Below are 57,671 nucleotides of genomic sequence, written 5' to 3' on the forward strand. Positions count from 1 at the left end.
TGATGTTGACGAACTGTGAGATGTTGGTGGGGTGAGAAAAGAGCATAGCAATGCATGTGAAATGAATTGAGGAGCATGTGAATGACACAAACCAACAACCCCCACGTTCATAGCAGAACCACGAAGCAAATGAGTAAAGGGTGGGTCGGGGGGCGCGCAGGGCTGCATCCTTCATTTAACTGGACCTCAGATAGCGATAATGTAATTTTTTATGCAGATGGTAAACATTACAACTACAAAGTATCAACAGCAACACTTACACAGCGCGAAATAATTTACTCTGACGAGTTATTTTTACTCCCAGGCGATAAAGAGTTTTTAGCGGTAAAGCACGATGGCTTTTGGATACATAAATTTAATGGCGAAGTAGTGCGCAAAGTTAATTTTGGTTTCCCAAAAGAGTGGGAGATGAAAAACCACCGTATTTCACCGGATGGAAAATATTTGGCGTTCATGACTCAAGGCAGACCAAAAGCGCATTTTCATTGGGTGAATATTGCCAACCCTGAAATAGAGCACTCAGAAATAGGGGAAGGTAATGGCGTTATTTTTTCTCTGGATGAAAATGCCACCCTTAAATTTGGTTATAACCCAATGGGCGAGGTTGATGAGCTTGGTAAGCCTGTTACTTATAGCATTATCACTAGAACCAATATTTTAACAGGTGAGCAACAGGTAACGCGTACTAAAGAAATGAGAATTTGGGGAATGAGGTCAATATACCCTATAGCAATTACCAACCAAAAAGCACAGGGTAACTAGTTATGCATGAAATGAGCAAAGGATCTGAATAGAGTGGAGACAACAGTGGGAATTAAAATAGAAAACTTATCTAAGCAGGATCGGCCATAAAGTAAAGTATATTATGGTTGCTTTAGGTTTGGTTTGAATTATATAACCGTAAAGTTGGTTTTATACGAAATTTATTTTCTTTTATTGTGGTTTTTCATTCCATTTAAAGGTGAGATTATGCTTGCATGCGCAGTTTTGAAGTGTTAAAAATAGGGCTCACTGAACACACACATTTAGTAAAGACGATGCAAAACACTCATTTAATTACATTAAAACTGAACCTCTTACTGCAAGCGCACGTGAGCGGGGATTAGTGTATTTGCATTAAGTAAACACAAAAAACCCCGCATATCGCGGGGTTTTTTTTATCTCGCATCCAGGGCAGCAGAGAATTAAGGGTAGATTATGCAAGAACAAGATAAAGTATGGATTTTCGACACCACTTTACGTGATGGTGAGCAAGCGCTTAAAGCGAGCCTGACTGAAGAAGATAAAATCCAGCTGGCGCATACTATTAGCCGCCTAAATGTGGATGTGATGGAAGTAGGTTTTCCGGTTTCGAGCCCTGCCGATTTTCGTTCAGTGCAACGTATAGCGACAGAAGTGAAAGGCCCGATTATTTGTGGTTTAGCACGCGCTGTTGCTAAAGATATTGAAGCCTGTGGCGAAGCACTTCGCACAGCACAACAAAGTCGAATTCATACTTTTATTGCTACCAGCCCTTTGCATTTAGAACACAAGCTACGTATGAGCTTAGATGATGCGACAGCCATGGCGGTTAAATCAATTAAGCTTGCCCGTAATTATACTGATGATGTGGAATTTTCATGCGAAGACGCAGGCCGTACACCGCATTGGGATTTATGCAAAATTGTTGAGCAGGCGATTAATGCTGGTGCATCAACCATCAACTTACCAGATACAGTTGGTTTTGTTACGCCAGACGAATACGCGGCGATGATCCGCCATTTAATGAATAACGTGCCAAATATTGATAAAGCGCGGTTAAGTGTACATTGTCATAATGATTTAGGTTTGGCTGTTGCCAATTCTGTTGCAGCGGTGCAAGCCGGTGCACGGCAAATCGAATGTACTATTAATGGTATTGGTGAGCGTGCGGGTAACTGTTCACTTGAAGAAGTGGCGATGATCATGAAGATGCGCCAAGACCACTTAAAAGTGTATACCGATATTCGCAGTGAAGAAATCTATCGCGCTTCACGCCAAGTGGCGAAAATTTGTAATATGCCAGTGCAACCTAACAAAGCGATTGTTGGCGAGAATGCTTTTGCCCATAGTTCAGGTATTCATCAAGACGGTGTATTAAAAGCGCAAAATACCTATGAAATTATGTCACCAGAAAGCGTCGGCGTACCAAATAACCAATTAAATATGACCTCACGTTCGGGTCGTCATGTTATTGAGCACCGCCTTGAAGAATTAGGCTATCAAAAATCTGATTACGATATGGATAGCCTATATGAAAGCTTCTTAACCCTTGCAGATCAAAAAGGTACAGTGTACGACTATGACCTTGAAGCGATGATTTATTTTAACCAAATCAGTGATAAAGACGACAAATACCAATTAGAGTTTGTTAACTCAACGTCTAACTCGCAATCAGTAGCAAGCTCAACTATTGGTATGACGATTAATGGTGAGTCTAAACAAGAAGCAGCCACTGGTAATGGCCCTGTAGAGGCATCATTCTTAGCGATTGAACGTTTAACGGGTATGACTGTTGAAATGATTGAATTTAATCTAGAGGCGACCGGTGAAGGCGCCAGTTCATTAGGTGAAGTAAATATAATAGCTAAATACGATGGCCGCCCTTATCACGGCGCGGGCATTGCCGCGGATGTGGTTGAGGCGTCAGTACGCGCCATGATCCGCGTTTATAACTTAATTTATCGTGCACAAAAAGTGTCTGATTTAAAACAACAAAGGAAAGCAGGATGAGTCAATCAAATTATAGCGTTGCAGTATTAGCAGGCGACGGTATCGGCCCAGAAGTAATGGCAGCAGCAGAGCAGGTATTGGATGCTGTGAGCAGTAAATTTGGTTTTACTTTAACTCGTCATCATCATGCCATTGGCGGCGCTGCGATTGATCAATTTGGTAAAGCGTTACCCGATCAAACCCTTGCAGCGTGTGAAAGTGCCGATGCAATTTTGTTTGGTTCAGTGGGCGGTCCAAAGTGGGAGCATCTTCCTGCCAATGAGCAACCAGAGCGCGCATCACTTTTGCCACTACGTAAACACTTTGGTTTATTTTGTAACTTACGCCCAGCGCAACTATTACCAGCACTGAGCGCTGCATCGCCATTACGTGCCGATATAAGCGAAAAAGGCTTTGATATCTTATGCGTGCGTGAATTAACCGGCGGTATTTACTTTGGCGAAAAAGGCCGCAGTGGCGAAGGGGCTGAAGAAGTGGCATTTGATACACAAACTTATTCACGCAAAGAAATTGAACGCATTGCACGTTTTGCCTTTGAAGCAGCAAAATTACGTAATAACCATGTAACGTCGGTTGATAAAGCCAACGTATTAGCATCAAGTGTATTATGGCGCGAAGTAGTAACCGAAGTAAGCAAAGACTTCCCAGAAGTAAGCCTTGATTATATTTACGTTGATAACGCGGCAATGCAACTGGTTAAACAACCTAGCCAGTTTGATGTGTTACTGTGTGATAACTTATTTGGTGACATATTGTCAGATGAATGCGCGATGATCACCGGATCTATGGGCTTATTGCCATCGGCAAGTTTAAATCAGTCAGGCTTTGGTATGTATGAACCTGCTGGTGGTTCGGCACCTGATATTGCAGGCAAAGGGGTTGCAAACCCAATCGCACAAATTTTAAGTGCCGCGTTAATGCTACGTTATTCACTAGGCCAAGATGAAGCGGCGCGCAGCATTGAAAAAGCAGTAGCCGAAGCGGTCGAAGCAGGCGTAGGTACACCGGATATTTACCCAAATGCAGGTTATACAACGCAAGACGTTGCCGCAGCAATTGTCGCTCGTATATAAAACAGCACGTATTTAAACAATTATTCACTCGCTGCACCGTCACGCGGCGAGTCAAACAAATTAGGGGATCAGCAAGTGGCCCAAACGTTATACGATAAAATCTGGCAAGCACATGTAGTTGCTAGTATTAATGAGCAAACCGATTTACTTTATATTGACCGTCATCTAGTACATGAAGTGACATCGCCGCAAGCTTTTGCTGGCCTGCGAGAGAAAAACCGTAAAGTGCGTTGTCCTGAAAAAACCATCGCAACGATGGATCATAATGTATCGACCAAAAGCCGCTCATTAGATGCCGCCAGTGAAGTATCAAAAAACCAATTGATGGCGCTTGATGCCAACTGTAAAGAGTTTGGTATTGTACTTTACGATTTAAACTCAATTAACCAAGGCATAGTGCATGTAATGGGGCCTGAGCAAGGTATTACTTTACCTGGCACTACCATTGTTTGTGGTGATAGCCATACTTCTACTCACGGTGCATTTGGTGCCCTGGCCCATGGTATTGGTACGTCTGAGGTTGAGCACGTACTCGCGACGCAAACGCTACAACAGAAAAAAGCCAAGTCATTAAAAATTCAAATTAATGGTGTACTACGTCCAACGGTTACAGCCAAAGATTTGATCATGGCGGTGATTGGTAAGCTAGGTACCGCTGGTGGTACAGGTTATGTGGCAGAGTTTTGTGGTGAAGGTATTGCAGCACTGTCAATGGAAGCGCGTATGACATTGTGTAACATGAGTATTGAAATGGGCGCTAAAGCGGGTTTAATCGCTTCAGACCAAATCACTTATGATTACTTAAAAGGCCGCCCATTTGCTCCACAAGGCGATGATTTTGAAGCTGCAGTTGCCTACTGGGAAACCTTAAAAACTGACGAAGGTGCGCAGTTTGATTTAGAAGTTGAACTAGAAGCGAGTAGCATTCAGCCGCAAATTACTTGGGGCACTAGCCCTGAGCAAGTTATTGGTGTTGATGAATGCATTCCAGATCCAGATCAAGAGCCAGATTTAATTAAAGCTGATGCGATTCGCAGTGCCCTTAAATACATGGGTTTAACAGCCGGTGATAAGTTATCGTCAGCGAGCGTAGATACGGTATTTATTGGTTCATGTACCAACAGCCGAATTGAAGATTTACGCGCCGCCGCACAGATTGTTGAAGGTAAAAAAGTGGCTGCTGGTGTTGAGGCGTTAATCGTACCTGGCTCTGGCTTGGTGAAAAAACAAGCTGAAGATGAAGGCCTAGCTGATATTTTCAAAGCTGCTGGTTTTGAGTGGCGTGAACCGGGTTGCTCAATGTGCTTAGCCATGAACGATGACCGCTTAGGTGCAGGCAAGCGCTGTGCATCCACCTCAAACCGTAACTTTGAAGGTCGCCAAGGCCGTGGTGGTCGTACACACTTAGTAAGCCCTGCAATGGCCGCTGCGGCAGCTATTCATGGTCGCTTTGTTGATATTAGAGGAGAAGCCTAATGAGCATTTTTTTTAGTGGCTTAATGGCCCCACTTGATAAAAACAACGTCGATACCGACCAAATCATTCCAAAGCAGTTTTTAACCTCAACCAGCCGTGATGGTTTTGATGCGGCGTTGTTTTATGATTGGCGCTATTTAGATAACGACGAGCCAAACCCTGAGTTTATTTTAAATCGGCCATGTTACCAAGGCGCGCAAATATTACTAACTCGCGATAACTTTGGCTGCGGCTCATCACGTGAGCACGCTCCATGGGCATTAAAGCAATATGGTTTTGAAGTGATTTTAGCGGAAAGCTTTGCTGATATTTTCTTTAATAACTGTGGCAATAACCAGATGTTAGCTATTGCACTACCAGCGCAAACATTGGAAGACTTATTTGTACTGAGTGAGCAACACGACGATATTCATATCGACATCGACCTTGAAAACCAAATGTTGACCAGCAATAAGTTTGCACCAATTAGCTTTGATATTCGCAAAGATGTAAAAGAGCGTTTATTAAGCGGTTTAGATTTTATCGGTGTCACCGAAACCCTCAACCCACAAATCGATGCCTTTGAAGCAAAGCTTAACGCCGAGCGACCTTGGCAGTAAAGGTTTAAAAGTCATTAAACAATGAAACGCGGCTAAGGCCGCGTTTTTTGTGACTTCATTTTACAGCCGATATAATCGGCTGTTTGCATTCATGACCAGCATCACAGGTAAATATTTCAATTGTTTTACCATTTTGATTTAAAGCTCTTTCACGATAATAAAGAGGTTTTCCGCAAGCTATTTTAGTCAAGGGCTTTTTAAAAGGGCATACTTTACTTGTTCCTCTTGATGCCTTAGCACCACTTTTTGTGGATTTATAAGTTATTCCCGCCGAAATTATAATGGGTACAAGTGCTTTTCCAACCTCATAAAGTGCTGTTATCTCTTCTGGACTCAATGAAAGAGTGGCTCCTTTGTAAGGGCCTCGCTTGAAGTGTCCTACACCATTTCTTATTACTATATTTTTCCGGCTGATATTCATAGAAACACGATATTCATGTTTCTCAATTTGTGCAGACCCCATATTATGGTGTGTAATATTTTTTTGATTCATTTTATAGCCTCAGACATAGGTTTGTAGGTTTACAAAAATTAAGAAGCATTATTTCTGCTAGGCTTAATACTAACACTGAGTTTTAAATAGGTAACTTGCTAACTTTCATCTCGCTAACTTATAACTAAATTACCATTCAACGCGATTACTTCCTTTGTATTTATTAACACGCTAAGCTGCAACTTTATATTTTTAGGAACATGCTATGAAATTATTAACAGCGGCGACTTTATTGCTGGCGTCTACGGCGGCGTTTGCTCGCCCTGCGCCTTTGGTATCTATCCCAACTCATGATGGCTTTTTTGATAATATTGCCGCCCATTGTGGTAAAGCTTTTGAGGGTAAAGTAACGGTTGATAATGCCACTGGTCCTAGCTCGTTTGCGGGTAAAAAATTAGTCATGCATGTTCGTAAATGCACTGATAGTGAGTTACAAGTACCGTTTCATGTAGGTGATGATGCATCACGTACGTGGATCATTACCAAAACCGGTAGTGGTTTGAGTTTAAAACACGATCATCGCCATCAAGATGGGACTGATGATGTATCGACTATGTACGGTGGTCATACTGTTGATGCTGGGTTTGCTAACGTGCAGTCGTTCCCTGCGGATCAGTATTCAAAAGAATTGTTTGTTAGCCAAGGTATTCCACAATCTATCGGTAATACATGGCAGATGTATATTTATCCTGAAAAGTTTACTTATCGTTTAATTCGCCAAGGCCGCGAGTTTCGCGTTGATTTTGATTTAACAAAACCAATTACACCACCGCCAGCGCCTTGGGGTTATAAAGACTAAAGATTAGTCTTTGCTGGGCTTTGTCTCACATTGTAGTAATACCGTTAAAGGCGGCTGATAGGCGCGGGGTTTGGTTGGGAAACGATCATACTCTTGTACACCATCAGTCACTTTTAGCATAAACGGATTACCACGGCATAAATGATCAGCGTGGCGCAATAAAAATACACTTTGATTTTTAAAGTGCTGATAGTCGTCAGATTGAATTTCTAGATGGTAGTTATTATCGTCAATTTTAGTTTGGTAATAATGGACTTTTTCATCAAAGTCATAGAGTTTTTCGGTTTCACCTTTTTCTGCTAATACCGCATTACTGCCTATTAATAGTGCCAGCGCACTGATAATTACTAGCCTATTTGCTGTTTTTCCTTTCATAAACCTTTAACTCCATTATTGTATTGAGCGCACTATTTAATTACAGTGATGCAACGAGTTATGCTGTAAGTCTAACACCCAAAAAGGGAAAATGTGATGTTCAAACAAATAAAACAACTATTTTCAGCTTTTGATGAGCAACCAGCTCAGCTGCAAGAGCATGATTTGAAAACGGCTGTAGCGGCATTATTGATTGAAGTAATGCGTGCTGATCGCGAGCAGCAAGACGATGAATTGAAAACGTTATCTCTGACTTTAAAAAAGTATTTTAATTTGAGTGATGAAGACGTTAGTGAGCTAATGCAAAGCGCAGGAAAAAGTTTGGATGACGCGATTGATTACTTTCAGTTTTCTAAACAAATTAATGATCAATGCAGCGCAGAGCAACGCATTGAAATTATAGAGCTGCTATGGCGCTTAGCGTATGCCGATGGTGAGTTAGATCCGCAAGAAGAGTATGTAATTCGCCGTGTTTCTAACTTGTTGTATGTCGCGCATGAGGATTTTATCGCTGCCAAGTTAGCAGCGACAAAGCTTTCTTAAGCGGTTTATTTATTTATTTAATTTGCTGGCAACGCTGACGAGCTGCTGAGCAAGGCCTGCAATTCGTTCTGCTGTCACAGGGTCACTAATGCGGCCATTTTCATCAAGCAAAGTGTGAATTGCAGGTACGGCAAGTTGATCTGCCAATACCAAGCTGCCGATACCCGATAAAATATCGCGAACGTGATTTAGACCACGCAAGCCACCTAAGCCTCCCGGTGATGAGGCGTATAAAGCCGTTACCTTGTTACGAAATGCTGGAACTGCGCCTTGCTCAGTACGTGATGCCCAATCAATGGCATTTTTTAGTACCGCGGTAATTGAACCGTTATATTCAGGGCTCGCAAGTAAGATGCCATCTGCAGCGCGTAGTTTGTCTTTTAATAACTGAGCGCCTACTGGTGTGCCTTGCGCTTCAACGTCTTCGTCAAACATGGGTAAGTTTAGATCTGCCAGTTTAATTACTTCAACTTCTGCACCGCTTTCTAATGCAAAGCGGGCTGCTTCATTGATCAATTTTTGGTTAAAGCTGTCTTTACGTAAGCTGCCTGCTAAGGCAATAATTTTTGGTGCTGTCATGGTGGTCGCCTTCAATAACGTAGTTGGGTTTGCCTGTTAACTACTTTAGCAAATATTTACTTGCAGAAAAGCCAAATAAACGCAAAACTTATGTGCATATACGCACATTTAAGGTTAAGGGCAGGTATGGCGATTCAATTTGATGACTGGCAAGATGTAAAAGTAGCCTATGAAGTTGCGCGGTTAGGAACGTTAACAGCGGCGGCTGAAAAGCTCAACGTCCATCACAGTACGGTACTTAGGCGCATTAATAACCTAGAGCAAAGTTTAAATGCACGTTTATTTCATCGTCATGCCCGGGGTTATAAAGTAACTGAGATTGGCGCTAAACTCTTTACAGCAGCGCAGTCTATTAATAGTGAACTTGAACGCTTACACAATGATATTATTGCCGCAGATAGTACTTTGCGTGGTAGTTTATTGCTTACAACGGTCAGTGGTTTTATTGATGTACTGAGTGATGTGTGTGAACAATTTCAAAGTTTACATCCACAGGTGCAGCTGGAAGTTATATTAGATCAAAACCGGTTACGTCTTGACCACGGCCAAGCACATATAGCGGTTCGCGCAGGTCCTCGTCCTGATGAAGGTGATTATATCGCCCAGCATTTGGCGCATTTGTCGTCAGGATTTTATGCATCAAAGCGTTATATTGATAAGCATGGCGTGCCAAAAAGTATTAAGCAATTGCCGTTGCATAATTTTGTTTCGGGGGTGGCCGGCTATAATGGCAAAGTGCCTTATTTTGTTTGGGTTGATGAAAATATACCAACTTCACAAGTGAAATTACGCGTGTCTGAAACCTCAGAGGCAACCCGTGCGATTGTTAAAGGCTTGGGAATTGGCGGGATGCAGCATGACGTGGCGGCGCAGTATGCTGATTTAGTACCAATACTAGCGGATGAACTGAGTTGGCCAACGGATTTATGGCTAGTAACCCATCACTTAGTGCACCGAACAGCTAAGGTACAGGCGTTCAGTCAGCTTTTAAAAGCGTATTTTAAGGAGCATAAGCTCGCGTAATTTAGCTGCGTTAATCTTTCTATCAGCAAAAACGTGGCTAAATAGTATTTAGCCACGTTTTGTTTAACGACTGAGAAAAATTAATTAACGTCCTTTTAAATTACGCATGTCTGCTTGTACGTTACGATAAAACCGACCTAAGCTTCTATCTTGGCTACGTAATTGCGCAAGGCTCTGAGTATTGCGTTGCTGCTCTTTTAACAGTTTTTGATAATTAGTGATACGCCGCTGCGTTAATAAGCCTTTTTGTAACGCAGCTAGCACCTGACAACCGGGTTCTAGCTGATGACTACAATCGGCAAATCGACACTGCTGCGCCAGTTCACTTATATCGTTAAAAGTAAGCTCTACACCTTGTTGACAGTCACTTAGTTGCAGCTCGCGTATGCCGGGAGTATCGAGTAACAGCGCTCCTACGTTAAGAACATGCAATGCTCGATGAGTCGTGGTGTGGCGACCTTTGCTGTCGTCCTCACGAATTGCACCAGTGTCACTTAGCTGCTGTTCACATAAGCTATTAACTAAGCTGGATTTACCTACACCCGAAGACCCAACAAAAGCTAATGTTTGACCTTTGCCGCACCATGGCATTAATTGCTCAACACTGCCACGCTCTAATGCATTAACAGACAGCACGGTTAAGTGATTATCAAGCGCTGTTAGTTGTGCTATATGTTGCTCTGGTTCTGCACATTGATCGCGTTTGGTCAGTACAACAACGGGTAAACACTCACTTTGATATGCTAACGCTAAGTAGCGCTCAAAGCGGCTTAGATTGAAATCTTGATTATGCGAGCTGACAATAAACAAAGTATCAATATTAGCGCCAATAAGCTGTTCACTTAATTTACTTCCCGCACTTTTGCGACTGAGCAATGTTAAGCGCTCAAGCAATCGGGTAAACAGCCAGTGTTCGTTGTGTTGCGTAAGTAATATCCAGTCACCCACAGTTAAGGGGGGATGATCTGAATTTACCAATACCTTGTGGCAACCCTGCGCACTCTGTACAACAAAGTGGTCGCGATGGTAGGTAATGATCCGTGCAATCAGTGTGTGCTCTAAATCATTGAGCGTAAGTTGTTGTTGGAAAAATGCACGCCAACCCAGTTGGCTTAAACTTAAATTAGTATTCATATAACCCCATTACTGCAAAGAGTAAAAATAACAAAGGGGTTTGCTGTTAAATTTTAGCTATCAACAGCGCCCCGGCTAATGGCCGGGCAAAACTTAATATTAAAAAATAAAATTAAGCACTTACTTGCCCAGCAAGGGGGTTTAATACAATCATCAAATATCTCCTGTTTAGATGTTTATTGTGGTTTTACACCAGTTGGCACTATAGCCAAGTTTGGGTGTATAAAATACACATTAAATAGATTTTTTTACTGTAATACCGAGACGTTTGGCTAATCGCACTAAGTTAGCGCGATCAACTTTTAATGTTCGTGCTGCACTGGCCCAGTTGTAATTATGTTGTTCTAGCTGTTGGCTGATTAAATGCTGAGTAAATGTATCCGTTGCTTGTTTGAGCGAGAAATTTTGTTTATTTATGTTATTGTTATCGGCAGTTGTTAATGCGACAGGCGCTGGGTTATTTGTACTTAGGTTAAGTTCACAATGAGCAGGTTCAATAGTAATTATTGCTTGCTGCCACTGGCTTTGTTTGGCTTTTAATGCTGCACGGCTGATCACATGCTCAAGTTCTCGCACATTTCCCGGCCAGTCATATTGAGTGAGTAGTAGTTGCGTTTCGACGCTGAGTTTGAGTTGTTTGATAGCTAGCTTACGGGCTGTTCTTTCAACAAAGTAACCTGCAAGTAAAATTACATCGTTTTCGCGTTGTTTAAGTGGCGCAACGTTGAGCGGGTAAACACTTAACCGATGATATAAATCGGCTCGAAAACGCCCTTGAGCGACTTCGTTTTTTAAATGCCTGTTTGTAGCCGCAATAACCCTTACATCGACGTATTTTACTTCATCTTCGCCAACCGTTTGGATTTCACCACTTTGTAAGACGCGCAATAGTTTACTTTGCATGGCAAGTGGCAGTTCACCAATTTCATCTAAAAATAAGGTGCCACCATCAGCCAGCTGAAACTTGCCTTGACGTGCATTATGGGCGCCGGTAAATGCGCCTTTGGCGTGGCCAAAAAATTCACTTTCGGCGAGATTCTCTGGTAATGATGCACAATTTAAGTGAATTAACGGCATTTCGCTACGCTTTGAATGAAGATGGATATTGCGTGCTACTAGCTCTTTACCTACCCCGGTATCACCTTGGATCAAGACACTAAACTCAGAAGCCGCCACTAGTTTTATATCGCTTCGAAGGGCTTGCATGGCCGTGCTTTGGCCGATGATCTCTGCACCATCGCGGGTAAGCGCTTCGCGGTTTAGCTCTTGCACTAAAGCGCTACTATGTTGCGCGTGGTTTTGATATTGCTGCAGTTTTAATACAGTTTGCAAATGCGCGGTGCAAAGCGTACCTAGTTGAGTAAATAGCTCAAGGTCAAAACTGTCGAATGCATTTGCATCGAGACTGTCGAGGGTGATCACACCGAGTAAGTTATCGTCGCTATCAAGTAGGGGGATGCCTAAGCAAGCATGAACAGGGATATCGCCAGTTTTGCTCGATAGTAAACCGTCGTACGGATCAGGAATTGGGCAATCATGGGCAAACTGTAATGGTTGCTTAGCGTTGCAAATGGCATGTAAACGTGGATGCTCGTTTATTACAAAGCGTCGTCCTAGGGTGTCAGGCGTCAGTCCATGAATAGCTTGTGGTTTTAACACATCGCCTTGTAAGGTAAGCAGTGCAATAGCGTCACTGGGTATTACTTGCTTGATACACTGAATTAACTGCTGAAAAGGCTGCTTTTGGTCGCTCACTTTAGCAAGCACAAGGGCGACATTAAGTAAGCTTTGTTTATCTGCCATGTCAAAATGACTCAAATGTGTTTTTATCTTATTTAAAGGTGAGTCATAAAGACTTTTTTGTCAATAGTAAAATAGTTAATGTGTTGAATAATAAGCAGTTTAAATCTTGGCTCGGCTTGTGCAGTAGCGTGTTATAAATACCTAGATAGATGAGTCTAATACGCTGATGCGAGCAATCAATTTAACCGAACCAATGCCCAAAAAAGTGCGTTTTTATCAAGTCAGTCAATGGCCGTTATGGATGTTAGCATTTCGGCCCTACTTTTTAGGAGCTGGCTTGTTGGCCGTTTTGTCGATTAGTTATTGGTTACTCATTTTAACAGGCCATGCCAGATGGCAATTGACTATGCCAGCAACACTTTGGCATGCCCATGAAATGATGTTTGGCTTTGCAGGCGCTGTAGCTGTGGGGTTTTTATTAACCGCAGCACAAACTTGGACCGGGGTTGCGAGTATTAATGGTCGTAAATTGATGTTGCTAACCCTAGTGTGGCTAGCAGCTCGTGTTGCGTTTTTTATTACCAGTGCAGGTATTGAAAACTTTAGTTTATATGCGGTGTTATTGTTCCAATTGCTTTGGTGGTTAGGTGCAGTTATGGCGCTGGCTAATATGCTCCTTAAAGCTGGCAATAAAAATAACTACCAATTTTTACCGATGCTAAGCGCATTGTGTGTGCTCAATATTATTTATTTATGCTTAGCAATACAACAAAACATGCTACTTGCATTGGCAGTCGCCGATACCGCAGTACTAGTAATGACCTTACTTGTCGGTGTGGTGGCTGGGCGGGTATTACCTTTTTTTACTGCTCGTGGTCTTGGTTTCGCGGAGCAAGTGCGTACTCCTCGTTTAGATAAAGTGCTGCTTTACAGCTCATTGTTTGCTGTCGCGCTTTATTTTATCAGCCAATTATTTATAGCAAGCGTTAATCCTGGTTGGGCATTGGCTGTTGTTGCTGTAGTGCATTTAAGTCGCTCATTGTTGTGGTGGAATAATCAAATGCTCAAAGTACCACTGTTATGGTCGTTGCACTTCTCCTATCTAGCTCTTGGGCTTGGTTTAGTATTGCTTGCGCTGAGTTTTTACAGCTCGGTTATTTTGTTTAAAGACGCGCTGCATATGATCACTATAGGTACGATTGGCATGATGATCTTAGCGATGATGACGCGGGTATCTCATGGTCATACTGGCCGCCCTTTAACTATTCCTCACTTTATGGCTGTGGCGTTTGCTTTAGTGTTTATTGCAGCAATTATTCGTTCGTTATTACCTGTTGTTATTGGGCCACACATCGCATGGCAGCTGAGTGCTGTACTGTGGATCGTGGCATTTTTATTGTTCTTATTCCACTGTATTCCTATTTTAACGCGGCGTCGTGTTGATGGGCGTCGTGGTTAAAGGAAGTTGTATGTTATCTGATAAAACCATTGAAATAGTAAAAAGCACAGCGCCTTTATTGGCGCAGGCGGGCACCGTTGTCACGGAGCATTTTTATAACCGGCTGTTTAGTCATAACCCTGAGCTGCAGGATATTTTTAATATGGCCAATCAACGTAGTGGCCGTCAGCAATTTGCATTATTTAATGCCTTGGCTGCGTATGCTCAAAATATTGATAATTTAGCCGTATTAAAAGAGGCGCTGGCACGCATTAATCATAAGCATACCAGCATGCATATTTTACCTGAGCATTATCCAATTGTTGGCGGACACCTGATTGGCACTTTAAAAGAATTGATCCCTGAGCAATTTACAGCTGAAGTTGAATATGCATGGCGTGAGGCTTACGCACTACTTGCTGATATTTGTATTACCGAAGAAGCGGCACTATACGAGCACAGTAAAAATAACCACGGTGGCTGGTCGGGTACTAGAGCATTTGTTATTGCTAAAAAACAGCCTGAATCAGAGTTAGTAACCAGTTTTACTTTAGTGCCAGTCGATGGTAAAGCGGTAATGACTCATAAACCAGGGCAGTATTTAGGTATCAAAGTAAAACCAGCTTATGCACAGTATAGTGAGATACGCCAATACTCTATTTCTCAGCAAAGTAATGGTGAAAATTACCGTATTAGCGTGAAAAAAGAGTTATTGCCAGCAGCGGGGATTGTATCTAATTATTTGCACTCACTTGATGAGGGCAGCGTTGTGGAGCTTTATCCACCGGCTGGAGACTTCTTTTTACGCGCAAATAAAAAACCTGTGGTATTAATTTCTGCGGGCGTTGGCCAAACACCGATGCTGGCAATGCTACAAACATTATTATGTGATACATCGAATCAAGCGGTCACCTATTTACACGCCTGTGAAAATATCCTGCAGCATTCATTTAGTCAGTTTTTGGCAGAGCAAGCCGCGGCGCATACTCGATTAAATTACTACACTTGGTTTAATCAAGGTGGCGAGGGAGCTGAGTTTACTGGATTGATGAATGTCAGCGCTGTTGCTGAGCAGCTACCGCTTGAAGAAGGTGATTTCTACATCTGTGGCCCAACGGGGTTTATGGCTGCAATTAAACAGCAATTACTCGTATTAGAAGTTGCTGCTGAGCGTATTCACTTCGAGGTGTTTGGCCCACATCAAGATATTTAATGACGAAACTAAATGCAGGTTTTAAGTGAAAAGGCGCGAAATGTGCCTTTTTTATGGTTTTGGCTATTTAAAGTACAGCATTGCTATTTTTCGCTGCCAAAGCTTGGTTTTGCCATGCGGTAAATAATTTTTGTTGCTTGTCGGAAATTTTTAAACCATAGGTTTTTTGCATATAAAAATAAGCATCGGCAATGCGTTTTCGTGCATAAAAGGGCGGCTCTACCACACGCTGTTTAAAATCTACCTTTACTTGGCAGCGACCATATTGGCTTGCATTACCTGCAATCATGCCAAAGCTATAATTAGAGCGGTCTGCGTTTATTTCACCAATTGCCGGAGCGAGATTATTTATATCAGCTTCCATTTTCCGAAATTGCGCACTGACTTTAATGCAATTTTTTCGGCCGCCATCTTGCCAGCATTGTAGCTGGTGACCAAATTCCCATGCAGACACAATATGTTCCCACTCAATCCGAGTTGCGCGCGCATTTGGTTTGCCTGAACGAGTAACCGCATTGCGAGGCACATAACCACATGCATTTGGGTCGGGCACCAGTTTTTTACCTTGGCGTTTAATATTACAGCCACAATAGAGGCTGGTGGCGTTATCAGGAAGGGTTTTGATGAGGTGTTTTTTTGCGCTGTAAAAACTGGTGAATTGTTCTGCATAAAGGTTAAAACTCACACAACACAATACCAGCGCAATAATTAAATGCGGCATATCCAATCACTTTAGTGAACTACAGGAAGCGCTAGTTTAGAGCGATTATTCAAAAAGTAAATCGCTTAACTGTGTGATGTAGTGGGAATTTTAACTCATCTACAAGGTAAGGTTAGCTACTTGGGCGACGGGAAGTACGTTTTCTAAAACGGATATTTTGTAGTAATAAAATAAAGCCAGTTAAACAAAACAATATGCTACTGGCTGCAAAACTAATTAATAATGGGTTATTAAAATCTTCACGTTGATCATAGTCCATTATGTGTAACATCCAGAAAAAATCGAAAATTCGCCAAATTGTGCTGCGAACAGTAATAACTTGGCCACTATCAGCGGATAAATATAGTGTGGTGTTAAACGTATCGTCAAAATTTACTTGCCAAATATTTTCTTTAAAGCCAACTTCGCGAGTACCTTTAGCTAGTTTGATCGCGTCTGTTACTTGCGCATTAATTAATAGATGAGCTTGGGCATTGGCAATAATTTGCGCTTTACTCGGTGCTACCAAAGGACTGCCAGTAACTCCGTTAAAGCTGTACTCACCGTTACTGTTGCTCACAATAATGGTAGGGATTGTTAAAAAGTGACTATAACTAATTTGTCTTGGTTGAGTAATTTGTGCAACGATATTATCAACTGAGGCTAGATAATCAGCTTGTTTGAATGGGTTATTTAATTGCCGCGCAGCTAAATGTTTACCGTGAACTTTTTCAAGCGGTATAGCACTCATAATTAAACCACCGAGTAACCATGCAAAAATTTGTAGCGCTAATAAGTAACCTAACCATTTGTGAAACTTACGCGCATGTTTAAAAATGCGTTTATCCATAGTGACTACCTGTTTGTTATTAGTGCGGTATTCTATAAATTATATTGAGTTTGCCAATGTGGCAAATTGTCGCATCAACAAAATAAAACTAGCTACTCTAGATTTGGTATATACGCAAAATTAGGTTAAAGTTTGCGTTGTTATTAACGCAGGGTAAAAATGAAACAATGTCGGAAATTCAATTTTTAAATGTAGATCTAGAGCTTGAATCAAAGCAAGATATTAGTTTGTTAGTTGCAGACTTAAAAAAAAGTGCTGTGGTTTTGCATTACGATAAAGATGAGTACCGTCAACTAGCACGTATTGAGTCTAATGAAGACGTTATCTCACCAGATAAAGCGATTAACCACTTATGTGAGTTAATTGAATCTTGCTCACGCAATGCATTAAAGCAGTGGTTATCATGCTCAAAGCGCACCTTTGATATTGGCTTTGAATCAGGCACTTCGCCAAAATGCTTTAATCAAGCGCTCAGTGCCGATACTTTATTGCGTATTTCTGCTATTGGCGCAGGTATTGAAATTACAATTTATCCACTTTCAAGTTAGCCTTTTCGCTCTACAATTGCTGCGGTCATTCTTGATACGCAGCACAGTTCTCCACGACTATTGGTGATTTTTATTTCCCATACGGATGTACGCTTGCCTAAGTGTAGTGGTGTTGCTATCGCGGTTAATATACCATTACGTGATGCTTTTAGATGATTGGCATTGATCTCCTGGCCAACACAATAAAACTTTGTAAAATCAACAGCAAAGTTTGCAGCATAACTCGCCACCGTTTCTGCAAGTACAACATTTGCGCCGCCATGCACCATACCCATAGGGTTATGATGAGCTGGGATCGCGGGCATCGTTGCTACTAAATAATCATCGCCTATTTCACTTATTTCAATGCCCATGGTTTTCATCAATGTGCCTTGACCACTTATGCCGTCATCAAGTTGCTTACATTGTGCTAGGGTGATCGGTTGATACCAAATACTCATCTGTCTACCTCACTAAGTTATTTACTAAATCAGTCTACACTTTTAAACATTTTCCTACAGTTAAGATCATAAAAATAGATAAAATGTACCTATATTATCTAACTGTTAATGGATCTTAAGGATGAAAGTAAAGGTATTTGGATGTGGTGCAATATTATTAATGAGCCTTGTTGCTCAGCCGGAGGCTGTTGCTAGTACCAAACATCAACTCGATATTGGTTTTACCGATTTAGCTGGTTTAGATGAATCTTTTTTAGGCGCACGGTACCGATATTTTGCGCAAGATCTTGAATCTTTGACTGGTCCATACGAGCTAAAAGCGTATTTAAATCAAGTCAATAATTATGCTATTGGTGGGTTTGCTAATGATGATTTTAGCTATTTAAATGCCGATGCTGCCATCTATGGTCCCGCAGGATTAGTTATTAGTGCCAGCGCGCAGCGCCTCTGTGAGGATAATAGCTATTGGCAAAATACTGATTATTTAGTGAGTGCCGCTGTTGGTAAGCAAATGAATGAGCAGTTACAACTAGGGTTCAATGTATATTACAGTCGCTTAGAGCGCCATGATATGTGGTTTGGCAAAGATAATGAAAGAGTCGCGGTTGAATGGACTTATGCTCCTTATGTTCGTTGGACAAATATAGTTAGCAATCAAGGTTGGGATTTAGAGCTAAAGCAATTGGCAGGGCGTTATCGTTATGTGCAGGGGCAGGCGGTTTATTATGTAAATCAAGCATGGTCAGTGGGAGTCGTTGCTAATATTCGTAATCAGAAAAATCTAAAAGACAACTATGAACTGCAAACGCAATATTGGTTTAATCAACATGTAGCATTAAAGTTTGGTCTTGGATCTGCGCTTGATTCTGGAAGTGGTTTAAATAGTATGAGCTTGTTATTAACGGCGCGATTTTAAGCCAATTTATATTTGCGATTTTCAGATAACTGTATATACTCACAGTTAAATGTACTGTATGGAAAACCAGTTGTATGCGCCCATTAACGAATCGCCAAGCTCAAATTCTCGAACTTATTAAAGTTTTTATTAAAGATACCGGTATGCCGCCAACCCGTGCTGAGATTGCGCAAACGTTAGGTTTTAAAAGTGCTAATGCAGCGGAAGAACATTTAAAGGCATTAGCGAAAAAGGGCGTTATTAAAATGAAGCCCGGTGCTAGTCGAGGTATTCAGTTAGTTGAAGAGGATGAGCCGGAACAACTTGGTTTACCTCTAATAGGCAGAGTTGCCGCTGGTGAGCCTATTTTGGCAGAGCAGCATGTTGAAAGTCATTGCAAAATAGATCCACTCTTGTTTAAACCGGCTGCTGATTTTTTACTGCGTGTGCAAGGCATGAGTATGAAAGACATTGGTATTATGGATGGCGATTTATTGGCAGTACACAGCACTCAAGTTGCTGAAAATGGCCAAGTGGTGGTTGCCCGTGTTGATGACGATGTAACAGTAAAACGCCTTGAAAAAGCAGGTAAAAAAGTTTTTTTACATGCTGAAAATGATGAATTTTCACCGATTGAAGTGGATCTTGAACATGAATCTTTCAATATTGAAGGGTTAGCTGTTGGGGTGATCCGCAACGCTGATTGGATGTAAATTTTTTGATCTATATTTTGCACCAAATTGGTGAAGTTTGGTGCATTTAATTTTTTACCGCTTTAATGGCTAGATTTTATACTTAGCTATAGCGTCCTAAGCCCTATCAAATCTACTTGTCAGCTACTTTTAGCCCTCTAATATTATCCCTAATTACAAAATAACGCGCTGATTTTTAGCTGTTATTTATGCACCAAAAAAGAATTTAATTGCTCTTAAAACTTGCTAATTGTTCATTTTTTAACTAATTGGTTAATACACTGTGTTAACAGCTACTTTAAAAGTCTAACAATTTTGCTCAATAGCATAATTTAGGGTTGCGTTAATATTCAGTAACAATAAAAAATAACGAATTGGCGCGAATAAAGCTGTGCCGCCTTTTCGCTTTGCGTTTTGCAATAGCATTTAAAGGAGCCGTCACATGGGTAAATTGAGCTCTACCTTGTGGCTTATATTGTTTGTTCTACCGCAGCAAGTATTGGCTAATAGCCAGTTTAATATGCGTAAGGGCGTAACAGATATAAGTAATGATGTTTATCAGCTGCACATGACAATATTTATTATATGTTGTGTGATTGGGGTCATCGTGTTCGCCGTGATGTTTTGGGCACTGATCCACCACCGTAAATCTAAAGGGGCAAAACCAGCCCAATTTCATGAAAGTACTAAAGTTGAAATCCTTTGGACGGCAATCCCGTTTGTGATTTTAATTGGTATGGCAATTCCTGCGACAAAAACTTTGATTGCAATGGAAGATGCTAGTAAAGCTGATATCACGATTAAAATTACTGGTTCTCAATGGAAATGGCATTATGAGTACATGGGTGAAGATGTTGAGTTTTATTCAATGCTTGCTACACCTCAAGATGAAATAACTAATCTTGCAAATAAAAACCCTAATTACCTGCTTGAAGTTGATAAACCTTTGGTGTTGCCAATTAATCAAAAAGTACGATTTTTAATGACCTCAGACGACGTTATTCATTCTTGGTGGGTGCCTGATTTTGCAGTGAAAAAAGATGCTAACCCTGGGTTTATCAATGAAACTTGGACCAGAATTAATGAAGAGGGCATTTATCGAGGGCAATGTGCAGAACTATGCGGAAAGGATCATGGCTTTATGCCTGTGGTGGTTGAAGCTAAATCTGAGCAAGCATTTGCAAACTGGCTGAGCGAAGCTAAGCAGGCAAAAGCAAACGCTGCAATTGCTGATGCTGCATTATTAGATCAAACATTACCAAAAGAAGAATTAATGACACTCGGCGAGCAAGTCTATATGGCCAGTTGCGCTGCGTGTCACCAACCAACAGGTATGGGCTTACCGGGGGTTTTCCCGGCGCTCAAAGGCAGTCCGGTAGTATTAGGAGATATTAAAGATCATATTGATGTAGTGCTTCATGGTCGCCCAGGTACCGCTATGCAAGCATTTGACAAGCAGTTATCAATCAAGCAGCTAGCAGCTGTGATCACCTATAAGCGTAATGCATGGGGCAATGACACTGGGGATGTAATTCAACCGAGTCAGATACAAGCCGCGATTGATGCAACTTCGGAGGCTAAATAATGAGTAGCGTAACAGAGCAACAACATGATCAAGCTGCACACCATGATGGACATCATCATCCTGCGAAAGGTTTTAAACGCTGGCTTTATACTACTAACCATAAAGATATCGGTAGCTTATATTTAATTTTTTCGTTGACGATGTTTTTAATTGGTGGCGCCATGGCGATGGTGATCCGCGCAGAGTTATTTCAACCTGGCTTACAGTTAGTAGAGCCTCACTTTTTCAATCAAATGACCACAGTACATGGCTTGATCATGGTATTTGGTGCCGTTATGCCGGCCTTTACAGGATTGGCTAACTGGATGGTACCACTCATGATTGGCGCACCAGATATGGCATTACCACGGATGAATAATTGGAGCTTTTGGATTTTACCTTTTGCTTTTATTATTTTACTGGCATCCCTGTTTATGCCAGGTGGTGGCCCGGCATTTGGCTGGACTTTTTATGCACCACTGTCAACAACTTACAGTAACGATAATACCGCATTATTTGTTTTTGCTATTCACATCATGGGTATTAGCTCAATTATGGGCGCAATCAATGTGATTGTAACTATCGTTAATTTACGTGCGCCAGGTATGACTTGGATGAAGCTGCCGCTGTTTGTGTGGACATGGCTTATCACCGCTTTTTTATTGATTGCTGTGATGCCGGTATTGGCCGGTGCTGTGACTATGGTATTGACTGATAAGTATTTTGCAACCAGCTTTTTTGATGCTGCTGGGGGCGGTGATCCGGTGATGTTCCAGCACATATTTTGGTTTTTTGGTCACCCTGAAGTGTACATTATGATTCTGCCAGCCTTTGGCATTATCTCGACTATAGTGCCGACCTTTTCACGTAAAAAATTATTTGGTTATGCCTCTATGGTATATGCCACATCTTCGATTGCTTTACTTAGCTTTATAGTTTGGGCGCATCATATGTTTACCACAGGTATGCCTGTCGCTGGCGAATTATTTTTTATGTATGCAACTATGCTGATATCGGTGCCAACTGGGGTCAAAGTATTTAACTGGGTAGCCACCATGTGGCGTGGTTCGATTAGTTTTGAAGTGCCTATGTTATTTAGTATTGCGTTTATTGTGTTATTCACTTTAGGTGGTTTCTCTGGGTTGATGCTGGCGATTACTCCTGCTGATTTTCAATACCATGATACTTATTTTGTGGTGGCGCATTTTCATTATGTGTTAGTGACTGGGGCGATATTTTCAATTATGGCCGGGGCGTATTATTGGCTGCCAAAATGGACGGGAAATATGTTCAATATCACCTTGGCTAAATGGCATTTTTGGTTGTCGTTAGTGAGCGTGAATGTATTGTTTTTCCCTATGCACTTTGTTGGTTTGGCCGGTATGCCACGCCGGATTCCTGACTACGCACTGCAATTTGCAGACTTTAACGCGATTATTAGTATTGGTGGCTTTGCTTTTGGTTTATCACAATTGTTATTTGTGGTTGTAGTATTTAAGTGTGCACGAGGCGGCGATAAAGTGCCCGCCAAAGTGTGGGATGGTGCTGAGGGTTTGGAATGGGAGGTGGCATCGCCTGCGCCTTATCATACTTTTGAAACGCCACCGGAGATTAAGTAATGAGTCATGCACCACTGCTTAAGCGCTTAGTTTTAATATGTCTTGGCATGTTCGCTTTTGCGTTTGCTTTGGTGCCGTTGTACGACGTTTTTTGTGATGTAACAGGCCTTAATGGTAAGCCTTCGTTAGAGCAAGCAAAGCAAAGTACGAGTGTTAATGAGGCACGAGAAATCGACGTAAGCTTCACAACTCATGCGCAAAGTGGAGCGCCATTTGAGGTGCAATCACATGAGTATAGTGTGGTAGTAAAGCCCGGAGCTATGCGCGAAGTGCTGTTTAGAGCAAAAAATACCAGTAATGAAGATAAAGTTATGCAAGCGGTACCGTCGGTGTCTCCAGGCAAAGCAGCTAAGTATTTGCATAAAATGGCTTGCTTTTGTTTCGATCAACAACCTTTGAAAGCAGGTGAAGAAGTGGAATTTAAACTGCTTTTTTATGTTGATACGCAATTACCTGAAGATGTTGAAGAGTTAACTTTGTCTTATACCGTGTTTGATATTAGCGGGCAGATAGTGGCTAGTAATTAGGTTGCCAAGCTAATAGCTAATTAGGAGCAAACAAAATGGATAAAAATTACGAAAAATATTATGTTCCCGCGCAAAGTCCGTGGCCAATAGTTGGCGCATTTGCGATGTTTTTTATTGCTGTTGGTGCAGGTCTTACCGTAATGCAAGCAAGCAGCGGCGGTGGTGCTGGCCATTATGTGCTTTACGCAGGAATTGGTGTGTTGCTGTTTATGCTATTTCGCTGGTTTAAAAATGTCATTGAAGAGTCTGATCAAGGCTTATATTCAGCGCAAATGGATCGCTCGTTTCGTCAAGGCATGAGCTGGTTTATTTTCTCTGAAGTAATGTTTTTTATGGCTTTTTTCGGTGCCCTTTTTTATGCCCGGATGATCTCTGTGCCTTGGCTTGGCGGCGCCGGAAATAATGCCATGACCAATGAGGTACTGTGGCCTACTTTTGAAGCAATCTGGCCATTAGTTACTACACCCGGTGGTGGTACGACACAGGCTATGGGTTGGCAGGGATTGCCGCTGATCAACACATTAATATTACTAACCTCGTCGGTTACCTTACATTTTGCTCATGTAGGCATGGAGAACAATAAGCGTGGGCCATTAAAAGTATTTATGGCACTGACAATCGTATTAGGGGTCTGTTTTTTAGGGCTGCAAGTCGTAGAGTATATGCATGCTTATCAGGATTTAGGACTGACCTTAGATGCTGGCGTATATGGCAATACTTTCTTTTTACTAACCGGCTTTCATGGCATGCATGTGACCTTAGGAACTATTTTATTATTAGTCATGCTGATCCGCATTTTAAAGGGCCACTTTAGCCCAGATAAACATTTTGCGTTTCAAGCCGCAGCTTGGTATTGGCATTTTGTTGATGTGGTGTGGTTGTGTTTATTTGTGTTTGTATATGTGCTGTAACTTTATCAATTGGTGATGAGTTACTGTGGATGAAACCTAGTTTAAGGGCTGCAATAACAACCACTAAGACGATAACAGAAAACAGCACACGACGGCCTAAATAGTGAGACATAGGCCGTCCATCTGTTTTACCCGATACCATAATAAATAAGGCACGGAACAAGTTAAAAAGTATAAATAGTAGCAACAGTACGATAATAATTTTAATAATCACTGGATCACCTTTATGCAGTTAATTTTATGGCGTAAACAAAAGCTTAGCTCAATTATTACCATTTGCGTGGTAACCATTGTGGTATTGGTGTGTTTACGCCTAGGGTATTGGCAATTACAGCGAGCTGAAAGTAAAACTGAGCAATTAACACAAATAGCAGCCCTGCAAAGTCAGGGAGTAATGAGCTGGCAGCAAATGCAGCAACTGCCTAGTGATTGGAATAAAACGGGCTTGCAGATAAGTATCTCTGGAGTGCTAGATACGCAGCAATATTGGTTGTTAGATAATCAAGTTTACCAAGGTCAGGTTGGCTACGATGTACTTACCTTGCTGCGTTTACAGCAAAGTAAGCAAACTCTGTTGGTGAATTTGGGTTGGGTTAAAGCACCACTTACTCGCCAGCAACTCCCTAGTATAAACCTACCATCGACTCCTTTGGCAATGACCGTGCAATTAAAGCAAGGAAAGCTCAGTGGCTTTACTTTGCAAGATGCACAACACAAGACGGATACAGCATGGCCCAAGCGCGTACAAATTATCGATTTAGCATTGTTTTCACAGCAAACAGGTCGCGACATGATTGACTTTATTGGTTATCGGCAAGGTATCGCGGATGAGATTGCTGCGCCGCATTACCAAGCTGTGGTGATGAGCCCCGAAAAACATCAAGCCTACGCAGTGCAATGGTTATTGATTGCGATTGCCTGCCTTGTTATTGCTGTATTTGCTTTTAAAAAGAAGGAATTACAATGAAAAACAATCCGTTATTAATATTTATTGGCTGTTGTTTAGTGCCTTTAATACTGGCGTATTTGGCGTTAAAGCTTGAGTGGATACCTAGTGCATCGAGTAATAAAGGGGAATTTTTAACACAGGAAATAAAACTACAAGATTGGAAAAAAACGGAGCATAAACAATGGACTATTGCTTTAAATCACCCAGCACAATGCCAACAAGCTTGTGCACAGCAGTTACAAGCACTAGAGAACCTCTACATCGCTCTTGGTAAAAATCAAGGTAAAGTCGATGTAGCCATCCTTGGCCAGACACAGCAAAAAGAGCTGCCATGGCGTCAGTTACCTGAGGTTGATGTACTGCAACCAGCTAGTTTATATCTAATTGATCATATGGGCTTAGTGGTCTTGCAGTATCCTTACCATAGTGAGCCACAGCAAAACCGTTTGACTCAAAAAGGACTGTTAAAAGATTTAAAAAAATTACTTAACTATTCGCGTTCTAGCTAAATTAAGGAGTGCCAATTATGTATAAAAACTATAAACATTTGGTATTAGCCACTTTTATGTTATCGATCTTAGTTGTTGGCTTAGGGGCTTATACGCGCTTGAGTGATGCCGGATTGGGTTGTCCGGATTGGCCCGGTTGCTATGGCTTTTTAACGGTACCCAAGCATGAGGCTGATTTAGCCCATGTAGAGCAAACCTACCCTGATATGATGTTCGAAACCGCTAAAGCGTGGAAAGAAATGATCCATCGCTATTTTGCCGGCACGTTAGGTTTACTTATTTTAGCGTTATTTATATTGGCTTTATTAAAACGTCAATATCCAACCACGCCAATTAAATTACCCTTACTATTACTAATACTGGTGGTGTTCCAAGCGGCTTTAGGGATGTGGACCGTCACCATGAATTTACAGCCGCTGATTGTATTGGGGCACTTATTAGGTGGATTTAGTATTTTATCATTGGTTACATTATTGTATTTACGGCTAACGGCAAAACCAATTTTTGGCGGCGACGCCCCAGCTCGGCGTTACTTTAAACTTAGTCTAGTCGCATTAGTGGTGTTGGTATTGCAAATAGCGCTAGGCGGTTGGCTTGCTGCTAATTATGCGGCGCCGCACTGCAATGGCTTGCCATTGTGTAGTTACGGACAGCCGTTTTCATTGAGTAGTGTATTTCAGTTGCCATTAGAGCAAAGTACTTATGAATATGGTGTACTTTCACAGCAGGCTAGGATGTCGATCCATTTATTACATCGAATGTGGGCGTTAGTTACCTGTGTAGTATTAGCGCTGATAATGTGGCGCATTTATAGCCGTGCTGTGTCGAGAAAAATAAAGCATTGTACAGTCTCCGTATTGGTCGCGTTGCTGTGTCAAATTTGTTTGGGCTTGGCGGTTGTGCACTGGCATTTCCCGCTCGGCGTTGCGCTGGCACATAATTTAATGGCTGCCATACTATTGTTAACAGTCGTTCGTTTATGTTTTTACTTAAAAGCACGTACATAGGGGCAGTTATGACACCATTAATAGCAATAACAAAGTTAGCACCTAGCCAAATTAGCGGCTTAATAAATGATTATTTAGCGATCAGTAAATTTAAAGTAGTCGCGATGTTGGTATTAACAGCATGGGTTGGTTTAGCGCTGGCACCCGATGTTGGTCGTGGTATTGGCGTACAGTTTATTAGTTTACTGGGGATTGGCTTGTTATCCGCAGCAGCTGCGGTGATCAATCATGTAGTTGATAGCGAAATAGATAGCAAAATGGCACGTACACGCCATCGGCCAGTTGCTAAGGGGCGGTTATCTAAACTGCATGCTTTAAGTTTTGCCGCTGTTATTGGGGTGAGTGGTTTCATTATGTTGATGATCTGGGCTAATACTTTAACCGCTGTATTAACCTTATTTGCGTTAGTTGGTTATGCGTTTATTTATACCTCCTTTTTAAAGCGTGCAACGCCACAAAATATTGTTATAGGAGGACTAGCAGGGGCCATGCCGCCGTTGTTAGGGTGGGTATCAGAAACCGGGCACATGGCAGCTGCTCCTTGGTTATTGGTGATGATCATATTTACTTGGACTCCGCCGCATTTTTGGGCGTTGGCAATTGCTCGCAAAAGTGATTACGAACGCGCTAAGATCCCCATGTTGCCAGTCACTCATGGCATTGATTTTTGTAAAACCTGTGTAGTTGCATACTCTATTTTATTGGCTTTGGTATGTGTATTGCCTTATTTAATTGGTATGTCGGGGCTCATTTATTTAATTGCTGCGACATTACTTAATGGGATTTTCATCTATAAAGCGGTAAAACTAAAAATAGCGGGGAATGACGATACAGCAATGGATTTATTCCGTTTTTCAATTATTCATTTAATGATACTCTTTGTCGCCTTATTTATAGATAAATGGTTCGTTATATGAATAGCTTAGCAGTTAAGTGTGGGGCGAGAGTGTGGTTGGCGTTAAGTTTATTGCTGTTAACAGCTTGTAGTGACAGCGCTATGCCTGACGTTGAAGCTTTGGTATATGAACAAGCCAAACCTTTGAGTGATTTTACTTTACAAGATCAAAATGCTCAGCCAGTAACTAAGCAAACATTGCAAGGTCAATGGAATTTAGTGTTTTTAGGTTATACCAGTTGCCCAGATATTTGCCCTCTGACATTAGCTAAACTCAATGGCGTTTATAAAGCGTTGAAAGATGAATACCCATTGCAAATTTGGTTTTTAGCGGTCGATCCAAAACGCGATACAGTCGCTAAACGCAAAGCCTACATTGATTATTTTAATCCTGATTTTTTAGCGGTCTCAGGGGAACATAAAGATCTATTTCCACTAGTTAGAGAGTTAGGTTTGATTTACGCAATTAGTAATAGTGATGAGCAAAAATATGCCGTTGACCATAGTGCTTCAATTGCGATGGTTGATCCTCAAGGGGCGGTAAGGGCCATATTTAAACCTGAATTTAAACAGGGCAGTGTGCCATTAATTAATGCTAAATTATTAATAACTGAGTTTAAACAGATTGCGGATCATTATTAATAGAAAAGTATATTTTAATTATTTTCGAGGAGCGTTTAGCTCCTTTTTTGTTTTTCTTTTATCCCCCCTGTAAATAATTTCACTCTTTTTTCAACGCATTTATGGCATTTTTACTAACTCAGTCTAAGCTTTTGTTATGAATTGGTTAAACATGGAAAGTGCGAACAATATGATGAAGCTTCCCGCTGAACTAGCAATCACCCAAGTTGAAAACTTACACCAAGATTTATTACAAGAATTACACCGCAATGATGATGTTTGTTTAGACATTAGTGAAGTTGTACGCGTAGATACTGCCTCGATTCAACTATTGTGTGCTCTGCAAAAGCACTTGCTGTGCGTACATCACAAAATTATTTGGGTTGGGCAAAGTGAGCCTTTAAAAAATGCCATTAATCGCTTAGGCCTGAGTGAATATCTAATACTAGAAAATGCAGATTAAGGAGTTCATATGAAAAGAATTTTAGCCGTGGATGATTCGGCATCGATGCGTCAAATGGTGAGTTTTACACTGAAAAAGGCGGGTTTTGATGTCACTGAGGCAAAGGACGGAAGTGAAGCACTTAGCATCGCAAAACAACAAGGTTTTGATGCTGTGATTTCCGATGTCAACATGCCAGTGATGGATGGTATTACTTTGATCAGGGAGTTACGCACCTTACCAAACTATAAATTTACGCCATTGCTAATGCTAACAACAGAATCAGGAATGGACAAAAAAGTAGAAGGGAAAGCTGCTGGTGCAACAGGCTGGATAGTTAAACCTTTTAATCCTGAACAGTTATTAGCGGTTTTAAAAAAAGTAATTCGCTAATCTAGGGGATGGGGTATGAGTATAGATTTAAGTCAATTTTTTGAAGTCTTCTTTGAGGAAAGTTTTGAAGGCTTAGATGCGATGGAAGCTGAGTTATTAAACTTGGTACCTGGCGAAGAAGATTTAGAAACAATCAATACCATTTTTCGTGCTGCGCATTCTATCAAAGGCGGCAGTGGTACATTTGGTTTTAACTCTGTGTCTGACTTTACTCATGTGCTAGAAACCCTATTAGATCAAATTCGTGAGGGGAAACGAGAGCTTACCGCAGAGCATGTTAACCTATTACTTAAATCTGTTGATTGCTTGCGGGAGTTACTTCGTGGCTTACAAGCAGAGCAAGAACCTAATTTAGACGAAGCTATTGCACTGAGAATTAAGTTTGAACAGATTTTAGGGGTAGATCAAGCCGAAAAAAATAAACTGGAAGTCACTGCTAGCCCCGCTCAACTTGCGCTAAACACCTATCAGATTGATTTTAAACCACATCATCATTTATTTAAAACAGGCAATGAGCCACTGTATATGATCAGTGAGTTGGCTGAATTGGGCGATTTAGAGACTCAAGCTTTCAATAATGAGATCCCTGACATTGCTGATTTAAGTCCCGATGATTGTTTTTTATCTTGGCGATTCTTTTTAAACACAGCAAAAGATGAGAGTGCGATTCGAGAAATATTTGAGTGGGTTGAAGATGATGCTGATATTACCATCGCGTTGTGCGGAGGGTTATTTGCTGATGATGATGCGCAAATTACAACACCTGATGTAATTGAGGAAAACCCTAATTCAACTTCAGCCCCTGCAGTTGTCAATGTTGCTGCGGTTAAACCAATAAAAAAAGGCACTGCGGTCAAAGCAAGCACTCCAGCTGCAGAATCTACTTCAATCAGAGTAGGCATAGATAAAGTTGATTCATTGATCAATATGGTTGGAGAGCTGGTTATCACTCAAGCCATGTTGAGCCAAATTGGTCAACAAGAGATCACCGAAGCGACTATCGCCTCTTTGCAGGAAGGTTTAGCGCAATTGGCTCATAATACTCGTGATTTACAAGAAAATGTAATGCGTATCCGAATGCTGCCAATCAGCTTTGTATTTAGTCGTTTTCCGCGTTTAGTACGAGATATTTCGCAAAAGCTAAATAAGCAAGTTGAGCTAAAACTGTTAGGTGAACAGACCGAGCTTGATAAAACTGTAATGGAAAAAATATCAGATCCTATGGTGCATTTAGTGCGAAATTCGCTGGATCATGGTCTAGAAACTGTTGAACAGCGTCTTGCTGCAGGTAAAGACCCAGTCGGTACAGTCACACTTAATGCATTTCACCAAGGTGGCAATATTGTTATAGAGATCATGGATGACGGACAAGGCCTTAATACTGTAAAGATTAAACAAAAAGCGGTTGCTAATGGGCTAGTAAGTGAAGCTGATGAGTTGGATGATGATGAAATTAATGAACTCATTTTTATGCCCGGTTTTTCAACCGCGGATGAGGTAAGCGACATATCCGGACGTGGGGTAGGTATGGATGTGGTCAGGCGTAATATCCAATCACTCAATGGCTCGGTTGAAGTTTCATCTGCTGCAGGTGTTGGGTCTACCTTCACTATTCGCTTGCCACTTACGCTGGCTATTTTAGATGGTCAGTTAGTGAGGGTTGCAAAGCACACCTATATTATTCCATTAATTTCTATTGTTGAATCATTACAAATAGATATCAGCAAAGTCAGCCGAGTGGGTAAAGACCTAGATGTACTTAGACTGCGTGATGAATACATTCCTATCTTGCGTTTATACAGTATTTTTAATCATCAAGGTGCGATAGAAACGCTTGATAAAACCTTGTTAGTGGTGGTTGAAAGCGATAACCAAAAAATTGGTTTGTTAGTTGACGATTTATTGTCACAGCAACAAGTAGTGATTAAAAGTTTAGAAGCTAATTACCAAAAAGTAGATGGCGTGTCAGGTGCCACTATATTAGGGGATGGTCGGGTTTCGTTGATTGTCGATATCAGCGGCTTAATTAAATTATCAGGATTAAGAAAACCCGGTAGCCAAGAATTGATTATTGAATCGCAAGCCAACTTGGAGGCTTCATGATCTCTGCGCACAGCGAATTAGATAACAAAATAATGCTTGAACAGGCCCAAGGAGTTAAGCAGTTTTTAACCTTTATTATGGCTGATGAAGAATACGGTGTTGATATTTTAACTGTTCAAGAAATTCGCAGTTGGGAGGAGATCACCGAGATCCCGAATGCCCCAGATTATGTAAAAGGGGTGATTAATCTACGTGGCACCATAGTACCTATTTTAGATCTTAGATTACGGTTTGGCTTAGCGACGATTGACTATGGACCTTTAACAGTGGTGATCGTAGTGAAAGTAATTTTTGAGCAAAATAGCAAGATTATGGGAATGGTAGTCGATGCCGTATCTGATGTTTACAGTATTGTAGAGCAAGATGCGAAGACGGTGCCTAACTTTAGCGGCTCAGAGAATGCTGAATTTATCGCAGGGTTAGTGAATGTCGGTGAGAAGATGGTCGCGTTATTGGACCTGCAAAAAACAATGGATATTTAGCCAAATACTAAATATAGCAAATGGTGATCAACAAGAAGGTGATGGGCATGGGGTGGTTTAGTAATTCTAAAAAATCAAATAATGATTTAATCGTTACGGCATTAAATAAGTCACTTGCGGTGATTGAGTTTGAACCTAGCGGCATAATTATTACGGCGAATAATAACTTTTTAGATGTAATGGGTTACCCCTTAGAAGAAATTCAGGGCCAGCATCATTCAATGTTTGTATCTAAAAAAGAAGCTCAGAGCAGTGAATATAAAAGCTTTTGGCAAAGCTTGAAAGGCGGAGAGTTTATTGCTGATGAGTTTCAGCGGATCAGTAAAAGCGGCAAAGATGTGTGGATCCAAGCAACTTATAACCCCGTTAAGGATGAGCATGGAAATGTTATAAAAGTTGTGAAATTTGCCAGTGATATTACGGCGCAAAAGATGGTTGCTGTTGAAGCTGCGGGTCAAATTGCTGCTATTAGTAAATCTCAAGCGGTGATTGAGTTTGGTTTAGATGGCAGCGTGTTGACCGCGAATGACAACTTTTTGCAGACATTTGGTTATCAGTTAGAAGAAATAGTCGGGCGGCATCACCGTATATTTATTGAACCTGAGGTTGCTAAAAGTGAGCAATACCAACTGTTTTGGCAAAAATTAGGTCGTGGTGAATTTGACTCAGGTGAGTACTTACGTATCGCTAAAGATGGCAGTGAAGTATGGATCCAAGCATCTTATAACCCAATTTTTGATCTCAGTGGCAAACCTTATAAGGTGGTTAAATATGCGACAGACATCACAGCTCAAAAAGAATTAGAAAAAGAATCAAAAAGGGATGCTGATCTATCGAGCGCATTAACGATCTGCCAGGCGAGTGTGATGATGGCAGACAATGATTTACAGATAGTGTTTGCTAACAATCAATTAAAACAAATGTTCCAAGCCAGACAAGGTGAGCTGCAGAGTGTACTAGGTGATTTTTCCGTCAATAGTATAGTGGGCTCAAGTATTACGGCATTTTTTGAAAATACAGCACAACAGGTTCAGTTGTATACAAACTTGACCGACTCTATTGAGTCAAAACTAGAAATTGCATCGTTAATTTTTAATATTATTGCGACCCCTTGGTTTAATAAAGAAGGTAAGCGCTTAGGAACAATAATTGAGTGGCAAGATTTAACCGAAAGTATTAAAAAATCGACTGCTGAAAAACGTGCTGCTGAAGAGAATTTACGTGTACGAAGAGCGCTGGATCGGGTTGCCACAAACACCATGATTGCAAATACTAAAAACGATATTATATATATGAATGAAGCGGTGCAAAATATGATGCGCGCCGCAGAGCAAGATTTACGACGCGACTTACCTAATTTTGATTGTAGTCAGTTAATAGGGCAAAACATTGATGTATTTCATAAGAACCCAGCTCATCAACGCAATCTGTTAAGCAAGCTAACCGATACTTACAGTGCAGAGATACTTGTAGGTGGGCGCACCTTTGGCTTAGTTGCGAACCCTATTTTTTCCCCAGAAAATGAACGTATTGGCACTGTGGTGGAGTGGGAAGATCGAACAGCCGAAGTCGCAATAGAAAAAGAAATTGCTGACTTAGTCAGCTCTGCACGCAAAGGTAATCTAGACGCTCGTGTTACAGAGCAAGGTAAGGGCGGTTTCTTTTTACGCTTAGCTAAAGGTCTAAATGGTTTAATTGGTATTGTTGATGATGCTGTCACCGGTACTGCTAATATGCTTGATGCGATGGCCAATGGTGATTTATCAAAACGGATAGAGCAAGAGTATCAGGGGTCGTTTGAAAAACTCAAGCGTGATGCCAATACCACGGCTGATAAATTAACGGAAGTCATTAATCGTATTAATACCTCGGCAACCTTAGTGGCAAGTGGAGCAGAGGAAATATCTCAAGGCAACGCTGATCTAAGCCAGCGTACAGAAGAGCAGGCCTCATCGCTTGAAGAAACAGCATCTAGCATGGAGGAAATGACCAGTACAGTACGTCAAAATGCTGATAATGCAAAAGTGGTTAATGAATTAGCAGAAGAAACGCGCGACAAAGCGCAGCAAGGGGGCGAAGTTGTTAATCGCGCGGTGATCAGCATGTCGGCAATTAATGAGTCGAGTAAAAAAATTGCCGATATTATTAGCGTGATTGACGAAATAGCATTTCAAACTAATTTATTAGCTCTTAATGCCGCTGTTGAAGCTGCTAGAGCTGGTGAACAAGGGCGTGGCTTTGCTGTCGTTGCCGGCGAAGTGCGTAATCTAGCGCAGCGTTCCGCGGGGGCTGCAAAAGAAATTAAAGAGTTGATCAGAGATAGCGTTGGTAAAGTTGAAGATGGCACTTTATTAGTTAATGAATCAGGAGCCACTTTAAAAGAAATTGTTATTGCAGTACAAAAAGTAACTGAAATGATATCTGATATTGCAGCAGCATCCGAAGAGCAAAGTTCAGGTATTGAGCAAGTCAACAAAGCTATTTCGCAAATGGATGAAATGACCCAGCAAAATGCGGCCTTAGTTGAGCAAGCATCCGCGGCCAGCGAGTCAATGTCAGAGCAAGCGAATGATATGACCCGGTTACTGAACTTTTTTACTATAAGTCAGCAAGACGCTGTAATTAATACTGCATCAGTAACTCCTACTACCGCGCCACCACGTAGTAATAATATCCGTAGTAAAGCGCGAGGTAATAACTTTGCTAATTCAGCTGATGAATGGGAGGAATTTTAACGTTTTTTGCAATCGCATTACTAGTTAAGCCTCTGTACTTTGAAAAATCCAGAGTCTTAACTTTTAGCAATTTTGTTAATATTCAATCGCAGCTCAGTCACGCCTATTGCGAGTAATTGTAATGAAAGAGTTTTTACTAACCGACCATGATTTCAAGCAAATAGCTGCAATAGTTTATGACGCGTGTGGCATTGTATTAGGTGATCATAAACGAGAAATGGTCTATTCACGTCTTGCTCGTCGGCTCAGAACATTGCAGCTGACAAATTTTAAACAGTATTTAGCTTATTTAGAGGCACATAAAGAGCAAGAATTTAGTGATTTTATCAATGCAATAACAACTAATCTGACTTCTTTTTTTCGTGAATCACATCATTTTGATTATTTGCAATCCCATGTAATACCCAAGTTATTAGTGACAAATAAAAGCACTCGGCGAGTTCGGATATGGTCTGCAGGTTGTTCAACTGGGGAAGAACCCTATTCTTTAGCTATGACCTTACATGGGTTATTTCCAGCCGATTGGGATGTGAAAATTTTAGCCACTGATTTGGATTCAAATGTATTAGCTAAAGCACAATCAGGTACCTACACTGCGGCTAATGTGAATGGACTTGAACAACATCAATTACAGCGCTGGTTTTTAAAAACTAAAGATGGTGAGTTATTCAAAGTTAAACCTGAATTACAGCAAAAAATTCATTTTAAGCGGTTGAATTTATTACAAGACTGGCCAATGAAAGGGCCTTTTGATGTGATCTTTTGTCGTAATGTGGTGATTTATTTTGATAAAGAAACAAAAGATCAGCTATTCCACCGTTATTGTCATATTTTAGCTGATCATGGGTACCTATTATTAGGTCATTCTGAAACCATGGGAAAGGAGCATAGTGAGTTTAAAAACTTAGGTAAAACTATGTATCAGAAGGTGATTTATGGATAGTCATTTTAAGCCAGTATTACATGGGTTTGAGCATATTAAGCGGTTTTGGGACTCAGGTCAGCGGCAAGTTATTGCTAAAGTATTGCCCGGTGAGTTTTACGTGTCAAAAAACGATGAGGTGATTTCCACTGTGCTAGGTTCATGTATTGCTGCTTGCATTTATGATGACAAGCTTGGTGTGGGTGGCATGAATCACTTTATGTTACCGATTGAAAAAGGCGTAGAGCCAACTAGTGCGCATAACTTAAATTGTCGTTATGGTAACTGGGCGATGGAGTTTTTAATTAATGAAGTACTTAAAAATGGCGCCTCTAGGCAAAATCTAAAAATAAAACTGTTTGGCGGCGGTAAAATTATTCGCTCGATGACAGATATTGGCCTTGGTAATATTCGCTTTGCTTACTCTTATGTGCAAGAAGAAGGGCTAGAATTAGTGTCTCATGATGTGGGGGGGCCTTGGCCGCGTAAGGTCAATTTTAACCCTCAAACAGGCAAAGCGCAGGTTAAAAAATTGCGCGACATGCACACTGATGTGATTGAAAAACGCGAAGTCCGTTATTTACATGATATCGAAGAACAAGATTCTAAAACCGATATTGAGTTATTTTAAGGGGTAAAAAATGGTCAAGGTGTTAGTGATTGATGACTCGCCATTGATTCGACGAGTATTGACGGAGGTACTGCACCAGGCTGATGATATTCAGGTCGTAGGGTGTGCAGAAGACCCTTATCAAGCACGAGAAATGATTAAGCAACTTAATCCCGATGTGCTGACTTTAGATATTGAAATGCCGAAAATGGATGGCATTAGTTTTTTGAAAAACCTAATGCGTCTACGGCCTATGCCTGTGGTAATGATATCAACGCTCACCCAAAAAGGTTCACCGATGACTTTGGAGGCGCTGGAATTAGGGGCAGTTGATTTTATAGCTAAGCCGACAGTCAATGTATCTGAGCAATTAAGCCAGTATGCTAAATTAGTGCAACAAAAGGTCCGTACGGCAGCGGCGGCACGAGTACGGCCTTTTAAATTAAGCCAAGTACAACCTATCGAAACGTTAAGTAATGCACAGTTTAGTATCAATAAGGTTTTGGCGATTGGAGCTTCAACAGGAGGAACTGAGGCGATTAAAGAGGTGCTAATAAGAATGCCAGAAAACTGCCCTCCGATCGTTATCACGCAGCATATTCCACCTGTGTTTAGTAGTTCATTTGCTTTGCGCATGGATAGGACATGTACTATCAATGTCAAAGAGGCGCAGCAAGGCGATAAGTTAAAAGCTGGCTGGGCGTTTATCGCCCCGGGTGGTCAACACTTAAGCGTTATACAGCAAGGAGGCAGCTTATATTGTCAGCTTGATGAGAGCGAGCCGGTTAACCGTCATCGTCCTGCGGTTGATGTATTGTTTAACTCGCTGGTTAAAGTGTGCCCTAAAAATACCATCGCAGCTTTATTAACGGGTATGGGGAGCGATGGTGCGCAAGGTTTACTGGCGCTAAAACAGCATGGTGCTTATACCGTAGCGCAAGATGAACTATCGTCAGTGGTATGGGGCATGCCTAAAGCCGCTGTAGAGATCGGAGCAGCTTTAGCGGTGGTCTCGCTTGATAAAGTGACGCAGCATCTACTAAACCAAGCAATGAAAAAGTAGTCACCTTATAAACTTGAGCTGATTATCCCGGGCTCAGGTTGATAATTATCAAGGGATTATATTTTTACTGCACAATTACCCACGGTTGTGAAAACCAATAATAGCTATTCTTATGAGCAATTGATGGTGCTGTGCAGTTAAATCGTGATCGCCCTTGAGCTAAATTTTTCGGTGAATTTATGGTCACAGTATCAGCTGCTGACCAGTTTAGTTTTGCCTGACCGATGCCCGATACATAACAAGCTAGCTGACTTTTATGAAAGTCTCCCATATTAAATTTAATGCTGATCTGAGGTGGATTTTGGCTGGTCACGCTATCAATATAAGTAAGCTCTTGGATTGAAAATGCGCGAGAGTTTAGTTTGGTCACTAGCGTATCAAGCTTGCTATAAAACCCAGAAGCCGGAAAGCGTGGTAAACGGCTAAAATCAGAGTCTTTGTTGATGGCACCAGAGTGTTGGCCAATACCAATAAAGCCCAACTCTTTCACTAAACTTTGTAATTGGTTATTAAACTCGCCATATGGATATGCTAAATATTTATAGTCATGGCCAATTTCTTCTTTGATCCGTTGTTGTGATGACAAAATATCTTGCTTAACACGCGCCTGCCATTGTTGGGTTGTTTCATCGGCTAATTTACGATGTAGGTAATCATGTTGTGCGCTGTGATTGCTGATCAGAGCACCTTTTTTGGCAAGTTCTCTGAGTTTATCCCAGCCCATTACATAGCCTTTACCTTCATCAATCAATTTTGGATTAACGAAAATAGTATAGGGGTAAGCAAACTTTTCTAATATCGGCGCTGCTTGTTCATAATTATTGTTGTAACCATCATCAAAGGTAATAGCGACGGTTTTATCTGGTAAACTTTGGCCTTGTTGTAAAGCAGATAGTAATTCATTCAGTGGCACTACGTTAAAGTCATGCTGTTTTAGATAGTTTAAATGCTCAGTGAAGGTTTCTGCACTGACACTGGTGACTGCTGGCAGGGTCTCACTGACATGATGATACTGTAAAATAACTGCGCTGTGAGCAGGTAAAGATAGACAAAAGAGGATCGATAGCAGACTGTGAAAAAATTTCTTAATCGTCATAAAGCACACCATAAAAGCTTGCTGTTGTTAGCTGGTCCAATGATATTATCAAATATAACCGTGCCACTGTTAGGAATAGTTGATACTGCAGTAATAGGGCATCTTGGTAGTGCTCATTTTCTTGCCGGAATTGCCTTGGGCGCCACGGTAATTTCATTACTATTTTGGTTGGCGGGCTTTTTACGCATGAGTACCACAGGGCTGGTTGCGCAAGCTTATGGCAAGAAAGATTATCCTCAATTAGCCGGATTATTAAAGCGCAGTTTAGTATTAGCGCTTATCGTGGCATTTTCTTTAATTGCTTTATCGCCACTTATTAAAAATGCCATAGCTTACCTTTCTGGTTCCAGTGCGCAGGTGCTCGCACAAGCTTATAGTTATTTTGAAATTCGTATTTTTAGTGCACCAGCGGCATTATGTAACTTGGTATTATTAGCTTGGATGTTAGGGATTCATTACGGTAAAGGGCCTTTTTATTTATTACTAGTTACTAATATCACCAACATTGTTTTAGATATTTATTTTGTTGTGTACTTAGATTGGCAAGTCGCCGGAGCTGCTTGGGCATCGTTGATTGCCGATTATACCGCGCTATTATTTGCATTATTCTTGGTTTTTAGGTTAGCGAAAAAAATGACTGTGCCGCTATTTTTAGGTGGGTGGTTTAGCCGAGATAAAATGTGGGCGTTATTAAGTCTTAACCGTGATATTTTTATTCGCTCCTTAATTTTACAACTGTGTTTTAGCTTTATGACCTTCTATGGTGCACGCATTGGCGAGGTAACGCTTGCGGTAAATGCTGTATTACTGAACTTTTTAATGCTAGTGAGCTTTGCTCTTGATGGTATTGCCTATGCAAGTGAAGCAAAAGTTGGCCAAGCAAAAGGTCAACATAGCGTACGGCGTATAAACTTATGGGTAAAAATAAGCGTATTTTGGGGAATGCTATTTGCTTTTTGTTATAGCGTGTTTTTTGCATTGTTTGGTTCGCAAATTATTACCTTATTAACAGATATTCCTGAAGTGATCAAAGCCGCCAATGAATACTTACCATGGTTAATTTTTATGCCATTAGCGGCAATGAGTTGCTTTTTGTTTGATGGTATTTTTGTTGGCCTAACTAGAGCTCAAGATATGCGAAATACCATGCTAATTTCAGCATTAGTTGGATTCTTTGGCGTGTTTTGGGTGTTTAATGCTTGGCAAAATCATGCGCTTTGGTTAGCAATGACCTGCTTTATGCTACTGCGTGGCGTTACATTGGTCGTACGTTATAAGCAGTTGCAAACAGCGCAGCAGTTACTGAATTAATAGAAATAGCAATAAATCTAAAGTTCACTTATAACTTTGGATTTATTGTGCTAAAACGGCGTCGTTAAGCACGGTTTATTTTAACTTCGATTCGCATCTTGGGATGGCTTGGATATATGACTGAACTTTATCATTGGTTTGATTTAATTGGCATCGCCGTATTTGCCATGTCAGGCACTTTAATTGCCTATGATAAAAAAATGGATGGCTTTGGAGTCGTGGTACTGGCGACGGTCACCGCGATAGGTGGTGGCACAATTCGAGATTTGATTTTAGATGTTCCGGTATTTTGGTTACACGACCAAAGTTATTTTATCGCGATATTTGCATCTGTCTTTGTTACCACGCGATTGATCAATAAGCAAAAATCAATTCCTTTATATCATTTACAAGTTGCAGATGCGTTTGGTTTAGCGTTCTTTGCTGTAATGGGGGCGCAAAAAGCATTGCTCGCGGGGATGCCAGCTACAACCGCAATTATTATGGGGGTGATCACCGGTTGCTTTGGCGGGGTAACGCGAGATGTGTTGGCAGGCAATATTCCTATGCTATTAAAAGGTGAGCTATATGCAATTACTTGTATTGCTGGTGGTATTGTTTATACCCAAGCAATTGTATTGAACATTGAGACAGAGATAGCGATGGTGTTAGCGATGTTAACCACCTTGCTGTTACGCCTTGCAGCAATGAAATGGCAACTAACACTACATATTTTTAAATATCCTGACTAGACTGTAAAGAACAGAACGTTACAGGGACAAAGGATGTCATTAGCTCGAATTTATTCTCGTGCCCAAGTGGGTATTCAAGCACCTGAAGTGATCGTTGAGGTGCATCTAGGTAATGGTTTACCAGCATTTCATATTGTAGGTTTGCCCGAAGCCTCAGTAAAAGAAGCCAAAGATCGTGTACGCAGCGCATTAGAAAACTCTAAATTTGGTTTTCCAGACCAACGCATTACAGTCAATTTAGCACCTGCTGATTTACCCAAAGAGGGAGGGCGTTTCGATTTAGCGATTGCGGTTGGTATTCTCATCGCTTCAGAGCAAATTGTTTGCACTGATATTGAACGCTATGAATTTTATGGTGAGCTGGCACTGAATGGCGAAGTGCGTGGCGTGAATGCAATACTCCCATCAGTTTTAGCAGCTAAAGCACAAGGGCGTTGTTGTTTTTTACCTTTAGTAAATGACAGTTTAGCGAGTTTAGTAAATGGCGTTGAGCGCAAAGCGGTCTCTTCTATCCAAGAAGTATGGAGTGATTTACTCAATCAGCAGCCTTTACCTCTTAATATTAGCTACCCAGAACAGCAACATAGCGGTGTTGAATTCTTAATTGATTTAAGTGATGTAAAAGGCCAGCCGGGCGCGAAAAGAGTGTTAGAAATCGCTGCGGCGGGTGGCCATAATTTACTTTTTTTGGGGCCACCTGGTACGGGGAAGTCAATGCTCGCGCAACGTATGCCGACTATTATGCCGGGCATGTCCGATGATGAGGCACTTTCCACCGCAGCGTTGTATTCAATTATTGGCCAAAGTGTCGATCTAACTAATTGGCGCAAGCGACCATTTCGTAATCCTCATCACACATGCTCCGCTGTGGCGCTAGTAGGAGGCTCTTCAAACCCAAAACCAGGGGAGATTTCACTGGCACATAATGGCGTATTATTTCTTGACGAACTACCAGAGTTTGAACGTAAGGTGCTTGACTCATTACGCGAGCCTATGGAGACAGGCACAGTAACGATTTCAAGAGCGGCAAGGCAAATGGAGTTTCCTGCACAGTTTCAATTAATTGCGGCTCTTAATCCAAGTCCTACGGGTTGTCATAATGATAAGCGCGCAACTCCGGATCAAGTTATGCGTTATTTATCGCGAGTGTCAGGACCATTTATTGACCGTATTGATTTACAAATAGAGCTACCACGTTTAAATAGCGCGCAATTGCAAAGCACTCAAGAAGAACAAAGTAGTGCGACTGTGCGCACGCGGGTCGAGTCGGCATATAATCTGCAATTGCGTCGCCAAGGTAAAGTCAATGCGCGACTTAATAATAAAGAAATGAGTGTGCATTGCGCGCTTGCAGCGCCGGAGTTACAGTTTTTAGCTAAAGCCAGTGAAAAGCTATCATTATCGCCACGCTCTTATCATCGAGTGATCAAAGTAGCGCGAACAATTAGTGATCTAAAAGGGCAAGATAATATTAGTTTAGATGAACTAAAAGAGGCACTCAATTATCGTGCATTTGAACGTTTGTTATCACAATTAACCCAGTATTAGTGGTTAGATTGCATTAAATTGACAGCATGTAGCCTTTACCGCGTACCGTAACGATGCGTTTTTGGTCTTTTTCATCGCTCAGTTTTTTACGTAAGCGGCCAATTAAAACATCAACAGTTCTGTCATTTGGACTCCAATCTGGCTGGCCAATTTCTTCTGATATTTTTTCACGAGACGTGGCTTTTCCTGCGTTTGAGATCAAACAAATTAACACTTTATGTTCCGCTTCAGTGAGCCTAGATTCAATGCCATTAGCAGTGATTAAAGTACGGTTGTCTGGATGCAGTTTGAAGTCAGCATATTCAATGAATTCTTCGCTTTCATCGCTACTGTTATTATTGCTTTTCAAGCGCTTATAAAGTGCTCTTATACGTAGTTCAAGCTCTAATAAATCAACTGGTTTACAAATATAGTCATCAGCGCCTTGGGCAAGTCCGGCAATACGATCGGCTTGAGAATCTCTGCTTGAAAGCATGATCACACCAATGTCTGTGAGGGTGTTGAGTTCTTTTGCTAAATGTAAGCCATCACGTTTAGGTAATACTATGTCAATAATTGCTAATGATATGGCATCATGATTATTAGCGCGAGATTGCACTATTGCTAAGGCATCAGCGCCAGTCGCATCATTTTCAATGCAAAATTCAGTCTCTGCAAAATGATTGAATATACGTTTTACTAATAGTTCGTCATCTTCAACCAATAAAACATGAATAGTCATAGTATCTTAATTACCTTTAATGATGCCTCTATGTTATCACTCATTCGTAAAAGGTGAGAAGGGCGATTTTTAGTATTTATGCACTATTTAGGTGATTATTTAATTATTATCAACAGGTAAACATACTAGGTTTACCTGTTGAACAGAATAAAAGCTACTTTTCAGGGTATAAGTACTGCCACCACTGTGGTTGCTCTTTTAAATGCTTATCGAAGTAGGCAAGCATAGTATCCCACCAATCAAAGCGTTGATCGCGAGCAAAAATTTGATGGTCCGCCCCTTTATATTCAATAAGGTCAACATCTTTGCCTAGTAGTTTCAGCGCAGTATACATAGTGTGACTTTCGCCTACAGGTACATTGGTATCAGCATCACCATGTAATAGCAGTAGCGGTGTGGTTACTTTGTCTGCATGGAAAACCGGACTATGTTGGCTGTATAGTTCACTATTATTCCAAGGATAGCTGTTTTTAGAGGCTTCGCCAGAATATAAATAGCCCCACCAACCGTGACCCCAATACGAGGTAATATTAGAAATCCCCGCGTGTGCGATTGAGGCACTAAACATGTCTGTTTTAGTGGTCAGTAACATAGTCATAAAGCCACCGTATGATGCGCCTAAATTACCTAAACGATTTTTATCAATAAATGGATACTGTTTTAATAGTGCTTGGGTACCTTGCATAATATCGTCAGCAGTATATTGACCCCACGCATTCACATGCTTAGCAGAGAACTGTTGGCCAAATCCAGTTGCACCGGTCGGTTGCACTACATAAACCACATAGCCATGCTCTGCCCATAAATTGAAAGGATAACGCCCAGTAAAACCACGAGTAACCGGTGATGTACCGCCATAGTAATATACTAATGCTGGGTAGTGTTTGTTCTTATCAAGATTGCTTGGAAAGTAAACACGACCTTTAATTTCAACACCTGCGGTATTGATGAAGTTAAATTCATCTAAGCTGGCTATATCGGTATTTGCATACGCTTGTGGTTTAGAATCCCACAATGTGGTTGCGGTGTTTTTATTAATACTTAACTGTTTTAATTGCTGTGGAGATGATGCATTAGAGCCGCTAACTAAAATAGCTGGGCTGCGGTTGTGTGAAAAACTGAATTGTTCAACTACATCAAAACCTGTTTTGAGTTTGCTAAAGCGTTGTTTGCTTTTATCGTACAGGTACAAAGCAATCGTATCTTGCTCAGTGACTTTAACGAGGGCATCGCCATTAGCGAGCACTTCAAGTTGACCAATGGCAGGATCAAATTCACGACTTAATGGTGCTGCATTTTTACCATGATCAGTTAATAGGTAAAGCTGTCCATCATAGTTGTTAGCAAGCATATTCTCAGGTAGGTTTCTGCCTAAACCATCTTTAAAATCAGGACCCGCAGTGACATAAATGTCATCACCTGTGTATTTAGCTTGATTAAACGTAGCAAACTGACCAATAACTGTGTTGCTCGCATTGGCAATATTCAATTCCACTAACTCAGTGGTGGGGTGAGTCGACGCTTGCATTACTTGCACACCACGACTCAGTAATACCGTACCACGTTTGCTATTAAAATCTTCAATACTGTGACTAAGTGGTCCTTGGCTTATTGTTTTACTCAGGCCTGTACTTATATCTAATAAGTAAGCTTGTGAGGTTGTGCGGGCATATGACCAACGATCTTGTAAACCTTGGTAGTGTTTAGTTAGGCTGTTATCAGCTGCTGGTGATTTGGACCAGCTGAAGATTAAGCTGTTGTTATCGTAATATGCAAAGTCACCCGCGCCCTCTAGGTTGCTGGCAATCACTTTAAGATTAAGGGTTTTTCGATTTAATTGCTTTAACTTTCCATCTAATAGATAGACTAAATAATTATTATCGGGGCTCCAAATAATGTTACTCGGTTGACCCGACTCAAAACGGTAAACTGTTTGATTATCATCATTTTTTAGCTCTGTGATCACATTTGCTTGATTGCCAGTGCTATCCTGATAATGACGTTTTGCCACTAAATAGTGTTTGGCATCAGGTGCTAAAGATAGTGAACTAACCGTTGTGGCATCAAACAGTTGTTTAGCAGATAAACCGTGTTGCTCTTTATTGCTAAAAGTTAATCTATCAATTGCTGCTTTAGGGTTGAAATCAACGTCAACATCGTGCCAATTAGCAACTTGTTCAGCAATAATCACTATTTGGTGATCGCCTTGCGGTAATGCCAGTTCATAGCTTTCTTTTGTGACTGATTGTTTTTCACCATCGATAAACAACTGCGCTTTTTCGATACCTTTAAGTGTCAATGTGCCTTGGCTAAAGCGCTCTGCATGAGCGGTAAACTTTAATGCTTGTAGACCACCAAGAGTTAACGCATTTACTTTGTCTAAGGTTTGCCACTTTAATTTTTCGCCAAATACCGTAATACTTGTTGTTGGTTGTTGAATGCTAGGTAATAGTGCGTTAATAATCGCATCTTGATGCTCAGTTTGATATGGCTTTAGCTGCATGTCGGCTGCAATTGGGCCAATAAACTTAATATCTGCTTTATCTAATGGTGCAGCGACTAAAGCGCTACTTAATGTGCTTAAAGTTAACACCGCGAGTGTGGTTGTTAGGCGAGGTGCTTTACCGCGCCATAGTGAACTAAAATTCATTATTGAGCCTGATGTAGGGAATTTAATTTAATATAGCATGTGGTTGTGGTGCCAAAAAGTGCTCTGCGATGGATTTCATTGCTCAGCAGCGTAAGGTTTGAGGTTAGGGGCTACACTTGGTAAGGTGTATACCTAAGGGGGTATAATTGACTGACTGGCTAAGGGGTAACAGTGACATTATTAATCGTTTACATGGTTGCGGCGATTACGATTTCTTTTTTATGTTCGATTATGGAAGCCGTACTATTGAGTATTACGCCAAGCTATGTCGCAGTATTGCGTAAAAAAAAGCCTAAGCTAGCCAAACGTTTTGAGCAATTAAAAACCAATGTAGATCAGCCTTTAGCTGCTATTTTAACCTTAAATACGGTTGCCCATACTGCAGGTGCTGCCGGTGTAGGGGCACAAGCCGCGGTGGTTTTTTCTGATGCGGCGGTGGGAATTGCTTCGGCGATAATGACATTGTTAGTATTGGTGCTGTCAGAAATTATTCCAAAAACTCTGGGCGCAAAGCATTGGCGAACGCTTGCACCTATGGTGACCCAAGCATTACAGTATTTAGTCATCGCACTAAAGCCTTTTGTGTGGCTTGCTGAAAAACTCACCGGTATATTGGGCCGTAATTACAACGAAGAGTATTATATTCGTCAAGAAATTGAAGCTATGGCTGATATGGGGTCGCAATCAGGTGCTTTGCATCAGGAAGAGTCTGAAATCATCCGTAGTTTATTGCATTTTCGCCACGCTAAATTAGATTCATTACTTACCCCGCGTACCGTCTTGTTTAAAGTGCATAAAGATTTAACTGTAAATCAGTATTTAGCTGAGCATGGTTCAGCGTCGTTTTCTCGAGTGTTGGTATATGATAAAAATGGTGATGATATTATCGGTTTTGTACATAAAAACGATATTATGTTGGCGTATCATCGATTGGGCGAGAACTATAAAATCAGCAAGTTGATAAAACCTATTTATACTGTGCCAGAGACTTTATATGTACCTACTTTATTACATACTTTGTTAGCTGAGCGCACTCATATTTGCTTAGTGGTAGATGAATATGGTGATGTGCAGGGGATTGTGACGCTCGAAGATATGATTGAAGCGTTAATGGGCTTTGAAATTGTAGACGAGCATGATCAATCAGCTAATATGCAAGCAGTTGCTAAGCAAATGTGGCGTCAGCGCTTGGAAAGTAGCAATAAATTGTTAAGCGCTGAGAATACCATGGCGAAACGAAAAAATTAACGTCGGCTATGACTATTTAATGAAACCATATGTAGCCATGATTGCGCCCAGCGAATAAATTCAGTTTTGCCTTTTGGGCGACTGATCAAAAAGCCCTGCATTAAAATGTGCTCTTTAAAACGCTCCAAGTATTCAAGCTCCTCAACGCGCTCAATGCCTTCAGCGACAATTGTTAAGTCATCTTGAATAGCTATATTCACTAAGCTACTAACAATGACCTGAGAAAATAAATCACTTTCAATATTACTGATCAAGGTACGATCTATTTTCACCTCAGTAAAAGGCAGTGTTTTTAATTGTTGTACATTGGTAAACCCAGTGCCAAAATCATCAAGAGAAATACCAAAACCACGCATTCGCAAACGGTTTAGAGTTTCTAGCTGTGCTGAACTGGATAAAGCATGCTGTTCTGTGATCTCTAAAATAATTTCACTTGGGGTCAATTGATTAAGATGTAAAATTAAAGCCAGCTTATCTGGGCAGCTTAAATCTTCTAGCTGGCAGGGAGACAAATTAAAAGCCAGTTTAAGTTTGTAGCCTAAACGAGTTTTTATTTCTGAGAAATCGCCTGTTGCCTTTTCAAACAACTGAAATGTGATTAGGTTAATTAAATCTAGATCTTCAGCGACACAAATAAATCGCTCCGGTAAAAGTACTGCGCCTTGTTCCGCGGTCACTATTCTGGCTAATACTTCTATGCTTTCAACTTTATTACTATTACGGTTTACTTTTGGTTGATAAAACGGCGTTATCTCATTATGACTTATTGCATGCAGCAATTGCGTTTCAGAAATTGGTTCTGTGGGTTTTTCAGTATGACAAGCTAAATACTCTAGTTTTTGTAGCAGTGTATAAACTTGGTTGAGTTGCACTGGTTTGGCGATGTTACCAATTAAATGTACATTATTTTTTCGGGCTAAATCAGCCGCCAAATCAATGATTTTTGAATTCATTTCCGAAATAATGACAATTGCGCCTGGATATTGGATATCGCCAAGGTGGCGAATAAGCTCCATGCCATCCATGTCTGGCATATTCAGGTCAGTAAACACGGCGTCAAAAGTATATAGATTCGTTTTTACTTTATTAAGAGCGTCTTGAGCATTCAAGCACGTAGTTACATTGGGCACATTAAGCTCATTTAAGATAGCCTGCATCACTACTAAAATAGCTTTTGAATCATCAACGACCAGAATGCTGCGTGCTAATTTTGTCATTTTCTTCCCTGAAATAAAATTTACTTGTTAACTAAAAGTAGTCGAGAATAGCGAAGGTGTCAGCTTTATAGTTGCAAATATATTCCATAATCTCGTTAAAAAAATGGGTATACTAACGATATAATTTTTAAGGTTTAAAGTGACATCATGCAAATACAGCTGACCCTCGCTGATCAACAATTTAGTTTAGTGCTCGCAGGGCAACAAATTGTAAAAATTTTTCAGCAACAACAAGCGATTGGGTTTGATAATCCGCGCGAAAATTATTTTGAATTTAAACTTGACGATCAAGTAATTGGCTTAGACACCAGTGCTGTAGTTGAACAAAGTTTATCACTTCATATTAATAATCAATTTGTACAACAGCTCACCTTGCCACCAATTGAAAAAACCAAACCTAAGCAGGGGCTGCTTGGATTATTTGCGCTTGGTTTTAAGATCTTTAAAAGTGCCAAAGTTGTTAAAGTGGCGTTAGCTGGCGCCTCAGTGGCTGGTTATGCGTGGCTGTTCACCTTTGAATTTGCCTTGATGCTGATTGCCTGTTTAGTGATCCACGAATACGGCCATGTCAGAGCAATGCAATATTTTGGGATTAAAACCAAAGGCATTTACTTGATCCCGTTCGTCGGTGGTCTTGCGGTGAGCGACGATAAAATTACCACCCGCTGGCAAGATGTGGTGATTTCTTTAATGGGGCCCGCATTTGGTTTGATCACCTCCGTAATGGGGGTGGTGCTTTATTACGCCACTGAGATGGAAATATTCGCCGGGGCCGCAGTACTCAGCGCATTATTGAATTTATTTAACTTGTTACCTATCTTGCCGCTTGATGGCGGGCATGTATTAAAAAGTATTAGCTTCTCAATGCGTTCATGGGTTGGATTGAGTATTTGTATTTTAGGCGTGTTATTTGGCTTATGGCTAAGCTACACCTTTGGCTTAATGCTATTAGTGTTTTTCTTATTTATCGGTGCACTGGAAATAGTCTTTGAATGGCGCGGCCGCCACTATTCACATTTACTGCCACTAGATAAATATGGGCAAGGTTTTTCGGCCGTGATGTACGCTTTAGTAGTTGCAGGCCATGTGGCTGTGATGATGCATTTTGCTGACTCTGAAAATGCAATTTTAAGCCTGCCGATGAAGATATTGTCGAGTTAACAAATTTAAATAGCGTGAGGTGTTACTCACGCTATATTTTTGCAGCAAGCGTTACGGATAAAAACTCAACACCAAGGATATAAACACGCCGGTTATAATTAGCTGCACTAAACAAAAGCCCATAATGTCTTTGGCTTTTAGGCCGGCAATTGCTAGCACTGGCAAGGCCCAAAATGGTTGAATCAGGTTAGTCCACGCATCACCCCACGCTACCGCCATAGCCACGCGTGGCATATCTGCACCCAGAGCTTGTGCTGCGGGTATCACTATCGGTGCTTGTACCGCCCATTGTCCACCGCCAGATGGCACAAATATATTGACTAATCCCGCGCTTAAAAAGCTCCAAAACGGCAGTGATTGTGCACTGGCGATGGCGATAAATCCTTGTGATATTTGCTGCGCCAAACCTGTTTGTACCATGATTGCCATGATCCCAGCATAAAATGGAAACTGGATAATAATCCCTGCGCCGCTGGGGACTGCTTGCTGCAGGCTATTAAGTAAATTATACGGCGTTTGATGCAGTAAAATCGCAGAAAATAAAAACAGTGCAATCACACTGTTTAAATTAAGTGAGCCGCCACTAAACACAAAATAATTAGCTAAATAAACTAGCCCAAGCACTCCAATGCCTAGTCCTAATAACTTACTGTGTTCAATTTTATCGGCAGGGCGAGTAACATTGTTGGGTTTAGGTATCGGTTCTGCTAATAGCGTTTTATCAACATAAATGCTGTCTTTGGCGCTGGGTAACATATAACGATTAACCAGTGGCATAATGATAAATAAGCCAATAACTATGGCTATATTAAATCCTGAAAAAAGTGTTTCGCTGGTGTTTATCACACCAATGCTTTGCTGTGAAAAATGCCCTGACGTTGCGATAGTTAAAGGAATTGAGCCTGCCAAGCCACCATGCCAAACAATAAAGCCAGAATACGCACTGGCAACCAGTAAGCGATAATCAACTAGTATGTGGCGGGCAATGGCTTTGGCAAATAAAGCGCCAATAACTAAGCCAAATCCCCAGTTAATCCAACTGGCGAGTAATGATACAAAAGTCACTAATAAAATAGCTTTTGGCGCAGTATTGGCAAGTTTTGCTAATTGCGTGAGCAGTCGGCTCATCATCGGTGTACTTGCCAGCATATATCCGGTGAGTAATACCAACAGCATCTGCATGGCAAAACTCAGTAAGTTCCAAAAACCACTGCCCCACGCGCTCAGCACTTGTTGTGGGTTTGAAGGTGTCACTACACACGCAATTATAAAGGTAAGTAGTGTGAGTAAAATAACAAAAATAAATGGATCGGGTAGGTAACGTTCCACTAATTTAGTGAACGGTTTGGCAACATGATTTAGCATAATGATTGTGTGTTTTGATTATTGCTACATATTGCCAATTAATCACGAAAGTGTTTAATTGGCAAATAGAGTTGTAGTCGTGGTGTTAAATCGCGTATTTCTTCGTCATTATAACAAACGTTAATTCAAGCACTAGCGTGGCATAAGCCACGCTTAGATACAGTGCTATTTCTGTGGTGCGAGGACCGCTTTTAAACGTGTTTGTACTTCTTCTACGAGTAAGTCTGGTTGAAATTTAGATAAAAACGCATTGCAACCCACTTTCTCGACCATGGCTTGGTTAAAGCTGCCACTGAGGGATGTGTTAAGTACCACATGCAGATTTTTTAAGCGGTTATCGTTACGGATCTCGTGCGTTAAGCGATAACCATCCATTGCTGGCATTTCTGCATCGGTGATCACCATCAGTAACTCTTTTTCTACGTCCATGCCTTTATCAGCCCAGGCTTTAAGCATATTGAGTGCTTCAAGACCATTACTGGCTGGGATAATCTCAATACCCAACTGCGTTAATGTATCGCTCACTTGTTTTCGTGCTGTAGGTGAGTCGTCAGCATGGAGTATTTTTCGGCCAACAAATTCGTTTACGATACTTTGATCAAGCACCTCATCAGAAATTTGTACTTCGTACTCAACAATTTCTGCTAGTACTTTTTCTACATCAATGATCTCTACTAACTGCTCTTGGCCATCACGTTGAATTTTAGTGAGCGCAGTTAGATAATGATTTTTACCGATAGAGGAAGGCGGTGGCATTATATCTGACCATGTCATATTAACGATTTGATCAACCTTACCAATTAGAAACCCTTGTACTGTGCGATTGTATTCAGTGATCACTAAGTTACTATCTTCAGTGTTCTTAGCCGCAGACATGCAAATCGCTTGGCGTAAATCAATAACAGGGATTGATTCACCACGAATATTGGCCACGCCTGATATTTTAGGATGGGCATGTGGAATGATACTAAGATGCGGCAGTTTCACTACTTCTTTAACTTTAAAGACATTAAGAGCAAACAAGTGGCGACTGTGCAAATAAAACAATAATAACTCTAAGCGATTTTCACCAACGAGTTGAGTTCGTTGATCAACAGAAGCTAATACACCTGACATAACACGCTCGACTTTATAATTAATAATTCAAGTATAGCTTACACTGTTCTACTTTAAAAAAGCAGTCTAGATAATAATCTTGATCCTCAAAAGTATTTCAACCATTGCCTTCATTTAAGCATTACAGTAACTTATCGATAATTGATAGCTGAATAACCAAGTGTGGGCATGCCTTTTATATTTAAACGATTATTTTTACTAGTCAGAAACCATATTGATCAGGTTAGTTGGCAAGCTGTCGCTATTGCGACATTATTACATATGGTCTTGATCTGGTTGTTGTTAATCTTCGCTGAAGAAGCCGCACTGAGGCCAATTAGCACTTTTGTTTATTACTATATCGTTACTACCTCAACGGTAGGATATGGTGATTTTAGTGCAACTACAGATCTGGGTAGATGGATTGTGGCGATACTGCAAATTCCATTTGGTTTAGCTTTATTTGGTGTCCTGTTAGGTAAAACAGGGCAAACAGTTACTTATTTAATTAGGCGCGCTATGACGGGTGATAAAAGTTTTGCACATTTTCACAATCACATTATTATTTTTGGCTGGCATCAAATTCGTACTAAAAAAATGATTGATTATATTCTCGCTGACCAAAAGCGTTTGGATCGACGAATTTTGCTTGCGGTCACAGAGTCAATGGAGCATCCGTTTTTAGCTAATGCCCATGTTGATTTTGTGCGCTTAACTAGTTTTACAGATTTAAGCGAGCTGGAAAGGGTCGCAATTAAACTGGCAGATAAAATTATTATTGACGGGCAAGACGACGACGAAACTTTTACGACCGCCCTGCGCATTAGTAAATTAGTGAAAGATGACTGCCATATTAGTGCGCACTTTAACGATGAGAGTAAAGTCGAAATGCTACTAGAACATTGTTACAACGTGGAATGTTCAACGGCTAAGTCAGCCGAAATTCTAGTACGTTCAATGCAAGACCCCGGCTCAAGTCGTGTACAAGAGGAATTATTATCTACTTTGCATGGTGATACCCAGTTTAGTTTAGCTATTCCTGCTGATTTAGCGGTAATGGAATTTGGTAAATTATTTCATCATTTTAAACACGACCATGATGCTATTTTACTTGGTGTTGCTCACAACCTGAGTGCGCAAAATATGGATTTAAATCCACCACTGGATTATCCGGTTAACAGTGGTGATATTTTACATTACATTGCGGTTGATCGTGTTTTAAGCAGCGAAGTTGATTGGCAGGGGCTTGCTAAGTAATGAATGAAGTGGCGTTTTTAATTCTACTTTTGAGCGCATATATACTCCCAGTAGTGATTGTGCTCAATAGTAAACGTACGCAAGGCCACGAAAAAAATGGCTGGTTAATCGGCATCATTTTCTTTTCATGGCTCGCACTGATAATGTACTTTGCGATAGTGCCCAAGCACGGGCACAAAAAGAAAACTACCAAGAAAAAGAAAGGCTAAAATTGAGTTGTCAGTTTACATATAAATTTGCCAACCGTGCTTGATTAAACAAGCACGGTTTTTTATTTTAGCTGTTTTAGTTTGTGCTCCACTAAAGGATCATCAGGGGCAAGTTGCTGAGCAACTTCGAGCAGCTGAATGGCATCCTTAGGGTGTTCATCTTGGTGCTTTAGCGCGACATCAATCAATGGTTGAATATCAATTTTTGCTTGATGCTCTTGCACATGCGCTGCTTTTTCATCAATTAGTATGTTGTGCGCTTTGCTTAATAATACTTGGCGGTGTGCCGATTTAGCATTCGCCTTGTTGAGCCTTCTATAATAGTCTTCTTTAAAGCGCAGGGTTTTGGTTTGTAGGCGAAATTGCGCAATATCGACTTGTTGATTGCTAATAAAGTCGACGGCCACTTGTTTATAAAAGCCAAATTTATTTAGGTAGGTGGCATGGGTACTGTGACCCATACCAAACACGCGTAAGTGGGTTAGTTGCGAATAGCGCTTAGCATGGCCGCGGTCAATACGATTGGTCGGGTCGTAAATTATATAGCCTTTAGCATTGCCTAAATCGAGATCGTGGTAATCTTGCTCCCAATCGAATTGTTGCGCTATATCCGTACTTGAGCGGTCATCCCAAGGAGCAAGTGCTTTATTTTTGGTGCTAACAGGGTGAAATAACAGTACCTTATCTAGCTTTAGTAAATTAGCAAATGCACCCACAGCAAAACCACCTCGGCTTAAGCCGTAGCCTAATCGCTGGGTAAAGGGTGTTAGCAAGGGAGCGAGTTGCTCGAGGAAAAACAGTAAATTACGGTGTCTAAACCAATTACTTATTCCTAAGTGCTGAAAAGAAATAACATTAACATGTTGTTTTTGCGCGAGTTGAAATCCCCAAGGGCTAAAATCATCATTGAGATCATGCTCTTGGTAATTAGTACCGGCAGGAGAAAAGGTGAACAATAAAGGCTTATTTATATCAATAAAGTGATACTTAACAAAAACATCGCCAAGTAAATCGCCTCCAGAGATAGGTAATCTGGTTTGCTGTTCATCTTGAGGTAGAGTTAACCACTCATCTAACCAATACAGTAATTTCATCTAACCCCCTAACTAAAACAAGCCGTCTATTTTAGCAAATTTGGAAAAAGAAGGAAACGTGATGTATTAGCAACAATCTATTGTTGTTACTCTGCCATTTTTATAATTGCTTGCCAATCCGCTTTAGTCACTGGCATTACCGATAATCGACCGCCTTTTTTTAGAGCTATTTCGGTGATGGCGTCGTTTTCTTTAATCGCTTTTAAGCTGACTAATTTATTTAAATGCTGCTGATAGGTCACATCAACCACAACCCATCTCGGTTTATCACTGGTTGATTTAGGATCGTAATAATCACTGCTTAAATCAAACTGGCAAGGATCTGGGTAGGCTTCAGCAGTCACTATTGCGATACCTGCAACGCCGACGTGTTTACAGCTAGAATGGTAAATCATTACTAAATCGCCGAGCTTTACGCCATCGCGCATAAAATTACGGGCTTGGTAGTTGCGCACACCTTCCCATGCAGTGGTTTGTGCAGGGGCGCTTTTTAAATCGTCGATTGAAAATGCATCGGGTTCAGTTTTAAATAACCAATACGCCATAACTAGGATCCTTGAAATATTTACATCATACTTGTCTATAGTATCATTAAAATCTAAATGGGATTGAGGAGCAACTATGAGCCAAGTTTTAGATGATTTATTGTCGTTATTAACGTTAGAAGAAATAGAGCAGGGCTTGTATCGAGGGCAAAGCCAAGATTTGGGTTTTCGTGCGGTATTTGGTGGTCAAGTCATGGGCCAAGCACTGTCTGCAGCTAAAGAAACCTTACCGGAAGGCCGTATTGTTCATTCACTGCATTCTTATTTTTTACGCCCTGGTGATGCTGCAAAGCCAATTGTGTACGATGTTGAAACGATCCGTGATGGTAAGAGCTTTAGTACTCGCCGAGTTAGTGCTATTCAATATGGAAAACCTATTTTTTATATGACGGCATCATTTCAAGGTGCTGAAGATGGCTTGTCGCATCAAGCTACAATGCCGGATGTACCAGCTCCTGAGGAGCTGCGCTCATCACTGGAGTTTTATCAAGAGCATGCATCTCATATACCTGAGGTGATCCGCAATAAGTTTATTCGCGAAATGCCGATTGAAATGCGTCCGGTCACCTTTCATAACCCATTTAAGCCAGAGGTAATGGAGCCGGTTAAACATATTTGGTTCAAAGCCAATGGCGAGATGCCAGATGATCAACGTATTCATAACTATTTATTGGCATATGCGTCTGACTTTGAGTTTTTACCAACGGCTCTACAGCCTCATGGTGTCTCGTTTATGCAGCCAAACATGCAAGTAGCAACAATTGACCATGCGATGTGGTTTCATCGTCCGTTTCGAATGGATGATTGGATTTTATATACCATTGATAGCCCAAGTGCGAGCTCAGGGCGGGGGTTGGTGCGTGGTCAGTTCTTTGACCGTCAAGGCAATTTAGTTGCCTCAACGATCCAAGAAGGTGTAATGCGTCAGCGTTAATATGCCGCTTGCAGTTATTTTTGCTTACATTGTCCTTGCACAATATCACTAATTGACTGCCAGACTCGCGCTGGCAGCAAGGCTTTAAGGTGAATATACACTTCACAAAGTTCAGTACTGCCCTGTAAGCCATTCTCGGTTTCGCTAATTAAACTTTGTTCGCGCAAGTTGCTAATAAAGCCTACCAATACTTTTTTGTCAAAAAACTCAGGGGTCTTAATACCATGCAAGGTACCTAAGCGCTGCGCTAATACTTGGCTTTCGCGTTCAAGCTCTTCGCGTTCAATTTCTTTACTGGTTTGAATAAAGCCAATCACAATGGCGTAGCGCTGCAGGGTTAAGCTAAGCGCACGACCTAGAATTTCCAGCTTGGCTAAGCAATCATTACTGTTGGTGATTTTTATGTTATCACCATCTATTTCTATTAAATCTTGATCTACAAAGCTGGCCAGTATGCGGGTGATATAATTTTCATCAAGTTCGTGTAAAAACCATTCTTTAGCAAACATCGGGTAAAAACAGTTAACCAATTTTTGGCACTGCGATACTGTCGTTTTATGGCTTTTAAATATATGCAGTGCCAGTAAGCTTGGTACGGCAAACACATGGAGAATATTATTACGGTAGTAGTTAAAGAGGATTTTCTCTTTATCGTTAATCGCGATAATCTCGCCAAACTCATCGCTTATAACGTCAAATTTATTCAACTTTAAAGCATGTTCGAGTAACTGTGATGAAGTTTCATCTGGGGTGGTGATTTTTTCACTGTAACTAGCGCTACGTTGTAAATGTAAGTAAAAGTCTAGTTGTGCTAACAATTTAGGCTTGCTCAATGCTTGCTTATCATTTACCAGTAAGATCATTGCCAGTAAATTAACTGCGTTAAGCGCGGCGGCACTATTAATATTAACCATCACTTTATCCGCTAAAGTCGCCACTTGCGGACCAAGCCATTGTGGTTTTTGAACATCAGTTGGGTGAATAGATTCACGCCAATCAGGTTGATGCTCATTTAAATATTGATTAACCGAAATCGGATCGCCAAAATTCAAATAGCCGCGGCCATAGTTTTTGAGATTTTTAATGGCTTTGAAAATACCGAAAATCGACTCGCCTTTTTTATCATCACCTGCGAGTTCTTTCAGATAAGTATTTATTTCCATGACGTGTTCATAACCAATGTACACCGGCACAATCGAAATAGGGCGATCAATACCACGTAACATAGCTTGTAGTGTCATCGCCAACATACCTGTTTTTGGTGGTAGTAAACGCCCGGTACGGCTACGTCCGCCCTCAGTATAAAACTTAACTGAGTAACCTTTGATAAACAACTGACTTAAATACTCTTTAAATACAGCGGAGTAAAGCTTGTTGCCAGCAAATGAGCGGCGGATGAAAAATGCGCCACTGCGGCGGAATATGCCGCCTGCTGGGAAGAAGTTTAAGTTAATACCAGCAGCAATATGTGGTGGTACTAAACCAAGATGATAAATCGAGTAGGTAAGTAATAAGTAATCCATGTGGCTGCGATGACACGGCATATAAATAATTTCATGACCTTTATTGGTTAGATCATGGATTTGTTCGGTGTATTTTATATCAATGCCGTTATAGAGCTTGTTCCATAGCCAGGTTAATACACGATCTGCAACACGTATGGTGGCATCACTGTAGTTAGCAGCAATCTCATCTAATAGCTTTAACGCATTTTGCCGTGCTTGCTCATGGCTGATTTTTTTGCTTTTTGCTTCATCGTTAATTGCTTTTTTTATAGTCGGTGATGCTAACAATGAATTAAATAGTTGCTCGCGTGAGGGCATTTTAGGGCCCGTTGCCGCCAATTTTTGACGACGAAAATGCACCCTAGCGACGCGAAGTAATTTATGAGGTAACTCATCAACATCGGCTTTTTCATTTACTAATAACGATAAATCCAACGGTTGACTAAAGCGTATAAAGTTATCACGCCCTGAAAACAGTAATACAAAAAACTTACGAAACCAGCTAGGTGTAAGTGAGTGCGAAACCAGCGTACCTAAACCTGGTTTTTCTTTACCTGGATTACGACCCCATAAAATAGTGACCGGAATGACTTGCACGTTTTTTTCGCCACTGGTAAATAGTTGAGCAATTATTTGTTTACCCTGGTTTAGCGCGTCAGTTGGCTTCGCTTGGCTGCCAAACAGTGGTGGTGGATTTTGTAGGCCAATAAAGCGGTCTAACTCTGCATTACCCAACAGCTGTTGTTCAGTTGGTCTGGGCAGGTTGTACTTTTTACAAACTCGGTCAAGAGCCGCTAAATCTGAGCGAGCATTAAGTTTAACTATATAAAAAGTAGGGTAGGCGGGATTAAGACCGTATTGTTCAATTGGGTTCTCGGGCAGTACTTTGCTTTTCACAAATAGGCGATTCATCACCATAGACACAAAATTCAAGCAATAATTAAAAATACGCATCAACTCACCAAGGTTAAGGATTAAGAGATAAAAGCAAAATAAGGATGAATAATAACAATTAAAAACTGGACTGACCATTATCATTAGTGCCAAGTACGATTGCATGGCTTCCTAACTATAGTAAATTCCCAGTAATGACGACATAGTGACAACCCTTTTTTACAGTATAAATAATCCTCATTCTGGTAGTTTGAAATAGTTGTTGCATTTATCACCAATATCACTATAATACGCAGGCTTTCAAAATTCCCCCGGGAACTTGGAAGGAACATTAAGCTTGGATTTCAAGCTAATAAAACAGGAGTTCCGATTTG

The 57,671-nt window shown here is 41.0% G+C and carries 55 protein-coding genes and 1 pseudogene; 38 read left to right on the forward strand and 18 right to left on the reverse strand.

Translation table 11 applies throughout. The annotated features are described in order from the left end of the window. Positions 1-159: 159 nt before the first annotated feature. The 5 genes and pseudogenes from H5162_RS12120 to leuD all read left to right on the forward strand — a co-directional run. Positions 160-762 (forward strand): annotated as a pseudogene (locus tag H5162_RS12120) (hypothetical protein); the annotation flags it as partial. Between the two features lie 435 nt (positions 763-1,197). Continuing rightward, a complete protein-coding gene (leuA, locus tag H5162_RS12125) occupies positions 1,198-2,751 on the forward strand; it encodes a 2-isopropylmalate synthase (RefSeq protein ID WP_182778634.1) in 1,554 nt (517 codons plus the stop codon). Continuing rightward, a complete protein-coding gene (gene leuB, locus H5162_RS12130) occupies positions 2,748-3,824 on the forward strand; it encodes a 3-isopropylmalate dehydrogenase (RefSeq protein ID WP_182735445.1) in 1,077 nt (358 codons plus the stop codon). The genes leuA and leuB overlap by 4 nt, the downstream gene beginning before the upstream one ends. Before the next feature lie 75 nt (positions 3,825-3,899). Further along, positions 3,900-5,300: a 3-isopropylmalate dehydratase large subunit gene (leuC, locus tag H5162_RS12135; protein ID WP_145242429.1), complete on the forward strand. Its 1,401-nt coding sequence runs from the start codon at positions 3,900-3,902 to the stop codon at positions 5,298-5,300. Next, entirely contained in the window at positions 5,300-5,899 is a 600-nt protein-coding gene (leuD, locus tag H5162_RS12140; RefSeq protein WP_182778636.1) for a 3-isopropylmalate dehydratase small subunit, read from the forward strand. Before leuC ends, leuD begins: the two co-directional genes overlap by 1 nt. Before the next feature lie 55 nt (positions 5,900-5,954). Here the strand turns inward: leuD and H5162_RS12145 are convergent, their stop codons facing one another. Next, on the reverse strand, positions 5,955-6,392 hold the full coding sequence (locus H5162_RS12145; RefSeq protein ID WP_182778638.1) for a hypothetical protein: 438 nt from the start codon (positions 6,390-6,392) through the stop codon (positions 5,955-5,957). A 205-nt stretch (positions 6,393-6,597) separates the two neighbouring features. On the opposite strand from H5162_RS12145, the gene H5162_RS12150 reads away from it, so the two are divergent. Further along, positions 6,598-7,191 (forward strand): hypothetical protein, encoded by a 594-nt coding sequence (locus tag H5162_RS12150; RefSeq protein WP_182758019.1) that lies wholly within the window; start codon positions 6,598-6,600, stop codon positions 7,189-7,191. 3 nt (positions 7,192-7,194) lie between these two features. Here H5162_RS12150 and H5162_RS12155 read toward each other — a convergent pair whose 3' ends face one another. Next, positions 7,195-7,566, reverse strand: a complete 372-nt coding sequence (locus H5162_RS12155; RefSeq protein WP_182778640.1) for a hypothetical protein — start codon at positions 7,564-7,566, stop codon at positions 7,195-7,197. A 96-nt stretch (positions 7,567-7,662) separates the two neighbouring features. On the opposite strand from H5162_RS12155, the gene H5162_RS12160 reads away from it, so the two are divergent. Next, positions 7,663-8,109, forward strand: a complete 447-nt coding sequence (locus H5162_RS12160; protein ID WP_145242439.1) for a TerB family tellurite resistance protein — start codon at positions 7,663-7,665, stop codon at positions 8,107-8,109. A 9-nt stretch (positions 8,110-8,118) separates the two neighbouring features. Here H5162_RS12160 and H5162_RS12165 read toward each other — a convergent pair whose 3' ends face one another. Next, a complete protein-coding gene (locus H5162_RS12165) occupies positions 8,119-8,688 on the reverse strand; it encodes an NADPH-dependent FMN reductase (protein ID WP_145242441.1) in 570 nt (189 codons plus the stop codon). A 126-nt stretch (positions 8,689-8,814) separates the two neighbouring features. On the opposite strand from H5162_RS12165, the gene H5162_RS12170 reads away from it, so the two are divergent. Further along, positions 8,815-9,711 (forward strand): LysR family transcriptional regulator, encoded by an 897-nt coding sequence (locus tag H5162_RS12170; protein ID WP_145242443.1) that lies wholly within the window; start codon positions 8,815-8,817, stop codon positions 9,709-9,711. Positions 9,712-9,795: 84 nt separating this feature from the next. On the opposite strand, the gene rsgA is transcribed toward H5162_RS12170, so the two are convergent. Both rsgA and norR read right to left on the reverse strand, forming a co-directional pair. Then, positions 9,796-10,845: a ribosome small subunit-dependent GTPase A gene (rsgA, locus tag H5162_RS12175; RefSeq protein WP_182778642.1), complete on the reverse strand. Its 1,050-nt coding sequence runs from the start codon at positions 10,843-10,845 to the stop codon at positions 9,796-9,798. 234 nt (positions 10,846-11,079) lie between these two features. Then, the gene (gene norR, locus H5162_RS12180) at positions 11,080-12,648 is read right to left on the reverse strand and encodes a nitric oxide reductase transcriptional regulator NorR (protein ID WP_182778644.1); all 1,569 of its coding nucleotides are present in this window, start codon (positions 12,646-12,648) and stop codon (positions 11,080-11,082) included. A gap of 166 nt (positions 12,649-12,814) precedes the next feature. On the opposite strand from norR, the gene H5162_RS12185 reads away from it, so the two are divergent. Together H5162_RS12185 and hmpA are read left to right on the forward strand one after the other, a co-directional pair. Next, positions 12,815-14,047: an NnrS family protein gene (locus H5162_RS12185; RefSeq protein ID WP_182760140.1), complete on the forward strand. Its 1,233-nt coding sequence runs from the start codon at positions 12,815-12,817 to the stop codon at positions 14,045-14,047. A 10-nt stretch (positions 14,048-14,057) separates the two neighbouring features. Then, positions 14,058-15,239 (forward strand): NO-inducible flavohemoprotein, encoded by a 1,182-nt coding sequence (gene hmpA, locus H5162_RS12190; RefSeq protein WP_182760139.1) that lies wholly within the window; start codon positions 14,058-14,060, stop codon positions 15,237-15,239. Positions 15,240-15,306: 67 nt separating this feature from the next. Here hmpA and H5162_RS12195 read toward each other — a convergent pair whose 3' ends face one another. After that, positions 15,307-15,960, reverse strand: coding sequence for an endonuclease (locus H5162_RS12195; RefSeq protein ID WP_145242452.1), 654 nt, complete (start codon positions 15,958-15,960; stop codon positions 15,307-15,309). Positions 15,961-16,072: 112 nt separating this feature from the next. Continuing rightward, the gene (locus H5162_RS12200; RefSeq protein ID WP_145242454.1) at positions 16,073-16,789 is read right to left on the reverse strand and encodes a hypothetical protein; all 717 of its coding nucleotides are present in this window, start codon (positions 16,787-16,789) and stop codon (positions 16,073-16,075) included. A 167-nt stretch (positions 16,790-16,956) separates the two neighbouring features. Between H5162_RS12200 and H5162_RS12205 the strand changes: the two genes are divergently transcribed. Beyond that, positions 16,957-17,337: a hypothetical protein gene (locus tag H5162_RS12205; protein ID WP_145242456.1), complete on the forward strand. Its 381-nt coding sequence runs from the start codon at positions 16,957-16,959 to the stop codon at positions 17,335-17,337. On the opposite strand, the gene H5162_RS12210 is transcribed toward H5162_RS12205, so the two are convergent. Continuing rightward, positions 17,334-17,777, reverse strand: a complete 444-nt coding sequence (locus H5162_RS12210; RefSeq protein ID WP_149980420.1) for a PaaI family thioesterase — start codon at positions 17,775-17,777, stop codon at positions 17,334-17,336. The two genes, H5162_RS12205 and H5162_RS12210, sit on opposite strands and share 4 nt — an antisense overlap. A 121-nt stretch (positions 17,778-17,898) precedes the next feature. Between H5162_RS12210 and H5162_RS12215 the strand changes: the two genes are divergently transcribed. The 6 genes from H5162_RS12215 (at position 17,899) to H5162_RS12240 (ending at position 23,985) form a co-directional block, all read left to right on the forward strand. Beyond that, positions 17,899-18,693, forward strand: a complete 795-nt coding sequence (locus H5162_RS12215) for a hypothetical protein (RefSeq protein ID WP_182778646.1) — start codon at positions 17,899-17,901, stop codon at positions 18,691-18,693. A 74-nt stretch (positions 18,694-18,767) separates the two neighbouring features. Then, complete coding sequence (gene lexA / locus H5162_RS12220; RefSeq protein ID WP_145237778.1) at positions 18,768-19,385, forward strand: transcriptional repressor LexA; 618 nt, start codon at positions 18,768-18,770, stop codon at positions 19,383-19,385. 421 nt (positions 19,386-19,806) lie between these two features. Beyond that, positions 19,807-20,949, forward strand: coding sequence for a cytochrome c oxidase subunit II (coxB, locus tag H5162_RS12225; RefSeq protein ID WP_182778648.1), 1,143 nt, complete (start codon positions 19,807-19,809; stop codon positions 20,947-20,949). Further along, complete coding sequence (gene ctaD, locus H5162_RS12230) at positions 20,949-22,547, forward strand: cytochrome c oxidase subunit I (protein WP_145237784.1); 1,599 nt, start codon at positions 20,949-20,951, stop codon at positions 22,545-22,547. Before coxB ends, ctaD begins: the two co-directional genes overlap by 1 nt. Next, positions 22,547-23,074 (forward strand): cytochrome c oxidase assembly protein, encoded by a 528-nt coding sequence (locus tag H5162_RS12235; protein ID WP_149980422.1) that lies wholly within the window; start codon positions 22,547-22,549, stop codon positions 23,072-23,074. Before ctaD ends, H5162_RS12235 begins: the two co-directional genes overlap by 1 nt. Positions 23,075-23,109: 35 nt before the next feature. Next, positions 23,110-23,985: a cytochrome c oxidase subunit 3 gene (locus H5162_RS12240; RefSeq protein WP_145237792.1), complete on the forward strand. Its 876-nt coding sequence runs from the start codon at positions 23,110-23,112 to the stop codon at positions 23,983-23,985. Here the strand turns inward: H5162_RS12240 and H5162_RS21520 are convergent. Further along, on the reverse strand, positions 23,885-24,199 hold the full coding sequence (locus H5162_RS21520; RefSeq protein ID WP_145237795.1) for a DUF2909 family protein: 315 nt from the start codon (positions 24,197-24,199) through the stop codon (positions 23,885-23,887). The two genes, H5162_RS12240 and H5162_RS21520, sit on opposite strands and share 101 nt — an antisense overlap. A gap of 12 nt (positions 24,200-24,211) precedes the next feature. Here H5162_RS21520 and H5162_RS12250 point away from each other — a divergent pair, with 12 nt between their 5' ends. The 13 genes from H5162_RS12250 to H5162_RS12310 all read left to right on the forward strand — a co-directional run bounded on the left by H5162_RS12250 (position 24,212) and on the right by H5162_RS12310 (position 36,716). Beyond that, positions 24,212-24,952: an SURF1 family protein gene (locus H5162_RS12250; RefSeq protein WP_145237798.1), complete on the forward strand. Its 741-nt coding sequence runs from the start codon at positions 24,212-24,214 to the stop codon at positions 24,950-24,952. Then, a complete protein-coding gene (locus tag H5162_RS12255) occupies positions 24,949-25,443 on the forward strand; it encodes a transmembrane cytochrome oxidase associated protein (RefSeq protein ID WP_145237802.1) in 495 nt (164 codons plus the stop codon). The genes H5162_RS12250 and H5162_RS12255 overlap by 4 nt, the downstream gene beginning before the upstream one ends. A 17-nt stretch (positions 25,444-25,460) precedes the next feature. After that, positions 25,461-26,450, forward strand: coding sequence for a heme A synthase (locus tag H5162_RS12260; protein WP_145237805.1), 990 nt, complete (start codon positions 25,461-25,463; stop codon positions 26,448-26,450). Positions 26,451-26,458: 8 nt separating this feature from the next. After that, positions 26,459-27,367, forward strand: coding sequence for a heme o synthase (gene cyoE / locus H5162_RS12265; RefSeq protein ID WP_179959138.1), 909 nt, complete (start codon positions 26,459-26,461; stop codon positions 27,365-27,367). After that, a complete protein-coding gene (locus tag H5162_RS12270; RefSeq protein ID WP_182778650.1) occupies positions 27,364-27,987 on the forward strand; it encodes an SCO family protein in 624 nt (207 codons plus the stop codon). The genes cyoE and H5162_RS12270 overlap by 4 nt, the downstream gene beginning before the upstream one ends. A gap of 169 nt (positions 27,988-28,156) precedes the next feature. Beyond that, positions 28,157-28,429: a lipid asymmetry maintenance protein MlaB gene (locus tag H5162_RS12275; protein WP_145238313.1), complete on the forward strand. Its 273-nt coding sequence runs from the start codon at positions 28,157-28,159 to the stop codon at positions 28,427-28,429. A 9-nt stretch (positions 28,430-28,438) separates the two neighbouring features. Beyond that, positions 28,439-28,801: a response regulator gene (locus H5162_RS12280; protein WP_145237813.1), complete on the forward strand. Its 363-nt coding sequence runs from the start codon at positions 28,439-28,441 to the stop codon at positions 28,799-28,801. Positions 28,802-28,816: 15 nt separating this feature from the next. Further along, positions 28,817-30,904, forward strand: coding sequence for a chemotaxis protein CheA (locus H5162_RS12285; RefSeq protein WP_182760133.1), 2,088 nt, complete (start codon positions 28,817-28,819; stop codon positions 30,902-30,904). Then, positions 30,901-31,386: a chemotaxis protein CheW gene (locus tag H5162_RS12290; protein WP_145237819.1), complete on the forward strand. Its 486-nt coding sequence runs from the start codon at positions 30,901-30,903 to the stop codon at positions 31,384-31,386. Before H5162_RS12285 ends, H5162_RS12290 begins: the two co-directional genes overlap by 4 nt. A 47-nt stretch (positions 31,387-31,433) precedes the next feature. Then, entirely contained in the window at positions 31,434-34,121 is a 2,688-nt protein-coding gene (locus tag H5162_RS12295; protein ID WP_182760132.1) for a methyl-accepting chemotaxis protein, read from the forward strand. Positions 34,122-34,242: 121 nt separating this feature from the next. After that, positions 34,243-35,064 (forward strand): protein-glutamate O-methyltransferase CheR, encoded by an 822-nt coding sequence (locus H5162_RS12300; protein WP_182718551.1) that lies wholly within the window; start codon positions 34,243-34,245, stop codon positions 35,062-35,064. After that, positions 35,057-35,674, forward strand: a complete 618-nt coding sequence (gene cheD / locus H5162_RS12305) for a chemoreceptor glutamine deamidase CheD (protein WP_149980431.1) — start codon at positions 35,057-35,059, stop codon at positions 35,672-35,674. Before H5162_RS12300 ends, cheD begins: the two co-directional genes overlap by 8 nt. 10 nt (positions 35,675-35,684) lie before the next feature. Next, the gene (locus tag H5162_RS12310; protein ID WP_182739922.1) at positions 35,685-36,716 is read left to right on the forward strand and encodes a chemotaxis response regulator protein-glutamate methylesterase; all 1,032 of its coding nucleotides are present in this window, start codon (positions 35,685-35,687) and stop codon (positions 36,714-36,716) included. Between the two features lie 64 nt (positions 36,717-36,780). Here the strand turns inward: H5162_RS12310 and H5162_RS12315 are convergent, their stop codons facing one another. Then, positions 36,781-37,812, reverse strand: coding sequence for a polysaccharide deacetylase family protein (locus tag H5162_RS12315; RefSeq protein WP_182778653.1), 1,032 nt, complete (start codon positions 37,810-37,812; stop codon positions 36,781-36,783). Between H5162_RS12315 and dinF the strand changes: the two genes are divergently transcribed. From dinF to H5162_RS12330, 3 genes are all read left to right on the forward strand, one after another. Beyond that, positions 37,789-39,123 carry an MATE family efflux transporter DinF gene (dinF, locus tag H5162_RS12320; protein ID WP_182778655.1) on the forward strand — a complete coding sequence of 445 codons (1,335 nt, stop codon included), beginning with the start codon at positions 37,789-37,791 and terminating at the stop codon, positions 39,121-39,123. The two genes, H5162_RS12315 and dinF, sit on opposite strands and share 24 nt — an antisense overlap. Positions 39,124-39,239: 116 nt before the next feature. Further along, positions 39,240-39,854, forward strand: coding sequence for a trimeric intracellular cation channel family protein (locus H5162_RS12325; RefSeq protein ID WP_145237840.1), 615 nt, complete (start codon positions 39,240-39,242; stop codon positions 39,852-39,854). Positions 39,855-39,887: 33 nt separating this feature from the next. Continuing rightward, the gene (locus H5162_RS12330; protein ID WP_145237843.1) at positions 39,888-41,402 is read left to right on the forward strand and encodes a YifB family Mg chelatase-like AAA ATPase; all 1,515 of its coding nucleotides are present in this window, start codon (positions 39,888-39,890) and stop codon (positions 41,400-41,402) included. A gap of 13 nt (positions 41,403-41,415) precedes the next feature. Here H5162_RS12330 and H5162_RS12335 read toward each other — a convergent pair whose 3' ends face one another. Together H5162_RS12335 and H5162_RS12340 are read right to left on the reverse strand one after the other, a co-directional pair. After that, positions 41,416-42,123: a response regulator transcription factor gene (locus H5162_RS12335; protein ID WP_182731734.1), complete on the reverse strand. Its 708-nt coding sequence runs from the start codon at positions 42,121-42,123 to the stop codon at positions 41,416-41,418. Between the two features lie 154 nt (positions 42,124-42,277). Then, entirely contained in the window at positions 42,278-44,773 is a 2,496-nt protein-coding gene (locus tag H5162_RS12340; protein WP_182778657.1) for a S9 family peptidase, read from the reverse strand. Between the two features lie 171 nt (positions 44,774-44,944). Here H5162_RS12340 and H5162_RS12345 point away from each other — a divergent pair, with 171 nt between their 5' ends. Beyond that, positions 44,945-46,021 carry a CNNM domain-containing protein gene (locus H5162_RS12345; protein WP_145237853.1) on the forward strand — a complete coding sequence of 359 codons (1,077 nt, stop codon included), beginning with the start codon at positions 44,945-44,947 and terminating at the stop codon, positions 46,019-46,021. Here H5162_RS12345 and H5162_RS12350 read toward each other — a convergent pair. After that, entirely contained in the window at positions 46,018-47,238 is a 1,221-nt protein-coding gene (locus tag H5162_RS12350) for an EAL domain-containing protein (protein ID WP_145237856.1), read from the reverse strand. The two genes, H5162_RS12345 and H5162_RS12350, sit on opposite strands and share 4 nt — an antisense overlap. Positions 47,239-47,382: 144 nt before the next feature. Between H5162_RS12350 and H5162_RS12355 the strand changes: the two genes are divergently transcribed. Further along, positions 47,383-48,399, forward strand: coding sequence for a site-2 protease family protein (locus H5162_RS12355; RefSeq protein WP_182778673.1), 1,017 nt, complete (start codon positions 47,383-47,385; stop codon positions 48,397-48,399). Between the two features lie 51 nt (positions 48,400-48,450). Here the strand turns inward: H5162_RS12355 and H5162_RS12360 are convergent, their stop codons facing one another. Continuing rightward, on the reverse strand, positions 48,451-49,764 hold the full coding sequence (locus tag H5162_RS12360) for a short-chain fatty acid transporter (RefSeq protein WP_182735459.1): 1,314 nt from the start codon (positions 49,762-49,764) through the stop codon (positions 48,451-48,453). A 165-nt stretch (positions 49,765-49,929) separates the two neighbouring features. After that, positions 49,930-50,880: a chemotaxis protein CheV gene (locus H5162_RS12365; RefSeq protein WP_145237870.1), complete on the reverse strand. Its 951-nt coding sequence runs from the start codon at positions 50,878-50,880 to the stop codon at positions 49,930-49,932. Between the two features lie 168 nt (positions 50,881-51,048). Between H5162_RS12365 and H5162_RS12370 the strand changes: the two genes are divergently transcribed. Together H5162_RS12370 and H5162_RS21395 are read left to right on the forward strand one after the other, a co-directional pair. Further along, the gene (locus H5162_RS12370; RefSeq protein ID WP_145237873.1) at positions 51,049-52,116 is read left to right on the forward strand and encodes a potassium channel family protein; all 1,068 of its coding nucleotides are present in this window, start codon (positions 51,049-51,051) and stop codon (positions 52,114-52,116) included. Continuing rightward, positions 52,116-52,325: a PLDc N-terminal domain-containing protein gene (locus H5162_RS21395; RefSeq protein ID WP_145237876.1), complete on the forward strand. Its 210-nt coding sequence runs from the start codon at positions 52,116-52,118 to the stop codon at positions 52,323-52,325. Before H5162_RS12370 ends, H5162_RS21395 begins: the two co-directional genes overlap by 1 nt. Before the next feature lie 62 nt (positions 52,326-52,387). Here H5162_RS21395 and H5162_RS12375 read toward each other — a convergent pair whose 3' ends face one another. Together H5162_RS12375 and H5162_RS12380 are read right to left on the reverse strand one after the other, a co-directional pair. Next, positions 52,388-53,419, reverse strand: coding sequence for a cytosolic protein (locus H5162_RS12375; protein ID WP_182760128.1), 1,032 nt, complete (start codon positions 53,417-53,419; stop codon positions 52,388-52,390). An 86-nt stretch (positions 53,420-53,505) separates the two neighbouring features. Beyond that, positions 53,506-53,964: an EVE domain-containing protein gene (locus H5162_RS12380; protein WP_149980445.1), complete on the reverse strand. Its 459-nt coding sequence runs from the start codon at positions 53,962-53,964 to the stop codon at positions 53,506-53,508. Between the two features lie 76 nt (positions 53,965-54,040). On the opposite strand from H5162_RS12380, the gene tesB reads away from it, so the two are divergent. Continuing rightward, positions 54,041-54,898 (forward strand): acyl-CoA thioesterase II, encoded by an 858-nt coding sequence (tesB, locus tag H5162_RS12385; RefSeq protein WP_145237887.1) that lies wholly within the window; start codon positions 54,041-54,043, stop codon positions 54,896-54,898. Between the two features lie 14 nt (positions 54,899-54,912). On the opposite strand, the gene plsB is transcribed toward tesB, so the two are convergent. After that, positions 54,913-57,357: a glycerol-3-phosphate 1-O-acyltransferase PlsB gene (gene plsB, locus H5162_RS12390; RefSeq protein WP_182731740.1), complete on the reverse strand. Its 2,445-nt coding sequence runs from the start codon at positions 57,355-57,357 to the stop codon at positions 54,913-54,915. Between the last annotated feature and the right edge of the window lie 314 nt (positions 57,358-57,671).

The organism is Pseudoalteromonas sp. SR41-8 (genome assembly GCF_014163915.1).
GTDB lineage: Bacteria > Pseudomonadota > Gammaproteobacteria > Enterobacterales > Alteromonadaceae > Pseudoalteromonas > Pseudoalteromonas rhizosphaerae.

Excerpts from the sequence above, each read along its gene's own strand:
- H5162_RS12370 (WP_145237873.1), top strand. The coding sequence starts at position 51,049 with ATGCCTTTTATATTTAAACGATTATTTTTACTAGTCAGAAACCATATT.
- ctaD (WP_145237784.1), top strand. The coding sequence starts at position 20,949 with ATGAGTAGCGTAACAGAGCAACAACATGATCAAGCTGCACACCATGAT.
- H5162_RS12365 (WP_145237870.1), bottom strand. The coding sequence starts at position 50,880 with ATGTCAGGTGTATTAGCTTCTGTTGATCAACGAACTCAACTCGTTGGT.
- leuB (WP_182735445.1), top strand. The coding sequence starts at position 2,748 with ATGAGTCAATCAAATTATAGCGTTGCAGTATTAGCAGGCGACGGTATC.
- rsgA (WP_182778642.1), bottom strand. The coding sequence starts at position 10,845 with ATGAATACTAATTTAAGTTTAAGCCAACTGGGTTGGCGTGCATTTTTC.
- H5162_RS12340 (WP_182778657.1), bottom strand. The coding sequence starts at position 44,773 with ATGAATTTTAGTTCACTATGGCGCGGTAAAGCACCTCGCCTAACAACC.
- H5162_RS12380 (WP_149980445.1), bottom strand. The coding sequence starts at position 53,964 with ATGGCGTATTGGTTATTTAAAACTGAACCCGATGCATTTTCAATCGAC.
- H5162_RS12150 (WP_182758019.1), top strand. The coding sequence starts at position 6,598 with ATGAAATTATTAACAGCGGCGACTTTATTGCTGGCGTCTACGGCGGCG.
- norR (WP_182778644.1), bottom strand. The coding sequence starts at position 12,648 with ATGGCAGATAAACAAAGCTTACTTAATGTCGCCCTTGTGCTTGCTAAA.
- H5162_RS12375 (WP_182760128.1), bottom strand. The coding sequence starts at position 53,419 with ATGAAATTACTGTATTGGTTAGATGAGTGGTTAACTCTACCTCAAGAT.
- H5162_RS12360 (WP_182735459.1), bottom strand. The coding sequence starts at position 49,764 with ATGCTAAATCATGTTGCCAAACCGTTCACTAAATTAGTGGAACGTTAC.
- H5162_RS12215 (WP_182778646.1), top strand. The coding sequence starts at position 17,899 with ATGAAAGTAAAGGTATTTGGATGTGGTGCAATATTATTAATGAGCCTT.
- H5162_RS12260 (WP_145237805.1), top strand. The coding sequence starts at position 25,461 with ATGTATAAAAACTATAAACATTTGGTATTAGCCACTTTTATGTTATCG.
- H5162_RS12210 (WP_149980420.1), bottom strand. The coding sequence starts at position 17,777 with ATGAGTATTTGGTATCAACCGATCACCCTAGCACAATGTAAGCAACTT.
- H5162_RS12195 (WP_145242452.1), bottom strand. The coding sequence starts at position 15,960 with ATGCCGCATTTAATTATTGCGCTGGTATTGTGTTGTGTGAGTTTTAAC.
- lexA (WP_145237778.1), top strand. The coding sequence starts at position 18,768 with ATGCGCCCATTAACGAATCGCCAAGCTCAAATTCTCGAACTTATTAAA.
- H5162_RS12310 (WP_182739922.1), top strand. The coding sequence starts at position 35,685 with ATGGTCAAGGTGTTAGTGATTGATGACTCGCCATTGATTCGACGAGTA.
- plsB (WP_182731740.1), bottom strand. The coding sequence starts at position 57,357 with ATGCGTATTTTTAATTATTGCTTGAATTTTGTGTCTATGGTGATGAAT.
- H5162_RS12185 (WP_182760140.1), top strand. The coding sequence starts at position 12,815 with ATGCGAGCAATCAATTTAACCGAACCAATGCCCAAAAAAGTGCGTTTT.
- H5162_RS12160 (WP_145242439.1), top strand. The coding sequence starts at position 7,663 with ATGTTCAAACAAATAAAACAACTATTTTCAGCTTTTGATGAGCAACCA.
- H5162_RS12295 (WP_182760132.1), top strand. The coding sequence starts at position 31,434 with ATGGGGTGGTTTAGTAATTCTAAAAAATCAAATAATGATTTAATCGTT.
- H5162_RS12335 (WP_182731734.1), bottom strand. The coding sequence starts at position 42,123 with ATGACTATTCATGTTTTATTGGTTGAAGATGACGAACTATTAGTAAAA.
- H5162_RS12170 (WP_145242443.1), top strand. The coding sequence starts at position 8,815 with ATGGCGATTCAATTTGATGACTGGCAAGATGTAAAAGTAGCCTATGAA.
- coxB (WP_182778648.1), top strand. The coding sequence starts at position 19,807 with ATGGGTAAATTGAGCTCTACCTTGTGGCTTATATTGTTTGTTCTACCG.
- hmpA (WP_182760139.1), top strand. The coding sequence starts at position 14,058 with ATGTTATCTGATAAAACCATTGAAATAGTAAAAAGCACAGCGCCTTTA.
- H5162_RS12270 (WP_182778650.1), top strand. The coding sequence starts at position 27,364 with ATGAATAGCTTAGCAGTTAAGTGTGGGGCGAGAGTGTGGTTGGCGTTA.
- H5162_RS12285 (WP_182760133.1), top strand. The coding sequence starts at position 28,817 with ATGAGTATAGATTTAAGTCAATTTTTTGAAGTCTTCTTTGAGGAAAGT.
- H5162_RS12200 (WP_145242454.1), bottom strand. The coding sequence starts at position 16,789 with ATGGATAAACGCATTTTTAAACATGCGCGTAAGTTTCACAAATGGTTA.
- H5162_RS12240 (WP_145237792.1), top strand. The coding sequence starts at position 23,110 with ATGGATAAAAATTACGAAAAATATTATGTTCCCGCGCAAAGTCCGTGG.
- H5162_RS12290 (WP_145237819.1), top strand. The coding sequence starts at position 30,901 with ATGATCTCTGCGCACAGCGAATTAGATAACAAAATAATGCTTGAACAG.
- H5162_RS12255 (WP_145237802.1), top strand. The coding sequence starts at position 24,949 with ATGAAAAACAATCCGTTATTAATATTTATTGGCTGTTGTTTAGTGCCT.
- H5162_RS12300 (WP_182718551.1), top strand. The coding sequence starts at position 34,243 with ATGAAAGAGTTTTTACTAACCGACCATGATTTCAAGCAAATAGCTGCA.
- H5162_RS12350 (WP_145237856.1), bottom strand. The coding sequence starts at position 47,238 with ATGACAAAATTAGCACGCAGCATTCTGGTCGTTGATGATTCAAAAGCT.
- leuD (WP_182778636.1), top strand. The coding sequence starts at position 5,300 with ATGAGCATTTTTTTTAGTGGCTTAATGGCCCCACTTGATAAAAACAAC.
- H5162_RS12325 (WP_145237840.1), top strand. The coding sequence starts at position 39,240 with ATGACTGAACTTTATCATTGGTTTGATTTAATTGGCATCGCCGTATTT.
- cheD (WP_149980431.1), top strand. The coding sequence starts at position 35,057 with ATGGATAGTCATTTTAAGCCAGTATTACATGGGTTTGAGCATATTAAG.
- H5162_RS12205 (WP_145242456.1), top strand. The coding sequence starts at position 16,957 with ATGTCGGAAATTCAATTTTTAAATGTAGATCTAGAGCTTGAATCAAAG.
- H5162_RS12145 (WP_182778638.1), bottom strand. The coding sequence starts at position 6,392 with ATGAATCAAAAAAATATTACACACCATAATATGGGGTCTGCACAAATT.
- leuA (WP_182778634.1), top strand. The coding sequence starts at position 1,198 with ATGCAAGAACAAGATAAAGTATGGATTTTCGACACCACTTTACGTGAT.
- H5162_RS12165 (WP_145242441.1), bottom strand. The coding sequence starts at position 8,688 with ATGACAGCACCAAAAATTATTGCCTTAGCAGGCAGCTTACGTAAAGAC.
- H5162_RS12250 (WP_145237798.1), top strand. The coding sequence starts at position 24,212 with ATGCAGTTAATTTTATGGCGTAAACAAAAGCTTAGCTCAATTATTACC.
- H5162_RS12275 (WP_145238313.1), top strand. The coding sequence starts at position 28,157 with ATGATGAAGCTTCCCGCTGAACTAGCAATCACCCAAGTTGAAAACTTA.
- H5162_RS12280 (WP_145237813.1), top strand. The coding sequence starts at position 28,439 with ATGAAAAGAATTTTAGCCGTGGATGATTCGGCATCGATGCGTCAAATG.
- H5162_RS12315 (WP_182778653.1), bottom strand. The coding sequence starts at position 37,812 with ATGACGATTAAGAAATTTTTTCACAGTCTGCTATCGATCCTCTTTTGT.
- cyoE (WP_179959138.1), top strand. The coding sequence starts at position 26,459 with ATGACACCATTAATAGCAATAACAAAGTTAGCACCTAGCCAAATTAGC.
- H5162_RS12235 (WP_149980422.1), top strand. The coding sequence starts at position 22,547 with ATGAGTCATGCACCACTGCTTAAGCGCTTAGTTTTAATATGTCTTGGC.
- H5162_RS12330 (WP_145237843.1), top strand. The coding sequence starts at position 39,888 with ATGTCATTAGCTCGAATTTATTCTCGTGCCCAAGTGGGTATTCAAGCA.
- H5162_RS21395 (WP_145237876.1), top strand. The coding sequence starts at position 52,116 with ATGAATGAAGTGGCGTTTTTAATTCTACTTTTGAGCGCATATATACTC.
- H5162_RS12155 (WP_182778640.1), bottom strand. The coding sequence starts at position 7,566 with ATGAAAGGAAAAACAGCAAATAGGCTAGTAATTATCAGTGCGCTGGCA.
- tesB (WP_145237887.1), top strand. The coding sequence starts at position 54,041 with ATGAGCCAAGTTTTAGATGATTTATTGTCGTTATTAACGTTAGAAGAA.